The sequence below is a fragment of the Mesorhizobium sp. Cs1299R1N1 genome, assembly GCF_037179655.1.
GTDB lineage: Bacteria > Pseudomonadota > Alphaproteobacteria > Rhizobiales > Rhizobiaceae > Mesorhizobium > Mesorhizobium salmacidum.
Window position 1 is genome coordinate 1 of the sequence record NZ_JAPYKR010000006.1, and the last position, 55,409, is coordinate 55,409.

59 protein-coding genes, 1 tRNA gene and 1 pseudogene (1 of these 61 running past the window's edge) are annotated in these 55,409 nt (G+C 62.7%); 22 read left to right on the top strand and 39 right to left on the bottom strand.

All coding sequences use genetic code 11. From position 1 onward, the window contains the following. The 4 genes and pseudogenes from O7A70_RS14200 to O7A70_RS14215 form a co-directional block, all read right to left on the bottom strand. Positions 1-119, bottom strand: a pseudogene (locus O7A70_RS14200) (exodeoxyribonuclease III); the annotation flags it as partial. Positions 120-410: 291 nt separating this feature from the next. Continuing rightward, positions 411-656, bottom strand: a complete 246-nt coding sequence (locus tag O7A70_RS14205) for a hypothetical protein (protein WP_337140889.1) — start codon at positions 654-656, stop codon at positions 411-413. Then, positions 653-988 carry a hypothetical protein gene (locus O7A70_RS14210; protein ID WP_051442776.1) on the bottom strand — a complete coding sequence of 112 codons (336 nt, stop codon included), beginning with the start codon at positions 986-988 and terminating at the stop codon, positions 653-655. Before O7A70_RS14210 ends, O7A70_RS14205 begins: the two co-directional genes overlap by 4 nt. 308 nt (positions 989-1,296) lie before the next feature. Beyond that, on the bottom strand, positions 1,297-1,683 hold the full coding sequence (locus O7A70_RS14215) for a c-type cytochrome (RefSeq protein ID WP_337104738.1): 387 nt from the start codon (positions 1,681-1,683) through the stop codon (positions 1,297-1,299). Positions 1,684-2,009: 326 nt separating this feature from the next. Between O7A70_RS14215 and O7A70_RS14220 the strand changes: the two genes are divergently transcribed. After that, positions 2,010-2,858, top strand: a complete 849-nt coding sequence (locus O7A70_RS14220; RefSeq protein ID WP_337140890.1) for a DUF2189 domain-containing protein — start codon at positions 2,010-2,012, stop codon at positions 2,856-2,858. A gap of 132 nt (positions 2,859-2,990) precedes the next feature. On the opposite strand, the gene O7A70_RS14225 is transcribed toward O7A70_RS14220, so the two are convergent. The 6 genes from O7A70_RS14225 to coxB all read right to left on the bottom strand — a co-directional run bounded on the left by O7A70_RS14225 (position 2,991) and on the right by coxB (position 8,097). After that, positions 2,991-3,461: an aminoacyl-tRNA deacylase gene (locus tag O7A70_RS14225; protein WP_337140891.1), complete on the bottom strand. Its 471-nt coding sequence runs from the start codon at positions 3,459-3,461 to the stop codon at positions 2,991-2,993. A 104-nt stretch (positions 3,462-3,565) separates the two neighbouring features. Beyond that, on the bottom strand, positions 3,566-3,949 hold the full coding sequence (locus tag O7A70_RS14230) for a cytochrome C oxidase subunit IV family protein (protein WP_140508216.1): 384 nt from the start codon (positions 3,947-3,949) through the stop codon (positions 3,566-3,568). A gap of 9 nt (positions 3,950-3,958) precedes the next feature. Further along, positions 3,959-4,681 (bottom strand): heme-copper oxidase subunit III family protein, encoded by a 723-nt coding sequence (locus O7A70_RS14235; protein WP_027145445.1) that lies wholly within the window; start codon positions 4,679-4,681, stop codon positions 3,959-3,961. 39 nt (positions 4,682-4,720) lie between these two features. Further along, entirely contained in the window at positions 4,721-5,425 is a 705-nt protein-coding gene (locus O7A70_RS14240) for a cytochrome c oxidase subunit 3 (RefSeq protein WP_337140893.1), read from the bottom strand. Continuing rightward, positions 5,422-7,197 carry a cbb3-type cytochrome c oxidase subunit I gene (locus O7A70_RS14245; protein WP_337140894.1) on the bottom strand — a complete coding sequence of 592 codons (1,776 nt, stop codon included), beginning with the start codon at positions 7,195-7,197 and terminating at the stop codon, positions 5,422-5,424. The genes O7A70_RS14240 and O7A70_RS14245 overlap by 4 nt, the downstream gene beginning before the upstream one ends. Positions 7,198-7,251: 54 nt before the next feature. Continuing rightward, on the bottom strand, positions 7,252-8,097 hold the full coding sequence (coxB, locus tag O7A70_RS14250) for a cytochrome c oxidase subunit II (protein WP_337140895.1): 846 nt from the start codon (positions 8,095-8,097) through the stop codon (positions 7,252-7,254). A 445-nt stretch (positions 8,098-8,542) separates the two neighbouring features. Here coxB and O7A70_RS14255 point away from each other — a divergent pair. The 7 genes from O7A70_RS14255 (at position 8,543) to O7A70_RS14285 (ending at position 15,622) form a co-directional block, all read left to right on the top strand. After that, a tRNA-Arg gene (locus tag O7A70_RS14255) sits at positions 8,543-8,619 on the top strand. 580 nt (positions 8,620-9,199) lie between these two features. Then, positions 9,200-10,315 (top strand): Fic family protein, encoded by a 1,116-nt coding sequence (locus tag O7A70_RS14260; protein WP_337140897.1) that lies wholly within the window; start codon positions 9,200-9,202, stop codon positions 10,313-10,315. Beyond that, entirely contained in the window at positions 10,299-11,573 is a 1,275-nt protein-coding gene (locus O7A70_RS14265; protein ID WP_337140899.1) for a hypothetical protein, read from the top strand. The genes O7A70_RS14260 and O7A70_RS14265 overlap by 17 nt, the downstream gene beginning before the upstream one ends. 29 nt (positions 11,574-11,602) lie before the next feature. Beyond that, positions 11,603-13,681 (top strand): nuclease-related domain-containing protein, encoded by a 2,079-nt coding sequence (locus tag O7A70_RS14270; protein WP_337140900.1) that lies wholly within the window; start codon positions 11,603-11,605, stop codon positions 13,679-13,681. A 221-nt stretch (positions 13,682-13,902) separates the two neighbouring features. After that, positions 13,903-14,664 carry an SDR family oxidoreductase gene (locus tag O7A70_RS14275; protein WP_337140901.1) on the top strand — a complete coding sequence of 254 codons (762 nt, stop codon included), beginning with the start codon at positions 13,903-13,905 and terminating at the stop codon, positions 14,662-14,664. A gap of 158 nt (positions 14,665-14,822) precedes the next feature. Continuing rightward, positions 14,823-15,134, top strand: a complete 312-nt coding sequence (locus O7A70_RS14280; RefSeq protein WP_337140902.1) for an ArsR/SmtB family transcription factor — start codon at positions 14,823-14,825, stop codon at positions 15,132-15,134. A 2-nt stretch (positions 15,135-15,136) separates the two neighbouring features. Continuing rightward, the gene (locus O7A70_RS14285; protein ID WP_337140903.1) at positions 15,137-15,622 is read left to right on the top strand and encodes an SRPBCC family protein; all 486 of its coding nucleotides are present in this window, start codon (positions 15,137-15,139) and stop codon (positions 15,620-15,622) included. A 34-nt stretch (positions 15,623-15,656) separates the two neighbouring features. On the opposite strand, the gene O7A70_RS14290 is transcribed toward O7A70_RS14285, so the two are convergent. Both O7A70_RS14290 and O7A70_RS14295 read right to left on the bottom strand, forming a co-directional pair. Beyond that, entirely contained in the window at positions 15,657-16,457 is an 801-nt protein-coding gene (locus O7A70_RS14290) for a class I SAM-dependent methyltransferase (protein ID WP_337140904.1), read from the bottom strand. 94 nt (positions 16,458-16,551) lie between these two features. Further along, positions 16,552-17,682 carry a LacI family DNA-binding transcriptional regulator gene (locus O7A70_RS14295; protein WP_337140905.1) on the bottom strand — a complete coding sequence of 377 codons (1,131 nt, stop codon included), beginning with the start codon at positions 17,680-17,682 and terminating at the stop codon, positions 16,552-16,554. A gap of 581 nt (positions 17,683-18,263) precedes the next feature. Here O7A70_RS14295 and O7A70_RS14300 point away from each other — a divergent pair. From O7A70_RS14300 to O7A70_RS14310, 3 genes are all read left to right on the top strand, one after another. Next, positions 18,264-19,226: a sugar-binding protein gene (locus O7A70_RS14300; protein ID WP_337140906.1), complete on the top strand. Its 963-nt coding sequence runs from the start codon at positions 18,264-18,266 to the stop codon at positions 19,224-19,226. 121 nt (positions 19,227-19,347) lie between these two features. Next, positions 19,348-20,886, top strand: a complete 1,539-nt coding sequence (locus O7A70_RS14305) for a sugar ABC transporter ATP-binding protein (protein ID WP_027142398.1) — start codon at positions 19,348-19,350, stop codon at positions 20,884-20,886. A gap of 99 nt (positions 20,887-20,985) precedes the next feature. Continuing rightward, positions 20,986-21,981 (top strand): ABC transporter permease, encoded by a 996-nt coding sequence (locus tag O7A70_RS14310; protein ID WP_337140907.1) that lies wholly within the window; start codon positions 20,986-20,988, stop codon positions 21,979-21,981. 125 nt (positions 21,982-22,106) lie between these two features. Here O7A70_RS14310 and O7A70_RS14315 read toward each other — a convergent pair whose 3' ends face one another. The 11 genes from O7A70_RS14315 to O7A70_RS14365 all read right to left on the bottom strand — a co-directional run bounded on the left by O7A70_RS14315 (position 22,107) and on the right by O7A70_RS14365 (position 33,121). Further along, entirely contained in the window at positions 22,107-22,322 is a 216-nt protein-coding gene (locus tag O7A70_RS14315) for a hypothetical protein (protein ID WP_337140910.1), read from the bottom strand. Continuing rightward, complete coding sequence (locus tag O7A70_RS14320) at positions 22,319-23,074, bottom strand: COG4280 domain-containing protein (RefSeq protein WP_337140912.1); 756 nt, start codon at positions 23,072-23,074, stop codon at positions 22,319-22,321. Before O7A70_RS14320 ends, O7A70_RS14315 begins: the two co-directional genes overlap by 4 nt. A gap of 132 nt (positions 23,075-23,206) precedes the next feature. Further along, the gene (gene phnN / locus O7A70_RS14325) at positions 23,207-23,836 is read right to left on the bottom strand and encodes a phosphonate metabolism protein/1,5-bisphosphokinase (PRPP-forming) PhnN (protein ID WP_337140914.1); all 630 of its coding nucleotides are present in this window, start codon (positions 23,834-23,836) and stop codon (positions 23,207-23,209) included. Beyond that, positions 23,833-24,972 (bottom strand): alpha-D-ribose 1-methylphosphonate 5-triphosphate diphosphatase, encoded by a 1,140-nt coding sequence (locus O7A70_RS14330; protein ID WP_337140916.1) that lies wholly within the window; start codon positions 24,970-24,972, stop codon positions 23,833-23,835. Before O7A70_RS14330 ends, phnN begins: the two co-directional genes overlap by 4 nt. Before the next feature lie 35 nt (positions 24,973-25,007). Continuing rightward, positions 25,008-25,715 (bottom strand): DUF1045 domain-containing protein, encoded by a 708-nt coding sequence (locus O7A70_RS14335; protein ID WP_337140918.1) that lies wholly within the window; start codon positions 25,713-25,715, stop codon positions 25,008-25,010. 253 nt (positions 25,716-25,968) lie between these two features. Then, complete coding sequence (gene iolB, locus O7A70_RS14340; protein ID WP_337140920.1) at positions 25,969-26,781, bottom strand: 5-deoxy-glucuronate isomerase; 813 nt, start codon at positions 26,779-26,781, stop codon at positions 25,969-25,971. Between the two features lie 212 nt (positions 26,782-26,993). Further along, positions 26,994-27,206, bottom strand: a complete 213-nt coding sequence (locus O7A70_RS14345) for a DUF3329 domain-containing protein (protein ID WP_337140922.1) — start codon at positions 27,204-27,206, stop codon at positions 26,994-26,996. A gap of 63 nt (positions 27,207-27,269) precedes the next feature. Beyond that, on the bottom strand, positions 27,270-28,187 hold the full coding sequence (gene iolE / locus O7A70_RS14350) for a myo-inosose-2 dehydratase (protein WP_337140924.1): 918 nt from the start codon (positions 28,185-28,187) through the stop codon (positions 27,270-27,272). A gap of 110 nt (positions 28,188-28,297) precedes the next feature. Then, positions 28,298-30,148, bottom strand: a complete 1,851-nt coding sequence (gene iolD / locus O7A70_RS14355) for a 3D-(3,5/4)-trihydroxycyclohexane-1,2-dione acylhydrolase (decyclizing) (RefSeq protein ID WP_337140926.1) — start codon at positions 30,146-30,148, stop codon at positions 28,298-28,300. A 35-nt stretch (positions 30,149-30,183) separates the two neighbouring features. Continuing rightward, positions 30,184-32,118: a bifunctional 5-dehydro-2-deoxygluconokinase/5-dehydro-2-deoxyphosphogluconate aldolase gene (locus O7A70_RS14360; RefSeq protein WP_337140928.1), complete on the bottom strand. Its 1,935-nt coding sequence runs from the start codon at positions 32,116-32,118 to the stop codon at positions 30,184-30,186. Positions 32,119-32,275: 157 nt separating this feature from the next. Further along, positions 32,276-33,121 carry a MurR/RpiR family transcriptional regulator gene (locus O7A70_RS14365; protein WP_027142410.1) on the bottom strand — a complete coding sequence of 282 codons (846 nt, stop codon included), beginning with the start codon at positions 33,119-33,121 and terminating at the stop codon, positions 32,276-32,278. Between the two features lie 152 nt (positions 33,122-33,273). Between O7A70_RS14365 and O7A70_RS14370 the strand changes: the two genes are divergently transcribed. Beyond that, the gene (locus tag O7A70_RS14370; protein ID WP_337140930.1) at positions 33,274-34,383 is read left to right on the top strand and encodes a Gfo/Idh/MocA family protein; all 1,110 of its coding nucleotides are present in this window, start codon (positions 33,274-33,276) and stop codon (positions 34,381-34,383) included. 75 nt (positions 34,384-34,458) lie between these two features. Here O7A70_RS14370 and O7A70_RS14375 read toward each other — a convergent pair whose 3' ends face one another. Further along, positions 34,459-35,160, bottom strand: a complete 702-nt coding sequence (locus tag O7A70_RS14375) for a helix-turn-helix transcriptional regulator (RefSeq protein ID WP_337140932.1) — start codon at positions 35,158-35,160, stop codon at positions 34,459-34,461. A 128-nt stretch (positions 35,161-35,288) separates the two neighbouring features. Between O7A70_RS14375 and O7A70_RS14380 the strand changes: the two genes are divergently transcribed. After that, positions 35,289-35,924, top strand: a complete 636-nt coding sequence (locus tag O7A70_RS14380) for a LysE family translocator (protein ID WP_337140934.1) — start codon at positions 35,289-35,291, stop codon at positions 35,922-35,924. A gap of 37 nt (positions 35,925-35,961) precedes the next feature. On the opposite strand, the gene O7A70_RS14385 is transcribed toward O7A70_RS14380, so the two are convergent. The 10 genes from O7A70_RS14385 to O7A70_RS14430 form a co-directional block, all read right to left on the bottom strand. Further along, entirely contained in the window at positions 35,962-37,053 is a 1,092-nt protein-coding gene (locus O7A70_RS14385; protein WP_337140936.1) for a 3-deoxy-7-phosphoheptulonate synthase, read from the bottom strand. Between the two features lie 280 nt (positions 37,054-37,333). Next, on the bottom strand, positions 37,334-37,576 hold the full coding sequence (locus O7A70_RS14390) for a hypothetical protein (protein ID WP_337140938.1): 243 nt from the start codon (positions 37,574-37,576) through the stop codon (positions 37,334-37,336). A gap of 68 nt (positions 37,577-37,644) precedes the next feature. Continuing rightward, entirely contained in the window at positions 37,645-38,067 is a 423-nt protein-coding gene (locus tag O7A70_RS14395) for a type II toxin-antitoxin system VapC family toxin (RefSeq protein WP_337140941.1), read from the bottom strand. Next, positions 38,064-38,348 carry a type II toxin-antitoxin system Phd/YefM family antitoxin gene (locus O7A70_RS14400; RefSeq protein WP_337140943.1) on the bottom strand — a complete coding sequence of 95 codons (285 nt, stop codon included), beginning with the start codon at positions 38,346-38,348 and terminating at the stop codon, positions 38,064-38,066. Before O7A70_RS14400 ends, O7A70_RS14395 begins: the two co-directional genes overlap by 4 nt. Before the next feature lie 95 nt (positions 38,349-38,443). Further along, the gene (locus O7A70_RS14405; protein WP_337140945.1) at positions 38,444-39,238 is read right to left on the bottom strand and encodes an SDR family oxidoreductase; all 795 of its coding nucleotides are present in this window, start codon (positions 39,236-39,238) and stop codon (positions 38,444-38,446) included. A 35-nt stretch (positions 39,239-39,273) separates the two neighbouring features. Next, on the bottom strand, positions 39,274-40,269 hold the full coding sequence (iolG, locus tag O7A70_RS14410) for an inositol 2-dehydrogenase (RefSeq protein ID WP_337140947.1): 996 nt from the start codon (positions 40,267-40,269) through the stop codon (positions 39,274-39,276). Positions 40,270-40,382: 113 nt separating this feature from the next. Then, the gene (locus tag O7A70_RS14415; protein WP_023772158.1) at positions 40,383-41,150 is read right to left on the bottom strand and encodes an ATP-binding cassette domain-containing protein; all 768 of its coding nucleotides are present in this window, start codon (positions 41,148-41,150) and stop codon (positions 40,383-40,385) included. A gap of 2 nt (positions 41,151-41,152) precedes the next feature. Continuing rightward, positions 41,153-42,229 carry an ABC transporter permease gene (locus O7A70_RS14420; RefSeq protein ID WP_027142420.1) on the bottom strand — a complete coding sequence of 359 codons (1,077 nt, stop codon included), beginning with the start codon at positions 42,227-42,229 and terminating at the stop codon, positions 41,153-41,155. Between the two features lie 109 nt (positions 42,230-42,338). Then, positions 42,339-43,280, bottom strand: a complete 942-nt coding sequence (locus O7A70_RS14425) for a sugar ABC transporter substrate-binding protein (protein WP_337140950.1) — start codon at positions 43,278-43,280, stop codon at positions 42,339-42,341. A gap of 389 nt (positions 43,281-43,669) precedes the next feature. After that, complete coding sequence (locus O7A70_RS14430) at positions 43,670-44,701, bottom strand: LacI family DNA-binding transcriptional regulator (RefSeq protein WP_337140952.1); 1,032 nt, start codon at positions 44,699-44,701, stop codon at positions 43,670-43,672. Between the two features lie 165 nt (positions 44,702-44,866). Between O7A70_RS14430 and O7A70_RS14435 the strand changes: the two genes are divergently transcribed. Genes O7A70_RS14435 through O7A70_RS14445 form a run of 3 tightly spaced genes read left to right on the top strand, consistent with a single transcriptional unit; the run spans position 44,867 to position 47,543 of the window. Then, the gene (locus O7A70_RS14435) at positions 44,867-45,958 is read left to right on the top strand and encodes a fatty acid desaturase family protein (RefSeq protein ID WP_337140953.1); all 1,092 of its coding nucleotides are present in this window, start codon (positions 44,867-44,869) and stop codon (positions 45,956-45,958) included. Positions 45,959-45,993: 35 nt separating this feature from the next. After that, positions 45,994-46,308 (top strand): MocE family 2Fe-2S type ferredoxin, encoded by a 315-nt coding sequence (locus O7A70_RS14440; RefSeq protein ID WP_140606630.1) that lies wholly within the window; start codon positions 45,994-45,996, stop codon positions 46,306-46,308. Next, positions 46,305-47,543: an NAD(P)/FAD-dependent oxidoreductase gene (locus O7A70_RS14445; RefSeq protein ID WP_337140954.1), complete on the top strand. Its 1,239-nt coding sequence runs from the start codon at positions 46,305-46,307 to the stop codon at positions 47,541-47,543. Before O7A70_RS14440 ends, O7A70_RS14445 begins: the two co-directional genes overlap by 4 nt. 109 nt (positions 47,544-47,652) lie before the next feature. Here O7A70_RS14445 and O7A70_RS14450 read toward each other — a convergent pair whose 3' ends face one another. From O7A70_RS14450 to hslV, 5 genes are all read right to left on the bottom strand, one after another. Next, positions 47,653-48,612 (bottom strand): DUF1402 family protein, encoded by a 960-nt coding sequence (locus O7A70_RS14450; protein WP_337140955.1) that lies wholly within the window; start codon positions 48,610-48,612, stop codon positions 47,653-47,655. A gap of 169 nt (positions 48,613-48,781) precedes the next feature. Continuing rightward, on the bottom strand, positions 48,782-50,092 hold the full coding sequence (hslU, locus tag O7A70_RS14455) for an ATP-dependent protease ATPase subunit HslU (protein ID WP_140758809.1): 1,311 nt from the start codon (positions 50,090-50,092) through the stop codon (positions 48,782-48,784). Positions 50,093-50,096: 4 nt separating this feature from the next. Continuing rightward, entirely contained in the window at positions 50,097-50,696 is a 600-nt protein-coding gene (locus tag O7A70_RS14460) for a DUF2585 domain-containing protein (protein ID WP_337140956.1), read from the bottom strand. Positions 50,697-50,704: 8 nt separating this feature from the next. Beyond that, positions 50,705-51,220, bottom strand: a complete 516-nt coding sequence (locus O7A70_RS14465; RefSeq protein ID WP_337140957.1) for a GNAT family N-acetyltransferase — start codon at positions 51,218-51,220, stop codon at positions 50,705-50,707. 71 nt (positions 51,221-51,291) lie between these two features. Further along, complete coding sequence (gene hslV, locus O7A70_RS14470; RefSeq protein ID WP_027142430.1) at positions 51,292-51,843, bottom strand: ATP-dependent protease subunit HslV; 552 nt, start codon at positions 51,841-51,843, stop codon at positions 51,292-51,294. A gap of 229 nt (positions 51,844-52,072) precedes the next feature. On the opposite strand from hslV, the gene hisB reads away from it, so the two are divergent. The 6 genes in view from hisB to O7A70_RS14500 are tightly spaced (at most 5 nt apart) and all read left to right on the top strand, a layout consistent with a single transcriptional unit that may run on beyond the window. Next, entirely contained in the window at positions 52,073-52,672 is a 600-nt protein-coding gene (gene hisB / locus O7A70_RS14475) for an imidazoleglycerol-phosphate dehydratase HisB (RefSeq protein WP_337140958.1), read from the top strand. 4 nt (positions 52,673-52,676) lie between these two features. Then, on the top strand, positions 52,677-53,153 hold the full coding sequence (locus O7A70_RS14480) for a DUF2628 domain-containing protein (protein ID WP_337140959.1): 477 nt from the start codon (positions 52,677-52,679) through the stop codon (positions 53,151-53,153). Position 53,154: 1 nt separating this feature from the next. Continuing rightward, on the top strand, positions 53,155-53,805 hold the full coding sequence (hisH, locus tag O7A70_RS14485; RefSeq protein WP_337140960.1) for an imidazole glycerol phosphate synthase subunit HisH: 651 nt from the start codon (positions 53,155-53,157) through the stop codon (positions 53,803-53,805). A 5-nt stretch (positions 53,806-53,810) separates the two neighbouring features. Further along, positions 53,811-54,101, top strand: a complete 291-nt coding sequence (locus tag O7A70_RS14490) for a DUF1330 domain-containing protein (protein ID WP_337140961.1) — start codon at positions 53,811-53,813, stop codon at positions 54,099-54,101. 4 nt (positions 54,102-54,105) lie between these two features. After that, positions 54,106-54,855 carry a 1-(5-phosphoribosyl)-5-[(5-phosphoribosylamino)methylideneamino]imidazole-4-carboxamide isomerase gene (gene hisA / locus O7A70_RS14495; protein ID WP_337140962.1) on the top strand — a complete coding sequence of 250 codons (750 nt, stop codon included), beginning with the start codon at positions 54,106-54,108 and terminating at the stop codon, positions 54,853-54,855. Then, a protein-coding gene (locus O7A70_RS14500) for an arginase family protein (RefSeq protein ID WP_337140963.1) crosses the window boundary here: on the top strand, positions 54,852-55,409 show its 5' portion. The gene runs 279 nt beyond the window's last position; only the first 558 of its 837 coding nucleotides appear in the window; it begins with the start codon at positions 54,852-54,854; its stop codon lies beyond the right edge, outside the window. The genes hisA and O7A70_RS14500 overlap by 4 nt, the downstream gene beginning before the upstream one ends.

Sequence of the window (55,409 nt, forward strand, 5' to 3'; positions counted from 1 at the left end):
TCGGATGTCTTGAGCTCTTGAAGGCAGACGATGTCGTACGCGGTTTCATCCAGCCATTTGAGCAGCACGGGCAGGCGGCCGTTGACGCCGTTCACGTTGAAGGTAGCGATGCGGGTCATTTGAACTTCCGTAGGCTAGACCGCGCCTCTCAACGTCGGACGGTTCGCTACGATCCCGGTCTAAGTGCAAAATCGGGAGGTTCAACGGAACCGGATGCAGTTGTTTCTTGGCGTCTGACGATCCAATGCCCCAGAGCCAGTCAAATCGATCCAAGCTGGCGCCGTGAGCAACTCGCAAAGGGCGTCCACCGAAGCAGCCGGAGAGCCAATGGGCCGCTCCGCGACGGCCACCATGGAAAAGGCCGCCCCAACCGAATGCAGATGGAACAGCCTTCTCATGGCATGGCGGTGTTAATAGGCTTTTTTAGGCGCCGCGGTCTTCGCGGTGTGCTTCTTGTGCTTTATCGGGCACTTGTGCTTCTTGGTCGGCTTGCAAGCCTTCCGGTGCGGCTTCGCAGCCGTTGTCGCCTTGATCATCGTGGTCGTTGCGGTCGCGGCTGGAGCGGTCGTCTTGGTGGCGGCGGCGGTGCCGGGAACCGGCATCGACAAAGCCAGGGCGACAGCGAGACCGAGGGCGGAGAGAAGGGACTTCTTCATGGTTTTTTCTCCTTGCTATGCAGGTCGGTTTTCACTGCATCGGGATCGATCGGCGTCACGCCAAGCAGCTTCACGGCGTTTGCGAGCATTCGGATTCCCTGTGCCTGCTTCTTGTTGGCGCAGAACCGGTTTCCCTTTCTTTGCAGTGCCTTCGCCGCGGTGACCTGCCTTGACGCGGCATGGGTTTCGAGAGCTTCGTCAACTTGGCGGCTGAGATTGGTGCAGCGCTCGGTTCGGGTCGCCGCAACCTTTGCCTCGCCAGCTTCGACCGGACCGGTGGCGAGCGAAATGCCGAGCAACGCACTCATCAAGCTGATCGAGAACCTTTGCATCGCTTGTCGCCAATCCGAACAAGTGCCGCGGTGCGGCAGCCGATGAAACCCTCTCCAGCCAATTCTACGCCCGAACGATTTCTGGAATTTTTCTGGTTTGTTTCTGAATTGTGTCTGAGGCTGCGCGCGCTTCGTCCCGCGTAAAAACGGTACATTGGGGGGCATAGGGGAGTTGCGAACGGGTCCGCCTTGATCGCCTCGGGTGCGGCAACTTTCGCATGACTCTGGCATGAATTCGCCCCGGCTCGGCAAGCATCAACCGCCTCCGAGTCCAGGCTCAGGCATCCCAGTTCCGCCGGCGCCGCCCTCTACTGCTTGGCGGCGGCTTCCAGGTAGGCGATCACATTGGCGATGTCGGCATCGTTCGGGAGCCCGGCGAAGGGCATCTTGTTGCCGGGCACCTTTGTCTTCGGCGACTTGATGTATTCAGCGATATTGGCCTCGTCCCAGACCAGGCCGCCTGCACCCGCCTTCTTCATCGCGTCGGAATATTTGGCCTGGAAGCTCGGCAGCGAACCTGCCTTTCGGCCGATGACGCCGTGCAAGGATGGACCGATCTTGTCCTTGTCGGTCGCCGCTTCATGGCAGACCATGCATTTGGTGAAGATCTTCTTGCCGGCATCGGCATCGCCCGCTGCAAAGGCCGGAATGGTCGCGATAAATGAAATTGCAAGAAGGGCCGCGGTCAGTCTCATGGCATTCTCCTCCCTCAAATCGGCGCTGTCGGCGCCGTGGATGCTATCGCATGTCGCCCGAATGTAACCTCGGTTTTGGGACAGCGACATGCATAAGGCTAAAATTAGCGGGTTGCATGACTCCTTTTCGACGCCACGCGCTACAATGCCGCGCAGGGTAACGCATCACGCGGTATTTAGGTTGCAGACGGGACCGCCGAACGCGACAAGGCCTGGGAACAATGCTATGATCCCGGCGGTGCAGGTCGCGGTTTGGCGTGGCCAGTCACGCAGACGGCAGCACCGAAAGCCGCGACCGAACCGGGCCCGATCCTGGAGGAATGGTCATGGCAAATTTCCATGTCTACGCAGCAGGCACCGGCAGCAAGCTCGAACATCCCGCTATCCGCCGGATAGGGGTTGCGGATGTTTTTGACGCGCTTCGCCGGGGATTTGACGATTTTTGGGAAAAACCCTCGCACTACGTCTTTTTATGCCTGATCTATCCGGTTGCCGGTATCGTGCTGATTACCTGGAGCTCCGGCGGCAACGCGCTTCAGCTCGTCTATCCACTGATGACCGGCTTCGCGCTTCTGGGCCCCTTTGCCGCGCTTGGCCTCTACGAGATCAGCCGCCGGCGCGAACAGCAACTCGACGCGTCGTGGCGACATGCCTTCGACGTCCGAAAATCGCCCGCCATGCCGGCTATCGCCGCTCTCGGGGTGATGCTGGTGGTGCTGTTCATCGCCTGGCTGGTAACCGCGCGCGCTCTCTATGGTTACCTCTACGGCGACGCCGCGCCGGCATCGTTCTTCAGCTTTATCGCAGATGTGCTGACCACCCAGCGCGGCTGGACGCTGATCATTCTGGGCAACCTCATCGGCTTTCTGTTTGCCCTTGTCGTGCTCAGCACCACGGTCGTCGCCTTCCCGCTGCTGCTCGACCGCGACATCGGCGCCTACGCGGCGGTCGAAACTTCGGCGCGAGCGGTCATGACGAACCCCGTGCCGCTGCTGCTGTGGGGTCTCATTGTCGCCGTTGCGCTGGGTCTCGGCTCGCTGCCGCTGCTCGTCGGGCTGGCCGTGGTCCTGCCCGTGCTCGGCCATTCGACCTGGCACCTTTACCGCAAGCTGATCGAACCGGCGCCAGCCCCTGCTCCTGCCCCAGCCAAGGCAAAAACACGCAAAAGAAGCTGATCCGATTTGCCCAGTGCATGCGCGCAAAGGTGACGCGGCAACGACATGCACAAATAGAGGCGGCGTCGCCTTGCCGCCGATTGCTCGACGAAGGAGAGGCGCCCACCCTTTAAAGAGGCGGGCGCTTCTGGTTCACGCCGGATGGCTGAAGCGAGCGACCCGCGCATCCCTCAGCAGATTGCGGAAGTCGCCGCCCGTGACATGCACCAGCGTCTTGTGATCGCCGGCTTCGAAATAGACATCGTCTTCCGCGCCAAAGCTTTCGTCGAGAATGACCGGCACGCCATAGGCGGCGCCCAGGGGCGGCACGGCGCCAATGTCGCAGTCGCTGAACACCTCGCCGATTTCATCTTCGGAAGCGAGGCCAAGCCGTCTGTCGACCACGTCCTGCAACGTGTTGAACTCGACCCGGTGGCTGCTCGGAACCACCGCCAGCGCATAGCCCATCTCGTGATGGACCAGCACCGATTTGGCGAGTCGCCGGCCCGGAACATGCGCTGCCTGCGCCGTCTGGCTGCTGGTCGAGGTTCGGTGGTGGGCAACGGTATCGTAGGCGACGCCCTTGCCGGCAATATAGTCCTGGAGTTTCCTTGCGATCGTCATCGTAGGCGCCTTTCTGTTGTATGTGGGACGCGTCTGAGAACGTGGCAACCATTGTCCTCCCGTCATTTTTCCTGTCAACGAAGAAACGCGGTCCGGCGAGCCGTCTATGGCCCCATGCCGAATGACAGGACTCGGGTCAGCTCGGTGTAGCCGGACTCCAGAACCATGATCCACACGAACACCAGGATCAGCAGCGGCGGCACCAGGATCGCATAGGCAAGCGCCAGCCGCTCCCAGGCCATGTGCATGAACACGGCGACGATCAGCCCGGCCTTGAGCATCATGAAGGTGAGGATCAGCCCCCATCTGAGATAGCCCTGGAGGCCGAAATAGTCGATGCTGTAGGAGCCGGCGCTGAGGACGAACAGCCAGCCCCAGACGACGAGATAAAGCCTGATCGGGTGCTGCTGGCCTTCCGCGTGCCCCACCGCCTGGGCGGGAGCGGCGTGTCCATGCAGCCCGTGTTCGCGCGCTTCTGCCTGTGCCATCGCTCCACCTCACCAAAGATAGAAGAATGCGAAGATGAACACCCACACCAGGTCGACGAAGTGCCAGTAGAGCCCCATGATCTCGACGCTCTCGTACTGGCCGCGCCGGCTGGTGAAGAACCCGCGCGCGCCGGCTTCGAAGTCGCCGCGCCACACCTTGCGCGCGGTGATCAAAAGGAAGATCACTCCGATGGTGACATGGGTGCCGTGGAACCCGGTGATCATGAAGAAGGATGAACCGAATTGCACGGCGCCCCAGGGATTTCCCCAGGGCCGCACGCCCTCGGTGATGAGCTTCGTCCATTCGAACGCCTGCATGCCGACGAAGGTCGCGCCGAGCGCGGCGGTGACGAGCATCAGCACCGCCGTCTTCCTGCGATCGTGCCGGTAGCCGAAATTGACCGCCATCGCCATCGTGCCGCTCGACGAGATCAGTACGAAGGTCATGATCGCGATCAGGATCAGCGGAATGTCGCTGCCGAACAGATGCAGCGCGAAAACTTCGCTCGGGTTGGGCCAAGGCACCGTCGTCGACATGCGCGCGGTCATGTAGGACAACAGGAAGCAGCCAAAGATGAAAGTGTCGCTGAGCAGGAAGATCCACATCATCGCCTTGCCCCAGGAGACGTTCTTGAACGCCCTCTGGTCGGACGACCAGTCGGCCGCGATGCCGCGCAGGCCCGGCGGCCGCGGAGCGACCGGTGCGGCGTGTTCCAGCGTGGTCTCGGCCATGAGCATTTCCTCCTTCGGTACGGCCCGTGACGCGGCCGTCTAGGTCAAGAGCCCCCGGCAGATGTCGATCACGTTATCCGCCCAGCCCATGAGCACGCAGAAAAGCACCAGCCAGACGGCAAGCAGGATGTGCCAGTATATGGCGCAGAGCTCGGTCGACAGAACGAGGCTTCCGGACCGGGCGCCTTGCCATGCGCGCACATTGACCCGGCCGAGCGCCACCAATCCGCCGATGATATGAAGGCCGTGCATCGCGGTCAGGAGATAGAAGAAGCTGGCGGCCGGGTTCTCTGTCGCGAAATAGCCTTCGGCGGCGAAATCGCGCCAGGCGAGCAATTGCCCGGCCAGGAAAGCCACCGATGCCAGGGCGCCGGCGAGAAGGGCGAGCCGGAGATTGTCCAGTCGGGCCTTGTGCGCGGCAGACACCGCGCCTTGCAGCGCCAAGCTCGCCAACACCAGCATGGCGGTGTTGAGCCACAGCAGCTTCGGGGCTGGAGCGGCCTGCCAGTCGGCATAGTCCATGCGCATGACATAGGCGCTGATCATGAGCGCGAACAGCGCACCGACCACGGCAAGGAACACGCCGAGCCCGATCTTGGCCGGATGCATGAGCGACGCTTCCGTGTCGGGAAACGCCGTCACCGGCCCGACCTCGAGCCACGGCTTGGACATCAGCCGCTGGCGCGACAGCCACCAGCCGACAACGCCGGTTACAGCGGCCAGGAGGATCAGGATCACGATCATGCGGGACCGCCTTGCGTCAATGGGCGCGGATCGTTCTGTGCAATAAAGTCTTCCGGCGCGCCGGGCACGCTATAGTCATAGGCCCAGCGGTAGACCACCGGCAGCTCCTTGCCGAAATTGCCGTGCGGCGGCGGCGTGCCGGCCGTCTGCCACTCGAGCGTCGTCGCCCGCCACGGATTGTCGCCTGCCGGCCGCCCGTGGCGAATGCTCCACAGCAGGTTGAACAGGAATACCATCTGGGCGAAGCCGACGACCAGCGCGGCCACGGTGATGAACGCGTTCAGCGTATGCACCGAAGGCGGGACGAAGGCCGTATCGCCGAGTTCGGGATAGCGGCGCGGCACGCCGACCAGCCCGACATAGTGCATCGGGAAGAAGATCAGGTAGGTACCGATGAAGGTCACCCAGAAGTGGAAGCGGCCCATCGCCTCGTTGAGCAGCCGGCCGGTGATCTTGGGGTACCAATGATAGATCGCACCGAATACCACCATGATGGGCGCCACGCCCATCACCATGTGAAAATGCGCGACGACGAACATCGTATCCGACAGCGGCACGTCGACCACCACATTGCCGAGGAACAGCCCGGTCAGCCCGCCATTGACGAAGGTGACGATGAAAGAGAGCGCAAACAGCATCGGGATGGTCAGGTGGATGTCGCCGCGCCACAATGTCAGCACCCAATTGTAGACCTTGATGGCGGTGGGAATGGCGATGATCAGCGTGGTGGTGGCGAAGAAGAAGCCGAAATAGGGATGCATGCCCGAGACATACATGTGGTGCGCCCAGACGACGAAGGAGAGCGCGCCGATGCTGACGATCGCCCACACCATCATGCGATAGCCGAAGATGTTCTTGCGCGCATGCGTGCTAATGAGGTCGGAGACGATGCCGAAGGCGGGCAGCGCCACGATGTAGACTTCAGGATGGCCGAAGAACCAGAACAGGTGCTGGAACATGATCGGGCTGCCGCCATCGTGCGGCAGCGGGTTGGCGCCCATTTCCACGATCGCCGGCATGAAGAAACTCGAGCCGATCGCGCGGTCGAACAGCATCATGACGCAGGCGACGAAGAGCGCCGGGAAGGCCAGCAGCGCCATGACCGTGGCGGTGAAAATACCCCAGACGGTCAGCGGCAGGCGCATCAGCGTCATGCCGCGCGTGCGACCCTGAAGCACGGTCACCACATAGTTGAGGCCGCCCATGGTGAAACCGATGATGAACAGGATCAGCGACACGAGCATCAGGATGATGCCCCAATCCTGTCCGCCGGGCGTGCCCGAGGTAATGGCCTGCGGCGGATAGAGCGTCCAACCGGCGCCTGTCGGTCCGCCCGGCGCGAAGAAGCTGCCGACGAGCACCAGAACGGCAAGCAGATAGATCCAGTAGCTCAGCATGTTGACATAGGGAAACACCATGTCGCGTGCGCCGACCATCAACGGAATGAGGTAATTGCCGAAGCCGCCAAGGAACAGCGCGGTCAGGAGGTAGATCACCATGATCATGCCGTGCATGGTCATGAATTGATAATACATGTCCGGCGAGATGGAGGCGAAAGTGTCGGGAAAACCAAGCTTCAGGCGCATCAGCCAGGACAGCACCAGCGCGACGAGCCCGATGGACAGCGCGGTGCCTGCATATTGGATGGCGATGACCTTGGCGTCTTGTGAAAAGACGTATCTCGTCCACCAGCTGTGCGGGTGATAGAGTTCCACCTCCGCCACTTCCGCGGCCGGAATGAAGTCTGCTCCATGAGGCGTGACGTCAACCATCCCTGAACCTCTCCGCTCTTTCCGGTCCTCCTTGGGGCCGGTTTCATCAATGCCTTACTCCGCCTTCGCCTGTGCCGTCGCCGGTGCGGCAAGCACGCCCACCTTGGCGGGTGCCGACATCTGGGCGAAGGTCGACTGCTGCTGCAGCCAGGCCAGATAATCCTCTTGGGTGTCGACCTTCACGACGCCACGCATGAAGGCGTGACCGACGCCGCAAAGCTCGGCGCAAAGAACTTCGAAACTCCCTGTCTTGGTGGGGGTGAACCAGAAATAGGTGACGGTGCCCGGAACCATGTCCATCTTGGCGCGGAACTCCGGCACGTAAAAATCGTGCAGCACGTCGATCGAGCGCAGCAACACCTTGACCGGCTTGCCGATCGGCAGATGCAGATCGGTCGCCACGACGACGACATCGTCCTGACCGTTCGGGTCCTGTGGGTTGATGCCAAGCGGGTTCTCGGAACCGATGAGCCGGGCGTTCGAGGTGCCAAGCTTGCCGTCCGCGCCAGGCAGGCGGAAGCTCCATTGCCATTGCTGCGCAACGACCTCGATCTCGGTCGCGTCCTTGGGAACGGTGACGAACTGGCTCCACACGAACAGCCCAGGCGCCAGCAATGCCGCGACGCCGACAGCGGTGACCACGGTCAGCCAGGATTCGAGCTTCCTGCTTTCGGGCTCGTAGTGCGCCTTCTGCCCTTCCTTGTGCCGGAAGCGGTACACGCAATATGCCATGAACAGCACGACAGCGGAGAAGACCGTCCCGGTGATCCAGAACGTGATGACGAGAGTGCTGTCGATATAGCCCCAGTTGGAGGCTATCGGCGTCCACCACCAAGGGCTCAGCACATGGAACAGCACCGAGCCGACGACAATCAGAACGAGTACGAGCACAACGGCCATCCTCGGTTCCTCCCGGCGTTCCGAGGGAGTCTATCCCGCAGGAAGGCCGCGCTCATTATGCGCGACTTACTTCGGAAATACTAGGGGAGGTGGCTGGCGGGAGGAACGTCAACCTTCGCAGGGGCGACGCGCGCGCGGCGGACGGTGAAGAGCGAGGCGGGGCAGTGAGGGACAGCGCGGATTGACCGCAAGAAGCGGGCCGCGGCGCACGCGGAAAGGCTCGGGTTCCTCGCCTTCCGAAGGACGGGCGACACCCGTGGCTCGCCGGCAGGTGGCACGGCGAAGCGGACACGGAGAGGCGAGCGCCATACGCGACAAGGTCCTCGCCTTACGAGGGGAATCTCCAATCCTCAATTGCCCGTTGAAGCCCGCGCCCGCTTCCGCTAAGAAGCCGTGACTTGCCGGTTCACCGGCTGGTTCGTTTTCCGGACTTTTCGTCCTGAAAGCACCCGTAGCTCAGCTGGATAGAGCGCTGCCCTCCGAAGGCAGAGGTCACAGGTTCGAATCCTGTCGGGTGCGCCACTTTTATACTGTGAAAACAGTAGGTTAACAAGCCCTTTTTCCCGCGACAAGAGTCGGGAAATATGTTGCGGAAGCACCCTGGAAGCAATCGGACCTGCGTTCGGGGTGCCCTAAGACCGATCACTGTCGAGTCATAAGACCGTTCCCCGTCGGCCGGTTCAGCTTGGGGCTCAGGCGTTCTGGGCCATCGTGTATCTCGGTGTTCTGGTCACAGTGGCGGGCCTGGCTGCTGTGGCTTTATGTCCTGCGGGCGTACCTGCCCGCGTTGCCGCCAGCGTCCAGTATCTTCAGCCTGTATTCGGCATCGCCGCCGCGTCTTTCCGTTCGGCGACCGGCTCGGCCTGATTTTCGTGCTCAACGGGTTCGGGTGACAGTCTTTCGGAGCAGGGGGCGGCTGGAGAAGGACGGTACTGCGCGATACTAGCTTGAGCTCGATTCACGAGAGCCCGGCCGGCTTTGGCGAATGCCCCCAGATATTGGTATTTACGGCCATCTATTGGGTGCCGGCTGAGGCATAGATAAGATTGCTATAGCTCACCTTTTTCGCTATCATGAGTTATAGAAAGGCGCTCTATAGCTCATGGCATGGAATTGGGAGCAGGCCGACTGGCCGCATTTTACCTACGACAAGATGGCATTGGACCCGCTGGAAAGCGAGTTCCTATTGCGGTCGGGCGAGTTCCTCGGCGTCTTTCGTCACGTCGGTTCCGAGGATCGCGATCAGATCCGCATCGAGCTTATCAGCGAAGAGGCCTTGAAGACATCCGCTATCGAAGGGGAATACCTCAACCGCGAGAGCCTGCAATCGTCCTTACGCCAGCAACTTGGGCTTGGAGGTGAAAACAGACGCATTCCTCCAGCGGAGCGAGGCGTCTCCGAAATGATGGCCGACGTGTACTTTCATTTTGCGGAGCCGCTTTCGCATCGCACCCTCTACGCTTGGCACAAGATGGTGATGTCCGGTGAACGGAGGATCGAGACTATCGGCAAGTATCGCCAGCATGCCGATGCTATGCAGATCGTCTCCAATCGGCTGGACAAGCCCAAAGTACATTTCGAGGCGCCGCCTTCATCGCGCGTGAAGGCCGAAATGGACACCTTCACCATCTGGTTCAACGGTACCGCGCCCAAGAGCAAGTCTCCGCTTCCCGCGTTGACGCGCGCCGGTATAGCGCACCTTCATTTCGAGAGCATCCATCCATTCGAAGACGGCAATGGCCGCATAGGGCGCGCCCTTTGCGAAAAGGCGCTGGCGCAAAATCTGGGCGAGCCGAGCCTCATCGCTCTGGCCTATACGATCGAACGTCATCGCAAGGCCTACTACGATAGCCTGGAAGCCAGCAACAACAGCAACGCGATTACCGACTGGCTACTGTACTTCGCCAATACGATCCTCGAAGCGCAGCGTGTAACGCTTGCTCGTGTCGAATTCTCCGTCGCCAAGGCCAAATTCTATGGGCGCCATCGGGGTCAGTTCAACGAGCGCCAAGAAAAAGTCATCGCTCGAATGTTCCGCGAAGGTATCGACGGTTTCAAGGGTGGTCTCAGCGCCGAGAATTACATCGCCATCACCCAGGCGTCGCGCGCTACGGCGACGAGGGACCTGCAGGATCTGGTTGCCAAGGGTGCGCTGACAAGAACTGGTGAACTCCGACACACACGCTACACGCTGAATATTCGTGACGATCGTGCGTAAATCCCATCAGCGAACGAAGGGACAGGCCGTTAAAGAGCCGGGTTGTCTCAATATCGGTGAGTGGCGGGCAGCTACCCGGCAGGAGGTCGTGGAATGGGTTACCCGCGACCGGAAGCGTAAGAAAAGAGATGGCGGTGCCATTCTTGCGGTCAGGTCACGGCTCAAGCCGGTAGACATCTATTGTTATCTGAAAGCTCGCTTTGGCGAACCGAATGGTTTTCAAAACTTCCTGCGCAAGGACGACAGCGATAACTGGATACACTGGGACTACAGCCTCAAGGCCGGCGGGACCGACGTGTATATCTGCGGCATGTCGCGAGAGATTCATATCATGGTCGGCGAGGCGCTCACGCACCAGCAGTGGCGGAACCTGATTGTCGGTATCAGAACGGATTATGCGAGGATCGGTCCGCAGAAATCTGCCATACTACAGAGCCTGGAAAAATTCGTCGTCTTCCAGAACAAGTTTGTCAGTATCGCAGGCCTGTGCGCCGACTTGCACGCAGCTATTATCGATGCTCCAGCAAAGACGGCTTTTCCGAAAAGATCGCCGGCTGCCAAATCGCGGCTGAAAACTTTGGAAAAAGCCATGCAAGGCGAATCCGCACGCGCAAACGATCTCTTCGGCAACTGTCTAAAGCTTCACCTTCTAATGCCGGTTATGGCCGAGGCCTTCATCAATATGGTGATCCTCATGTTCACGCGCGATGAAATCCGAAATGCCCCGGAGGCCTATCAGGCCTTTATCCGGGCCAAGATTCCCGACCGCCTCGCGCTGCTCAGCCAGCATTGCGATGGCTTTGCACGCGATATCGACAAAAGCACCAACGCCTATGCGCGTTTCATGCGCGTCATCGACAAGAGAAATTTCGCATTGCACGGTAATGTCGATCCTATCCGCGAGCAGATCGAGGTGGTCTATTTCGACGGCAGACGCCCGCTCTTCAATACGCCGGGAAATCATGTCGAAAGGTTCTTCGAGCATCTCGAAGCGATTCATCGGCCCGAAGAGCTCGTGTCCGACTACGAGGCCGTTCACTCATTTCTGTGGGAGATTACGGAATGCCTGAAGCCTCGCACGCAGGCATTCTTCAACCAGGTCATTGGGGATGCATATCCCGGGTTCGAAGTCCATAAGAAACGGGCTACCCGCATCCTGCCCGACCGTGTGATGATGGGTATGTTGCCAGATATGCTCTACGACGACGAGCTCGATGTTAAGTGGTGCGCGAGGAGAGTCGATTCTTTGGCCCGATAGCTCTAGCCCGACATAAGAATAAGCGCAACATGACAAACATGGAATTGGAGAACCCAGAGCGACCAAAGGCGCGTTCTCACGAAAATATATTCGACGACTTGCGTGTTCTCGCGCAGAGCGCCGGGGCCTTGCATGATATTTCTGCCATCATGTATCGCGATTGGATCGTTGCTATTGATTTGCGAGAAGGTAAGGTCGCCGACGATCCAGAAAAGCGCTGGTCTACCACAAAGCTAAACAGCAATGAGTTCATGTTCTTGCTCGGGCTGATGGTTCAGTCCGCGTCGGGTTGCACTTACTCCATCGTCGATCCTGAGAGCGATTTTGCAGACAAAGCTGACAGACTTCTCACGGAATTCCACGACCGGCTCACACTGGATTCGATGCCGGAATTCAGTGATCCTGGAAAGATCGAAAGGGCTCTCGGTGCCGCTGCACGAGAAGCCATTTACTACGGTGCTGACACCTTCTTTCTCCATCAGCTGGAGCGTTTTGCCCGAGATCGGTATCGCGATGATTTTGAATGGTTGATCCGCAATGCTGGGCTCTCAGCACGTCCAATGATCGAAATCGCACGGTTCATCATGGAGTATACATCGCGGCAGATGTCAGCGATCAACGCGATGAAAGAGGATGGAACTGTTCCGACCAAGGCAGACTTAACGGACAGCCTCTTGATCGCCAAAGCCGAATTGATCAAGAAATTCGGTGCCAGCAAGGCGAAGGCCTTTATCGCCAAGTTCGCAACCCCTGCCACAAACACCAATGCGAACTTCACGTCTGCGTTTGTTGTGAATCAAGCCAATCTTGCACCGCTGATCGATATTGGGGAGCATCTCTATGCACCAAACGCATACAGGCTGGCTGAGAGCGTCTACGAGAGCCCTACCTATTGGATGATAGCCGATAAGACATATGTCGACATGGCAGCCAAGCATCGGGGTGCCTTTCTGGAGAAAGCAGCTGCTGACCTCTTTCGATCGGTATTCGGCGCGGCGAATGTGTATGAGAACGTCACGATCCAGCCAAGCAAACAGAAGACCGCCGGCGAGGCCGACGCGCTCATAGTTTACGGCGAGTTCGTGATCGTCGTGCAAGCGAAATCCAAGCGTGTAACGTTAACGGCCAGAGCGGGTGATGAAGAGGCATTGACCAAGGATTTCGAAGGCGCCATTCAAGCTCCATACCGCCAAGCCTACGAGTTTGCCGAGCTAATCCAGGCCGGAGCGGAATGCAAAACGAAAGACGGCAAAGCACTGACGTTCCCGCCAACGGTGCGGGCGTTCCCTGCCGTCATACTGAGCGACGCTTTTCCTGCCGCGACGTTTCTTTCAAACATTATGCTGAAGCGAAGCGACAGGATCGCGCCTATCATTTGGGACCTAGGCGTTCTCGATTGCGTGGCGCGCATGCTGCCAACGCCCATCGAGTTTCTTTACTACCTTAAGTGCCGCTCGGACGTGTTCGATAAGATGCATTCGGATAGTGAATATAATTTTCTCGGCTATCATTTGAAATACAAACTGGCGATGGATCCTCAATATGACTCCATGAATCTTGAAAAGGATTTCGCCGAAATCGTCGAGGACTTTATGATGCCGCAGGATGTCGGGGTGAAGACGGTTCGCCCAGTTAGCATCCTTGAGCAGTTGGACATTCCAGTTATCTCCGAAATGTTTAAGAGCCTGAAGACGGCACCTCCCGAACTGGCATCGGTAGTCATCGACCTCTACGATTTTTCCTATGGCTCGCTGACGGATTTATCTAGGACCGTGCTGGCAATCCGAGAAGAAGTTGCGGCGGGTAAGGAGATAAAATCGTTCTCAATTTTAACAGAAACGGGCGGCCTTACCTATTTGGTTTGCAGGACTCTGAACGACAAAATATGGCTGGCCGCTGAGGCAATCGGCCAAAAACACAAGTACGATTCGAAGCGCGATCGATGGTACGTCATCGTGGACGACATAAGTACATCAGCACCTATCGATGCTGCCTTGCCGCTGGTCGAGAAGTGGCGTGAGAATGCTGATCTAGCCGAAAATTCCCGCAAGGTAGATGAATTATTCAAGACCAAATGGCAGCCACGTGCGGTTCCGCCTAGACATTAGGATGGGCTGGGATTGTTATGAATTGGCACTCATTTTGGGGACAATTTTTCTTTCCGTTTTGAACCGGCGCGCCTTACGCTGAGCCATGAATTTCCTGGATAAGCAGATCGCTCCGCCAAAGTCTTGGGATAAGTTTGAAGACCTAACTCGAGCGCCGTTTGCTGCCATATGGAAAGATTCGTTTGCGCAGAAGAACGGCCGAACGGGTTTTGGAGCCTAACTTGGCCACAACCACCACCACCAGCCGCGTCCTCATCACCGGCGCCGGCGCTCTTGACGGGATCGGCTTTGCCATTGCTCGCCAGTTTGGCCAGGCCGGGCATACGGTTTTCCTCACCGGCGCCAGTGCGCGGGTGCTGGGGCGCGCTGGCGAGCTTCGGGGCGAGGGCATCGATGCCACGGCCGCGATCGCCGATCTCACCATTGCGGCGGAGGTGGAGCGGCTGCGGGCCGAGGTCGGCGCTGTCGATATCCTGGTCAACAATGCCGGCATGGGATCGCTGGCCTTGCCGTCCGTCGACAAGACGATCCTGACGATGAGCGAGGCCGAGTGGGATCAGGGCATCGAGACCAGCCTGAAGACCGCGTTTCTCGTCACCAGGGCGTTTCTGCCGGCGATGGTCGAAGCGGGCTATGGGCGCATCGTCAATGTCGCATCGGTGACCGGGCCGCTGGTCTCCTACCAGGGCACCGCCGCCTATTCCGCGGCGAAGGCCGGGATGGTCGGCCTGACCCGTACATTGGCGCTGGAAGTGGCGCGCCACGGCGTCACCGCCAATGCCGTGGCGCCTGGCTGGATCGAGACAGGCGCGTCGAGCGAGGCGGAGCGGGTAGCGGGCCTGCATGCACCGCCGGGCCGCGCCGGCCGGCCCGATGAGGTCGCGGCGGCGGTCGTGTTCCTGGCCTCCGAGAGCGCCAGCTATATCAACGGCGCCTTGCTGGTGGTCGACGGCGGCAACAGCCTTGAAGAACGCAAGGGATAGCCGCGCGGCCAGCCCTATGCCCGGGTGGACTTCAAGCTTCGTAGTTCCTTCCACCCCGACTGAACCGAGATCTCTCTCGGGAGTCAATTTCCGCGCTGCCAAACAGGGCCCGCCACGCGCCGCTTGACTCAATCATCAGTCTGCACTAATCATAAGTCATGACTGTTGATAGCGCACAGCTTGCCGCCCTGGGGGATCCGACCCGAAGGCAGATTTTCGAGCTGATCGCGGAGCGGCCGCGCTCGGTGGCGGAGGTCACGCGGCAGGTCAGCGTGTCGCAGTCCGCGGTGTCGCAGCATCTCAAGGTGCTTCGGGATTCGCGGCTGGTGCGCGCGGAGCCGAAGGGCGCCAGCAACGTCTACCACATCGATCCGCACGGGCTTGGCCAGATGCGCGCCTGGCTCGACCGGTTCTGGAGCAAGACGCTCGCGGCCTACAAGCTGGCCGTCGAGGCCCCACCAGAGGAGTGACCATGAACACCCAGATCCCCATCGCGTCGGTAAAACAATCCGTGGTGGTCGAGGCGCCGATCGAGCGCGCCTTCAAGGTTTTCACCGAGGATTTCGGCAGTTTCAAACCACCGGAGCACAATCTGCTTGCAGCCCAGATCGCCGAGACGGTGTTCGAGCCCCGGGTCGGCGGCCATGTCTATGACCGCGGCGTCGATGGCAGCGAGTGCCGCTGGGCACGCGTACTGGCCTATGAGCCGCCCAACCGCGTGCTCCTGAGCTGGGACATCAGCCCGCAATGGCGCATCGAGACCGACCCGGCCAAGACCAGCGAGTGGGAGGTGCGGTTCACCGCCGAAACGGCTGAGCGCACCCACGTCGAGATCGAGCACCGCAACCTTGAGCGCCATGGCCAGGGCTGGGAAGGCGTCCGCGACGGCGTCGCCGGCGATCAGGGCTGGCCGCTCTACCTGCAGCGCTATGCCGAGCTGGTCGCTCGGCAGGCCTGATAGCGGCTTTGTAGGCGCTTCGCCGCATGGGCGGTCAGGGCACCACGCCCCTGCACGCCCAGGCCACATTGGCGAACGACCTCGGCCCGTCCGGTCGCCCGGACTGATAGGCATCGCGGACGGCAGCCTCGGTGCGCACCCGCTCGGCTGCCTCCAGCGTGGTCATGTATTTGCCGAGCGGGCCCTCGCCGGCCGATATCGGCGCCCAATAGTCGGCGAAGTCCTGGTAATCCATGCGGATCATCAGCTCGGTTTCGGTCACGTCGGCCAGCCCCTGTTCGACGAAGGTCCGCTTCATTTCGCCGGGCTGCATCATCGGCTGGAAGCAATAGCGGCTGCGCAGCTGGCGGCCGCCTTCGCTGAGCGCCGCCACCGTGTCGATCATCATGCGCATGCCCGCCATGCCGCCGAGATGGTCCCACACCACGGCCGCGATCACGCCGCCCGGCCGCGTTACCCGGCGCATTTCGGCAACCGCCTTGCCGGCTTCCGGCACGAAGTGAAGCACCAGCAGCGCCAGCGCGCGGTCGAACGCATTGTCGGCGAACGGCAAGGCGGTGGCGTCCGCCTGCTTGATTTCGATGCGCGGATCGGTGTTGCGCCGCTTTGCCGCCTCGACGAAAACAGGCGAAAAGTCGATTGCCGTGATCGCCGCGAGCTCGGCGGATTTCGCCAGCTCGAAGGTCAGGCTGCCGGTGCCGCAGCCGACGTCAAGGATCTGTTCGCCGGGGGCAAGCCCGGCGAAGCCGATGAAGCCGGGCGCGAGCTTTCGGCTCCATCGGCCCATTAGCTGCTCATAGCCGGATGCGTCATGAACGGTGAAAGTCGATGTCATATGCCCCTCTCCTAGCTGTGAGCGCAGGCTAGACCGCAATCAGGATGAAGCCAAGACGCGGGGAGCACGGTGGGACGGAGAAACGGCCGGCGCTTTATGCGATCCCTTTGAACGTCGCCACGCTCTCCCGCTCCACCAGCGGGCATTCCAGCTTGGTGATGGGATAGCGCCCCCTGCCCACCTGCGCCGGCGCTTCCAGCTGCTCGATCGCCCATTGGCCCATCGCCATATGCGGCAGGATCGAGGTGGTCAGCGGCGGGAACAGATGCCTGGCGATTTCCTCGTCGTCGTAGCCGACCACCGAGATGTCGGCGGGAATGTGCAGGCCGGCTTCCTTCAGCGCTTCGTAGCAGCCGATCGCGGTGCGGTCGTTCTGGCAGAAGATGGCGGTCGGGCGCTCCTTCAGGGCCAAGAGCTTCACCGTCGCGGCGTAGCCGGCGCTGGCCGACCAGTCGCCCTCGACGACCAGCTCCGGGTCGAACGGGATGTCGGCGGTGGCGAGCGCGCGGCGGTAGCCTTTCAGGCGGTCCTGCGCGGCCTGCATCCAGGGTTCGCCCGTGATGGTGGCGATGCGGCGGTGGCCGTGGCTGATCAGGTGCCGTGTCGAGCTCTGGCCGCCGGCGATCTCGGAAGGCACCACGGCCGGGAAGGCATAGTCCGACGTGTAGCAGTTGAGCAGGATGACCGGGATGTCGAGGCCGTAGAGGAAGTCGGGCGCCGTGATCTCGCGGGTGAAGATGGTCATGTAGATCAGCGCTGAAATGCCCCGCCTGGTCAGCGCTGAAATGGCGCGCGGCTCCATCACGGCGTCGCCCATGGTCTGCGCCACCAAAAGCACGTTGCCGGCATTCCACGACGCCTGCCGCGCGCCCTCGATGGCCACGACCGCCTCCGGGCTGGTGGCGAGTTGGTCGACGGCAAAGCCGATCACCCCGTCGAGCCCATCAAAGGCGGGTCCATCGACGGCGCCGCCCTCGAAAGCTGCAACCGGTTGCTTCAGCGCCGAAAAGGCGGGAGCGCTGTAGCCGAGCGCCCGCGCCGCCTCGATCACCCGCTCGCGGGTCTGCTGCGACAGGCGAATGCCCGGCGAATTGTTGAGCACGAAGGAGACCGTCGCCTGCGAGCAGCCGGCGGCGCGCGCAATGTCGGTCATGGTGACGCGGCCCTTGGGCCTTGCCGCCGCCTTGCGGCGCTTCCCAATGGCTCGGTCCATCGTCTCGCTCATGCCGCCCCCAACTCCCCGGCCTGTCCAGCCGCGGCCCGCCGGGCCGACAAGATGACGTGATGCTTCCAGTCCAAGGGGACATCGGCCGAACTAATAACTATTATCATCCTCGCGGCCCATCCCGTCTGCAAGCTCAAGCCTCGCAAAATCCGAAGATCGTGCGGCTTCGGCTCCGTGCGATCAAGGAAGCGACGAGTCGGCAAATCGGTCCTTGCTAATAGTGTTTACTAATACAAGGATGCGCTGTACCGTCAATCCATCGCATCCGGCCCGGTCGGGTCCAGGTGTGGTGGGAGCGTCTGTGAATGGCCCGATGGCGAGCGGTATTTGCCTCCGCTAACTTTGTCTCGCATATGTGATATGTCAGACAAATCGGACTATTTACGAATGAAGAATGGTTGTCTAAAGTCCGTGGCCGTGGCTGGGACCGACGCCAGTCTTTTCAGTGCCGGGAACCCTTGGGGAGGAGGGGCGTCCAAGCCGCAAGCGGCAATTCCAATGTGCAAGACAATCCAGTGAGCAAGACATTCTAGTGAGCTAGTCCGGTCAGTCCTGCGACTGACCAAAACGGGAGGTTGAACATGAAATCCTTGATACGCAATGCATCCGTGGCCGCCGCGGCCCTGGTTGTCGGCCTGACGGCGACGGCCATCGCGCGCGCCGACGACAAGCCGACGCTGGCCTTCGTCGTCAACGGCGCTTCCGATTTCTGGAAAGCGGCCGAAGCCGGCGTCAAGAAGGCGCAGGGCGAACTGCCCGACTACACGCTCGAACTCAAATATCCCGAACAATCCTCGGTCGCCATCCAGCAGCGGCTGATGGACGATCTGGTGACCGCCGGCGTCAAGGGCATCATGGTCTCGGCCGTCGATCCCAAGACCTCGACCGATGGCCTGAACAAGATCGCCTCGCAAACGGCGCTGTTCACCACGGACTCGGACGCTCCGCAGACCAAGCGCGTCGCCTATATCGGCTCGTCCAATGTCGACGCCGGCAAGCAGGCGGCCGAAATCGCCAAGAAGGCGATGCCGGACGGCGGCAAGTGCCTGGGCTTCGTCGGCTTGCTCGGCGCCGACAATGCCAAGGAACGCATTCAGGGCATGAAGGACGGCCTCGCCGGCACCAAGATCGAGCTCGTCGACGTGCGCGGCGACGACATCGACCAGGCGCGCGCCAAGAAGAATGTCGAGGACGCGCTTGTCGCCAGCCCCGACGTCACCTGCATGGTCGGCTTCTACTCCTACAACACGCCGCGCATCTATGAGGCGCTGCGCGATGCCGGCAAGCTCGGCTCGATCACCGTCGTCGGCTTCGATGATGATCCGATCACGCTGGGCGGCGTCAAGGAAGGCACCATTGCCGCCACCGTCGTGCAGCAGCCCTTCGAATGGGCCTATCAGGGCATGAAGCTGATGGCCGCCTATCTCAAGGGCGACAAGTCGGGCATCCCGGCCGGCAATCTGATCATCATCCCGACCAAGATCATCGGCAAGGATGATGTCGACGCCTATGCCGCCAATCTCAAGGCGATGTCTGGAAACTAAGGCTACAAGCGAGTTCAGCCGGCTCAACTCGCTTGAGCCGGCTGTTCGCATTGACGAACCCTGCCGGGATCGTCAGTCTGCAGATCGGGCCGTTTTGGCCCACCGGCTGCTGTCAGGCATGATGAATTATTCCGACACATCCATCGCGGCGACCACTCCGTTCCTCAGCCTGGAGAACGTGCGCAAGACCTATCCGGGCGTCGTGGCGCTCGACGGGTTTTCCATGGAGGTCAGGCCGGGCGAGGTCATCGGCCTGGTCGGCGAGAACGGCGCGGGCAAGTCGACGCTGATGAAGATCCTCGGCGGCGTCACCACGCCGGATACCGGCACCATCACCGTCGACGGCACCGCCCATAAGGACCTGACGGTCGAAGGCAGCCTGGGTTCAGGCATCGCCTTCGTTCACCAGGAACTCAACCTGTTCGAAAACCTCGACGTCGCCGCCAACATCTTCTTCGGCCGCGAACCGCTGCGCGCCGGGCCGCTGAGGCTGGTCGACCGCGCGAAACTGCGCGAAATGGTGGCGCCGCTGCTGAAGCGCGTCGGCGCCAATTTCTCCGCCGACACACAGGTCGCGGACCTGTCGCTCGCGCAGCAGCAGATGGTCGAGATCGCCAAGGCGCTGTCGATCAAGGCAAGACTGGTGATCCTCGACGAGCCGACATCGAGCCTGCCGCTCGCCGAGACCGACAAGCTGCTCGACGTCATCAAGGCGCTGAAGGCCGACGGCATCAGCGTCATCTTCATCTCGCACCGCCTGCACGAGATCGAGCGCGTCGCCGACCGGGTCGTCGTGCTGCGCGACGGCATGCTGGCCGGCACGCTGGGCAAGCGCGACATCAACCACGACCAGATGGTCAAGCTGATGATCGGCCGTATGCTGAAGGAACGTGAAAAGGCCTCCGAGGCGGGGCGGGCGCCGGGCGCCGTGGCGCTCTCGGCCAAGGCCGTCCGCACCCCCACCTATCCCAGCCGGCCGGTCGATCTCGACGTCAGGCGTGGCGAAATCCTCGGCCTTGCCGGCCTCGTCGGCTCCGGCCGCACCGAACTGGCGCGGGTGTTCTTCGGCATCGAAGCCAGCCTTGGCGGCACGCTGGAACTCAACGGCAAGCCGCTGGCGCTGGCGAGTGCCGCCGATGCCGTCGCGCAAGGCATTTTCCTCGTGCCGGAAGACCGCAAGCTGACCGGCATCCTGCTCGACCTGTCGATCGCCCAGAATATTTCACTCCCCAATTTGCCGGCGCATGCCAGGCGCTCGCTGGTCTCCAACAGCGCGGAAGTCGCTACCGCCGAGAAGCAAAAGAAGAATCTCGGCATCAAGGCGCCTTCGGTGCAGACGCGCACCGGCACGCTGTCGGGCGGCAACCAGCAAAAAGTCGTGCTCGGCAAATGGCTCGCCATGAACCCGAAGGTGATGATCCTCGACGAGCCGACGCGCGGCATCGACATCGGCGCCAAGGCGGAGATTTACGGGCTGATGCGGGCGCTGGCGGACGCCGGCGTCGCCGTGCTGATGATCTCCAGCGACATGGAAGAGGTGATCGGCGTCTCCGATCGCATCGCCGTCATGCATGAGGGCCAGATCTCGGGCATTCTCGACAAGGATCAGTTCAGCCAGGAAAACGTGCTTTTGCTGGCGGTGGGCAAGCCGGCAAACTAATGCATGCCGCGCGCAAAAGTGACCCTCGGTTTTGCGGCAACGGCATGCATAAACAAAGAGCTGAAGCGCGCGACGCGCTTTAGCTAAGCGGAGACGACGATGACAAAGAAAGATCTCGGCCTGCTGATCCTGATCCTGGTGGTCGGGGCGATCGTTGCCATCATCAATCCGCGCTTCCTCCTGCCGATCAATCTCGCCAACACCTCGAACCTCATCGGTCTGTTTGGCATCCTGTCGATAGGGCAGGCCTTCGTCATCATCACCGGCGGCATCGAGTTGTCCGTCGGCTCCGTCGTCGCGTTGCTCGGGACGCTGTTCATCGACTTCATCGCCGTGCGCGGCATGGGATGGCCGATCGCCATCGTGCTGATCCTGGTGCTCGGCGCCATCATCGGGCTGGCGCATGGCTGGCTGATCACGCGGCTCAAGCTGCAGCCCTTCGTCGTCACCTTGTGCGGCCTGTTGATCTACCGTGGCGTCGCGCGCTTCTACACCGCCGACGGCACGGCGGGCTTCGCCTTCGGCCAGAATTTCCCAACGCTCGAATTCCTGACCGCCGGCCGCTCGTATGGCGTGCCGAACTCCTTCTTCGCGCTGATCGTCATCGCCATCGTCATGTGGGTGGTGCTGCACCGCTCGGTGTTCGGGCGCTATCTCTACGCCATCGGCAAGAACGAGGAGGCGGCGAAATATTCCGGTATTCGCACCGGCCGCGTCGTCATGGCGGCTTACGTCATCTGCGGTGTGCTGACGGCGCTGTCAGCGATCTATTTCGCCATGTATACGCGCTCGATCTCGCCGGCCAGCCATGGCCAGTTCTACGAGCTCTACGCCATTGCGGCCGCCGTGCTCGGCGGCTTCTCGCTGCGCGGCGGCGAGGGCTCGCTGATCGGCGTCATCCTCGGCACGGTGCTGCTGCAGGAATTGCAGAACCTGGTCAACCTGCTCGGCATTCCCTCCTCGCTCAACTTCGCGGTGATGGGTGGCGTCATCCTCATCGGCGTGCTGGTCGACCAGCAATGGGGCGTGTTCCGGGCGCGGCGGCGGATGGTCGATGCCGCCCGCAAGGGCGCGGTCGGCGCGCCGGCGGAATAAGTCCCGCCCGCCCGCAAGTGCTTGTCCTTGCGGAAGAAGTAGCATACCCGCGCTGCGGGGAGCCGAGGGGCTGGCGTGCTTTCATGGCCACCGTCGGGTCATCCGCCCATGCAGCCTTGACTTAACTACCTACCGCCCTCACGTACGGCGCGGCGAACGCTTTGCAAAAGGATGGCAAGGCAGCCGACCAGCAGCAGCCCACCGCCAAGCAGCGGTGGCAGTGCGAGCAGCTTCACCCCCGCGGTAACGGCGGCCACCAGGACCAGCGCCAGCAGCGCCAGATTGCCGTCATCGACGAACATGCCGAAGAATTCCCTGGCGACGAGACGATGGACGTTCATCGGGCGAGCCCTCCGGCTGCTGTCGGACGGGTGCCGCGCAACCAGCGCACCATGGCGAAGGACGCCAGCGCGACTATGGCGAAGATGGCGAGCAGGGCAAGATCGGCGCCCGGCCAGTCGGCGCCGATCCCCTCGCCGGTCCAGAAGATGCCAAAGCTGGTCAGCATCAGGCCGACCACGAATTTCAGCGCATTCTCGGGCACGCGCGCCAGCGGCCGGTGAACCGCCAGACCGACAAGCATCACCAGGATGAAAGCGGCCAACGCGCCCATGCTGGCGTAAAATGTCTGCCCATGCGCGGCGCCGACGGCAATGACGATGAACACCACCTCGACGCCCTCGAGCAGCACCGCCTTGAAGGAGGCCAGTCCGGCGAGGTAGTCGGCGCGCCGATCGGCGGCCTGCCGGTGCAGCGCCGCGGTTTCCTTGGCGAAGGCTGCCTCTTCGTCATGCAGGGCGATGACGCCGACGCTGCGCAGGATGGCCTTTCGCAGCCAGCGCATGCCGAACAGGATCAGCAGCACCCCGACGGCGAACTGCAGCGTCGTGATCGGCACCAGCGCCAGCAGCGGCCCGAACGCCAGCACCAGGGCCGCCAGCAGCGCCAGCGCCAGCGCGGCGCCAGTCAGTGCCGGACGCCAGCTGCGTGTCACCCCGACCGCCAGCACGATGGTGAAGGCTTCGACGACCTCGACCAGGGAGGCGAGAAATGCCGCCGTGACTGTCGAGAGGATGGGTGTCAGTGCCTGCATCAAGGCTTCCTGTCTGGCTCGACCCTGATTCCCGGGGCGAATTCCCGGATCGTAACCCAGAATCACCCTATGCGGCCAGCATCCCCAAGCGTTCCAGTGGCAGCGCAAGCAGGCGGGTGAAGCTGGCCTCGATCAGATCAGGCCCGACATGTCGGAAAAGGCCATTGCCTTGCGCAGCAGCTCGGCGAAGCGCTCGCCGGCCACCTCGCGCGGGCCGCTATTGTCGATCGACGTGACGCCAGGGCCGGACAAGGTCACATTGGCGCTGCGCGCCAGCCGCGCCAGCACTTCGCCGCGCGACTCGCGGCCGCGCATCGCCAGCCGTTCCGCCAGCACCTCGGGCGAAGCGGTGATCTCGACGATCGCCAGATTGGCATAGCGTTCGCGCAAGGTGGGGATGATCGCGCGCGACACGTTGGCCACGGCGACGTGGCCATTGGAGACGGACCAGTCGACATCGGCGGGCAGGCCATAGTGCAGGCCATGCGCTTCCCAGGAGATGGCGAAGGCGCCGTCGGCATCGGCCTCGGCGAAGGCGGCATCGGCCAGCGTATCGTGATCCTCGCTCGCCGCGTCGCTCGGCCTGGTGATGACGCGGCGCACGAACTCCAGCTGCGTCTCGGCGGCGAAAAGCGCCTTGGCATAGCCGATCACCGTGTCCTTGCCGGCACCGCTCGGGCCCACGACAGCGACAAAGACGCCGTGACGGATCGGAAAGGTCTCGGCGGACAGTTCGCGCTCGATCGAGGCCGACACCATCATGCCACCCTGCGTCCCTGCCGCCAGACGGTGCGTACGACCGGAACATGATCGTCGACGCGCACGCGCACCAGATCGGCGCGGCGTCCCTGCTCGATGACACCGCGGTCGTCAAGGCCGACGGCCTGCGCCGGGTTCTTCGAAACCATGGCGACGGCCTGCGGCAGCGAAATGCCTTCGACCATGTCACCGAGGAAGAAGGCCGACTGGATCAGGCTGAAGGGGATGTAATCGGAGGACAGGATGTCGAGCAGGCCGTCGCTGGCCAAGGTGCGGGCCGAAACATTGCCCGAGTGCGAGGCGCCGCGCATGACATTGGGCGCGCCCATCAGCACGCCGAGCCCGGCGGCCTTCGAGGCCCGCGCCGCTTCCTCGGTGGTCGGGAACTCGGCCACCCGCACGCCCTGCTCGATGGCCTCGTCGACATGGGCCGACGTGGCGTCGTCGTGGCTGGCGAGCACGATGCCGCGCTCCTGGCAGGCGGCGGCGATGAAGACGCGGTTCGGTCCGGAGTTGCGTGCCGATTCGTCCATCCGCTTCTCGCAGAATTTCTGGAAGTCGCGATCCGAGAGTTTCAGCTTGCGCTGGTAGTAGTAGGCATAGGTTTCCAGATTGACGAACTGGCGCTGGCCCGGCGCATGGTCCATCAGCGATGCCAGTCTGACCCGCTCGTCGCCGTTGAAATTGGCGAATGCCTTGAGGCAATCCGGCGCTGAAACCTCGCAGCGAAGATGCAGGAAGTGATCGGCCCGCAGACGATCCTGCGCGACGCTGTCCTCGATCGCATCGGCCAGCTTGCGGATGTCGTCCAATGTCAGGTCGGCGTCTTCGTCCATGCCGACGCGGAGCGCGTCGAGCACGGTGGTAATGCCGGCGGTCGCGACCTGCGCGTCATGGGCAAGCACCGCCGCGATCGGGTTCCAGCGCACTTTCGGCCGCGGCGCGTAATGGCCTTCGAGATGATCGGTGTGGAGTTCGACCAGCCCGGGAATGATATAGTCGCCGCCCATGTCCTCGCCGATGCGGCCAGTGCCAGCATCGATGCCGGCGATAAAGCCGTCGCGCAGCACCAGCGAACCTTCGACGATCTCGTCGGCAAGAACGATGCGGGCGTTGGAAAGAACAGTTTCGGCGGTCATTGCGGGTAGTCCTTGGTTCTGGCAGTCGGGTTCGTTCAGGCGATTTTCCGGGCCGGACGGCGTCCGAGCCCGTGCTGGGAAAGCGCCATGAACGGCGCACCGGGTTCGGGTTCGACAAACAATGTCAGCGCATCCACCAGCACGGGCTGGCGCAACACATCGGCGAAAAGGCTGTCGATCGCCGCGCGCAGACGAGGGCTTTCCTGCGGTCCGGCCCGGCCGGACAGGGTCATGTGGAAGCGGAAGGTCTCGAAGACATACGGGTAACCCCATTGGCAGAGATTGCGAAACTCGGCCGGCTTCAGCGAATCCGGACTGCGCCGCTCGATCTCGGCCTCGCTCAACGGCGCCCGAAACCGGTCGAAATCGCGCACGACGTCGTCGGCGAAGCGGTTGAGCGGGGGCAGCGGACCATCCGGCACCAGCGCGAAGAAGCCGTCGATCTGGCTGACGACCAAGCGTGGGATCGTCACGACAGGCGTTGCTTCGGCAAAACGGTCTAGCGCCGCGCGCAGCGAAGCCTCGGTCTCGGTGGCAGCCAGGTGGAAGGGCGCTTTCAGCGTGGCGTGGAAACCATAGCGGCGCGCCGAAGCGGTGTGGAAGGCCACTTCCGCCGCAGACAACTCGGAAACGGCCTCAACAGGCCTGGTCGCGGCACCGAACGGGTCGCGGCCCAGCCAGTTGGCGGCGATTCGCGCCAGCGGCTCGTCCTGCCGGGGAGTGAAATAAATGGCATAACGCATGGGAAGTCCTCGTTAAAGCGCGCCGCGTTTGAAGCGAGGGTGCGATGCGCTTTAAGTCTTCATTGGTTCATATCGTCGTCCCAAAACCGCTACGCACTTTTGAGCGACATGCACTGGAACCGTTGCCATAGGTGATTTCCATGACGGATTGACGAAGCTTTGAAGGGTTTTCGAAGGCAGATCGACCCTCAGGGTCGTTAGCCGACGATTTTTCAAAGCTGGACCAATAGGTTCAGCCGGAAACGCAGGACGGTCAGGCCTTCATCAACCATTCGTGCTCGGGCGCATTGTGGAATTTCCACGTCCGCTTCGGCCCGGCCATCACATTAAGATAATAGAGGTCATAGCCATGGCAGGCGGCACAGGGGTGATAGCCCTTGGGCACCAGCACCACGTCGCCGTCCTCGATCGCCATGGCCTCGTCCAGCGCGCGATCGCCATCCTTGTCGGCGTCGGTATAGACGCGCTGGAAGGCAAAGCCCTGCGGCGGGTTGAGGCGATGGTAATAGGTCTCCTCGAGATAGGATTCAGCAGGCAGGTTGTCCTGGTCGTGCTTGTGCGGCGGGTAGCTCGACGTGTGGCCGCCGGGCGTGATGACCTCGACCACCAGCAATGAGTCGGCGGGCTGGCCTTCCGGCAGTATGTTGGTGACGTAGCGCGTGTTGGTGCCCTTGCCGCGCACCTCCTGGCCGAGATCGTCCGGTCCGATCACCCGGACCGGCAGGCCACCGCCAAGGCCGGGCGCCGAGCACACGCCAAGTTCCAGCTCGGTATCGGCCGTCACCGACCATTCCGATCCCTGCGGCACGTAGACGGACCATGGCTTGCCCTCGAAAGGCGACATGCGCTCGCCGAGCAGGCCGAGATCGTTGCCGGCGGCTGTCGCGGTACCCTTGCCGGTCACGAACACCAGGCAGACCTCACGGTCTTCCGTCTTTCCCGAGGCGCTTTCGCCTGGTTTCAGCCGATGCAGGTCGAAACCGACATAAGTCCAGCCGGCGCTTTTCGGCGTCACATGCGCGACGCGGCCATGGCCCTTGTCGGCTTTGACGAGCAGTTTGGACATTTTGTCTCTCCTATTCCAGTGGCTTGACGGGTTGCAGCTTGTCCAAGCCGACGATTTCACCGGTTGTTCAAAAGGATCATCGCAGACGCCTCAGATTGGTCGAGGTCCTCTCAACTTCGTCATCCTGGAGCGAAGCAGGAGCGAAGCTCCATCGCGGAGACCCCAGGATGACGAAGCGAGAGGCGCTGCAAGCTAATCGCCTACGCGACCAGTCACTCCTTCGGTTCGGGCTCGGCCTCTTTTTCTTCAGCCGGCTTATAGAGATAAAAAAACTGCCAGGCGCCGTAGCCGGCGAAACCGAGCGCGATCACGCCCCAGAACGGCGTGCCGGACGCGAATTCGATGATCGACCAGATCAGGCAGACGGCGACGACGGCGATGCGCCGCCAAAGCGGCCGGAAGAACGGGTGTTCATAATCTTTCATCGTGCCATCCGTAACTCAGCAATCTGTCCTCAGATAGACCGCGCGTCACCGTGAATCCAGCCTTCAGGCACTCGGAAAGCCTTGTGTCTCGACGGTGTAGCCGGCATCCGTCATCACCCGCATCAGCTCCTTGTAGCCTACCTGCGCCATCTTGAGCGGCGGGTTCTTCCTGGGATCCTGCTCGGCCTCGACCACGAACCAGCCTTCATAGCCATGGTCGGCGAAGCGCTGCACGATGGCGCCAAAATCGAGCGAACCGTCGCCCGGCACGGTGAAGGCGCCGAGGGCCACGGCGTCGAGGAAGGACTGCTTCGTACGGTCGAGCTTGTCGATCACATCCATGCGCACGTCCTTCACATGGACATGGCTGATGCGCTTGTGATGGTTGTCGATTGCGCGCAGCACGTCGCCGCCGGCAAACGCGAGGTGTCCGGCATCGAGCAGCAGCGGGATGCCTTCGCCGGAATGGCGCATGAAGGCATCGAGCTCCGGCTCGGTCTCGACCACGGCCGCCATATGATGGTGATAGGAAAGCGACATACCTTGCTCGGCACACCATTCTCCGAATTCCGTCAGGCGCCGCGCGTAGGCTTTCATCTCATCACTGGTGAGCTTCGGCTTGGTGGCGAGCGGCTTGGAGCGGTCACCCTGGATCGAGCGGCCGACCTCGCCATAGACGATGCAAGGCGCGTCGACTGCCTTGAACAGGTCGATCATCGGCTGGATGCGGTCCTTGTTGGCAGCCATCTCCTCGTCGACCAGCGTGCCCGAGAACCAGCCGCCGCAGAGCGTCACGTCGGCGGCCTTCAGGATCGGCAGCATCACCTTTGGGTCGTTGGGGAAGCGGCGGCCCATCTCCATGCCGGTGAAGCCGGCAGAGCGCGACTGGCGCAGACATTCCTCCAGCGACACGTCATCGCTGAGTTCGGCAAGATCGTCGTTCCACCATGCAATGGGGGACATGCCCAGTTTGGCTTTCAAGTCGTCACTCCGGTGCTAAAAACAGTTCAATTCTTGTTCGTTGGAGTCGCCCCCGCCTGCCGGCACCTTCTCCCTGTAAAGGGGAGAAGGGCGGAGCCTCGGCGCCGACATCAATCGCCGATGGTCTGCATCCGCCGTTTCTCATCATAGGCCTTGCGCGCCGCGTTCACCTGGCTGCGGGCGGACACTTCCGGCACCGCCACGTCCCACCAATGGCCGCCGGCATCGGTGGAAACCAGCGGATCGGTGTCGATGACCAGCACGGTGGTGCGGTCGTTCTTCTTGGCCTTCCGCAGCGCGTTTTCCAGCTCGGCGATCGACGGCACCTTCTCGGCGATCGCCCCCATGCTCGCCGCGTGCGCGGCGAAGTCGATGTCGGGCAAGATATCGTGGCGCGAGTCCTTCAGGAGATTGTTGAAGTTCGCGCTGCCGGTCGCCATCTGCAGCCGGTTGATGCAGCCAAAACCCCTGTTGTCGAGCAGCACGATGGTCAGTTTCAAACCGAGCATCACCGAGGTGGCGATCTCGGAGTTCAGCATCAGATAGGAGCCGTCGCCGATCATGACCACGACCTCATCGTCGGGCTTGGCCATCTTGGTGCCGAGCCCGCCGGCGATTTCGTAGCCCATGGTCGAGAAGCCGTATTCGGCATGGTAGGAGCCGGGCGCGCCCGCTTGCCAGAGCTTGTGCAATTCGCCGGGAAGGCCGCCTGCCGCATGCAGCAGCGTCACGCCGGAGCCCATCGCGCGCTGCACGGCGCCGATCACCTGCGCGTCGGAGGGGAAAGCGGCGTTGGTCGAGGCCGTCACCTTGGCCGCGTCGGCCTGCCAGGCTTTCTTGCCGGTGGCCGCATTGTCGGTCCAGGCGGCAGGCGCCTTCCAGCCTTGCAGCGCGGCGCCGAGTTCGGCGAGCCCTTCCCCCGCGTCGGCGACCAGCGGCAGCGCCCGGTGTTTGCCGGCGTCGAAAGGCTGCACGTTGAGCCCGATGATGGTCTTGCCGGACTTCTTGAACAGCGCCCACGAGCCGGTGGTGAAGTCCTGCAGCCGCGTGCCGATGGCGAGCACGACATCGGCCTCTTCCGCCAGCCGGTTGGCGGCCGAGGTGCCGGTGACGCCGACCGCCGCCATGTTGAGCTTGTGATCGTCCGGCAGCGAGGACTTGCCGCCTTGGGTCTCGCAGACCGGAATGCCCGCGCCTTGCGCGAATTTGGCCAGTTCATCGGAGGCCTGTGAATAGAGAACGCCGCCGCCGGCAATGATCAATGGCTTCCTGGCGCCCTTGAGTGCCGCGACGGCGGCCGCCAGTTCGCCACGGTCCGGACGCGGCCGCCGCTGGCGCCAGACCCGCTCGGCAAAGAAGCTCTCGGGATAGTCATAGGCCTCGGCCTGTACATCCTGGCAGAGCGACAGCGTCACCGGGCCGCAATCGGCCGGGTCGGTCAGCACCTGCATGGCACGGCTGAGCGCCGGGATGATCTGTTCCGGCCGGGTGATGCGGTCGAAATAGCGCGACACCGGCCGGAAGCAGTCGTTGACCGTCGCCGTGCCGTCAGAAAAATCCTCGGCCTGCTGCAGCACGGGGTCGGGAATGCGGTTGGCGAAGACATCGCCCGGCAAAAACAGGACGGGCAACCTGTTTACGTGGGCAAGTGCCGCCGCCGTCACCATGTTCAGCGCGCCGGGGCCGATCGAAGAGGTCGCGGCCATGAAGCGACGGCGGAAATTGGCCTTGCCATAGGCGATCGCCGCATGCGCCATCGCCTGTTCGTTATGGGCGCGGAAGGTCGGCAGTTCGTCGCGCACCTGATAGAGCGCCTCACCGATGCCGGCGACATTGCCATGGCCGAAGATCGCCCAGACGCCACCAAAAATCGGCACTTTTTTGCCGTCGATCTCGGTCATCTGACGGGACAGGAAGCGGGTCAGCGCCTGCGCCATCGTCAGGCGGATTGTCTTGCTCATGGTGTTTTCCTCCGCAGTCCTTATGCAGCGCCTTGTTATGCCGCCTTGCGCCCGCGCGCGGCAAGCCACGCTTCGGTCAGTTGTTCGAAGCGCGACGCCATGTCGGCGACAGCCTCCTCATCCGACATCTTGCCGGCCAGCCATTGTTCGGCGGCATGGACGAAGATGGTGCGGCCGACGGCAAAGCCTTTCACGATGGGCGCCTTGGCGGTGGCGGCGAACGCCGCTTCCAGTTCGTCCTGCGGCGCTTCCAGGCCAAGCAGTACGATGCCTCGGCACCAGGGATCGTGCTTCAGGATCACCGCCTCGATCCTGGCCCAGGCGCCGCTCGACGCCTGCGGTTCGAGCTTCCACCAGTCCGGTTTGATGCCGAGCGCATAGAGTTCCTCAAGTGCGCGCGGGATCGTGGTATCGTCGAGCTTGCCATGCTTGCCGGCGATGATCTCGATGAGAAGTTCCCGGCCGACTTTGCGCGCGGCCTCGAACAGCGCGCGCAGCTTCTGCTGCTGTTCTTCCTTCAAGGCCGCCGGATCGTCCGGATGGTAGAAGCACAGGCACTTGATGCAGTGATCGACCGGCCATTCGGTGAGCTGCGAGCCGATGTCCTGCGAGAATTCAAAGCGCAGCGGCCGCGAGCCCGGCAGTTCCACCGGGCGTCCGAGCCAGGCGAAGGGATGCCGGGCGAACTCGAACATCGCCTCGCGGCCATGTTTCTCGTCGATCAGCATACCATAGCCGTCGCGACCGGCGGCGACCTTGGCCGCTGCCTTGACCGCCAGCACCTTGAAGTCACGTATGCGGGCCGGATCGGCGCCGGTCTTGGCCGCTACATCCTCGAGCTGCACACGGTGATCGCAGGCGAGCGCCATCAGCGAGGGGATGTCGCGCCGGCGTGTCGTCGCCCAATGGATGTGGTTGATCGCCTCGTCCTTGCGCAGCGCGCGATGCTTGCTGCCGTTCTTGAGGAAGAACTGCAGCTCCTCGAAGGTCGGATATTCCGGCGCGCAGAGCAGCCGAGACACGGCAAAGGCGCCGCACGCATTGGCCCAGGTCGCCGCCGTGGCAAGGCTTTCGCCGCCGAGCCAGCCACGCAGCAAGCCCGACATGAAGGCATCACCGGCGCCCAGCACGTTGTAGATCTCGATCGGGAAACCCTCGCCGACAATGCCGTCCTCGAGATCGTCGCTGATCGGCCCGTCATAGACGATGCAGCCCATGGCGCCGCGCTTCAAGACGATGGTGGCCGAGGACAGGGCGCGGATCGCCTTCAGCGCGCTCAGGCAGTCGTCGGCGCCGGACGCGATCATGATCTCTTCCTCGGTGCCGACGATGAGGTCGCAATCGGGCAGCACCGTCTTCAACTGGGCCGAGACCCGGTCCGATTTGACATAGCGTTCAAAACCTTCGGCGTGGCCGGCGAGACCCCACAGGTTCGGCCGGTAGTCGATGTCGAAGACCACCTTGCCGCCCCTGGCCTTCATGATGCGGATGGCCTTGCGCTGGGCGGCGTCGCTGTTGGGGCGGGAAAAGTGCGTTCCGGTGACGACGATCGCGCGGGCCGAGGAAATAAACGCCTCGTCGATGTCCTCTTCGGCCAGCGCCATGTCGGCGCAGTCCGAACGGTAGAAGATCATCGGCGAAACGCCTTCGCTCTCGACCGAAAGCAGCACCAGCGCGGTCAGCCGCTCCTTGTCGGTCTTCAGCCCGTCGACATTGACGCCTTCGCGCTTCAGCTGTTCGCGGATGAAGCGGCCCATCTGCTCGTCGCCGACACGCGTCAGCAGTGCCGAGCGCAGGCCGAGCCGCGCCGTGCCGACGGAAATGTTGGCCGGGCAGCCGCCGACCGACTTGGCGAATGAGGTAATGTCCTCAAGCCGCGAGCCGATCTGCTGGCCATAGAGGTCGACGGACGCGCGGCCGATGGTGATGACGTCGAGCGGCGCCTGTCTTGCGTCCACGGCTTCGCTCATTGGAACCTCCCGTCGGTCTTGTCGTCATGGACAACATTGTTTGGGTAACACGCGCGAGCGGCAGCGTGGCGCCGACAATATGAAATAATAATTCCAATCCATAGTCAATATGGAATGAGCATTCCCTAGGCTAAAATTGCCTTGATGGGATGCTCGATCAAGCCTTGCGCTTGCGAACAGCGTCGCGCCGCTTCTCGCCGACGCCGACGGTCAGTGCCATGGCCAGCGCCATTGTCGCCGACAGCGAGCGGAAGCCGGCAAAATCCGCCTCGGCAACCTCGAACCAGACCCTGGCGAACTGGGCGAGCGGCGAGAATGAGCTGTCGGTGATTGCAACGATCGGCACCCCTTGCTCGGCAATGGCGCGCGCCTCCTCGATCGTGGCCGGCGCGTAAGGCGAGAAGCTGATGGCGATGACGGCGTCCGCCGGCGTGGCGAAGCCGACCATCTCGGCATTCAGGCCGGCGGCCGATTCGATCAGCTGGTTGCGGATTTTCAGCTTGCCAAGCGCATAGGCAATGTAGGAAGCCACCGGATAGGAGCGCCGCTTGGCCAAGACATAGATGGTCTGCGCCTTTGCCAGCAGCGAAATCGCGTCTTCCAGATGCGCGTCATCCAGCGTGCGGGAAATATCGTTGAGCGAGGTGCTGGCGGCGGCGATGAAGCCGTCGAAGATCGCCCGGTGACCGGCGCCGCCCTCGGCCTTGGCGCGCAGCGCCTGCAGCCGCTCGTCATAGGAGGAGTTGCGCTCGCGCAGCCGCTCGCGGAACACCTGCTGCAGGCTGGTAAAACCGTCGAAACCGAGTTGCTGGGCAAAGCGGATCAGGGTCGAGGGCTGCACACCGGCCGAAGCGGCGATGCTGGCGGCGGTGCCGAAGGCGATATCGTCGGGATTATCGAGCGCGTAGGCGGCGATCTGGGCGATGCGCTTGGGCAAGCTCTCGCGCCGATCCAGAATGGTGGCGCGCAGTGTCTCGAAGTCGCGAGGTACCTGTTCGTCCATCGTCGCTCTGTTCAGGCTGTCTGGAAGCTCTCTCTGCCCCATCATAGCGGGCCTGCGCAAGAACGCCATAAAAAATGAGGCAGACATTCCATTCCTGGGGAAAATGGACTAATTCATCCACGCAGCATTCATGGCAGCGGAGGAACGAAAAAATGGTCGGCGTAGGTCTTATCGGCACGGGCTTCATGGGCAAATGCCACGCCATCGCGTGGAGCGCGGTCGGTGCGGTCTTTCCCGACGCGACCAAGCCAAGGCTCGTCCATCTCGGCGAGATCAATGAGGATCTCGCCAGGCGCAAGGCCGGCGAGTTCGGCTTCGCCAAGGCCTCCGGCGACTGGCGCGCCGTGGTCAATGATCCCGAAGTCGATATCGTCTCGCTCACCACGCCCAACCAGTTTCATCCGGAGATGGCCATCGCCGTCCTCGAAGCCGGCAAGCATCTGTGGTGCGAAAAGCCGATGGCCCCGAGCTTTGCCGAAGCCGAGGCGATGGCAGCCGCGGCCAAGAAATCAGGCAAGGTCGCGGCGCTTGGCTACAACTACATCCAGAGCCCGGCCATCCGTCACATCGGCGCGCTGCTCGACGAGAAGATCATCGGCGAGGTCAACCATCTGCGCATCGAGATGGATGAGGATTTCATGGCCGATCCCGAGGCGCTGTTCTTCTGGAAGCACGAGGCGACTTCCGGCTACGGCGCGCTCGACGATTTCGCCGTGCATCCGCTGTCGCTGGTCACGGCGCTGTTTGGCCGCGTCGCCAGCGTCATCTGCGACATGGCCAAGCCCTATGCCGACCGCAAGCTGGCGGCCGGCGGGCGCCGCGCGGTCGAGACCTACGATATCGCCAGCGTGCTGATGCATCTGGAAAACGGCATTGCCGGCACGCTGCAGGTCAACCGCTCGGCCTGGGGCCGCAAGGGCCGCATCGCCATCCAGATCTTCGGCTCCAAGGGGTCGATCCTGTTCGACCAGGAGCGGATGAACGAATTCCAGCTCTACCTGACGTCGGACCGGCCGACCGAACAGGGCTATCGCACCATATTGGTGGCGCCGCAGCACAAGCCCTACGACCTTTTCGTGCCGGCGCCCGGCCACAGCCTCGGCTTCAACGACCTCAAGATCATCGAATGCCACGAATTGCTGACGCGGCTTGCCGGCAAGCCGGCCCGGCTCATCGAGTTCGCCGAAGGGCTGGAAATCGAGCGCACCGTGCATGCGATGGCGCGTTCTTACGAGGAAAAGCGCTGGGTGGATGTTCGGTAGAGGCATGTAGCTCGCCGACATGGGAGGTTGCCGACGGTCCATTCGCTGTCGGCCGAAGCTTTCTCGATTTCGTCATCAATGGGCGGTAATCACCGCCGGCGTTTCCCATCCATCGACCCACACCTTCCGCAACCTATCGCCTTCGCCCTTGAAGCTTAACCCGGTCGGCTGGCAATCCTCGATGCGGTCGCTGCGGAAATTGCGGATTGCCTGGCGCAATTCGCACCAGGCGACGATGTTGGCGGTCTCGGCGTAATAGATCAGCGCGATCGGGCGGATCAGGCGCTCGGAGGCACGGCCCAGCTCGTCTCGGTAGGAAAGATCGAGCTTCTCCTCGTCGCGGATGGCGCGGCGCACCAGCGCAAGGTCGATCGTGCCGGCGGAGGGCGCGGCGAAGCCCCAGGCGTGCAACGCATTGGCCTCGAGCGTCTGACGCAAGGGCGGCGGCACCGCGCCGGCGATCTTGGCGCTGACGCGCTTGGCCGCCTGCTTGAGTTCGTCGTCTCCGGTGCGCTCCAGCAGCGCCAGCGACAGCACGATCGCCTCCATCTCCTCGATCGAGAACATCAGCGGCGGCAGGTCGAAGCCGGGGCGCAGTATGTAGCCGATGCCACGGCCACCCTCGATCGGGACACGCATGGCCTGCAGTGCCGCGATGTCGCGGTAGATCGAACGTATCGTCACTTCCAGCTGCCCGGCAATCATTGCCGCCGTCACCGGCCGGCTGGCCAGCCGCAGGATCTGAATGATCTCGAACAGGCGCGATGCCTTGCGCATTTTTCTCACCGGCTGCGATCACAACTGACACACCATCGTCAGTTGGCTCGATCTATAGGATCGCCCATCGGCTTGAAAATCAACAAATTCCTTGGCGGCACGCACGCAGGAGGCGACAGGCAACTGACATGAGCTACGCGGAAAATCTCTGGCTTTTCTTTCTTCTCCTGTTCGGCATCATCGCCGTTCCAGGCATGGACATGCTGTTCGTGCTTGCCAATGCGCTGACCGGTGGGCGCGACAGGGGCCTGGCGGCGACAGGCGGCATCATGGTCGGCGGCATGGTGCACACGCTGAACGGCGCTGTCGGCGTCGGCCTGCTCATGCATTTCGTGCCGATCCTGTTCAAGCCACTGCTGCTTGCCGGCGCCGCCTACATGGCATTCATCGGCCTCACTCTGATGCGCAGCTCGATTACCGTCGGCCATGACGGACCTGCCGGCAGCCGTTCCGCATGGAAGGCGTTTCGCCAGGGTTTCGTGACCTGCCTGATCAATCCCAAAGCCTATCTCTTCGTCCTGGCTGTCTACCCGCAGTTCCTGAAACCGCACTACGGTCCGATCTGGATGCAGGCGACAATCATGGGCCTGCTGACCGTGCTGACGCAGGCCGCGATCTATGGCGGGCTCGCCATATCAGCCGGCCGCAGCCGCAAGCTGCTGGTCGCCAATCCGCGAGCGACAGCATTCGCCGGCCGGGCGGCCGGGCTGCTGCTGTTTGCGGTCTCCGTGTTCACTGCATGGGAAGGCTTGAGGGCGGCGTAATTCCGGTTGGCGCCGCCCCTCCCGCATCTCCATCGTATCAGGCTGCCCCTTGCCGGCTGTCCAGCATGGCGCGGCGGGCCGAGCGGCGCCATTCGACGGCGCCGGCAAGACCGTGCAGCACGGTCTCGGTTGTCGCCCAGTCGATGCAGCCATCAGTGATGCTCTGGCCGTAGACCAGCGGCTTGCCGGCCACGACGTCCTGCCGGCCGGCGACGAGATTGCTCTCGATCATGACGCCGATGATGCGCTCGTCGCCCGCCGCCACCTGGCCAGCGACATCGGCCGCCACTTTCGGCTGATTCTCGGGCTTCTTGCTCGAGTTGGCGTGGCTGACGTCGATCATCAGACGGGGCGCGATGCCGATGCGGGCGAGTTCCACGGATGCGGCCTCGACGCTTGCCGCGTCATAGTTGGGCTGAACACCGCCGCGCAGGATGACATGGCAATCCTCGTTGCCCGTCGTCGCCGCGATGGCGCTGCGTCCGCCCTTGGTCACCGCCATGAAATGATGCGGCTGGGCGGCCGACTTCACCGCCTCGCCGGCGATCCTGAGATTGCCGTCGGTGCCGTTCTTGAAGCCGACCGGGCAGGAGAGGCCCGAGGCCAGCTCACGATGGATCTGGCTCTCGGTCGTGCGTGCGCCGATGGCGCCCCAGGCGACAAGGTCGGCAATGTATTGCGGCGTCGTCATGTCGAGGAATTCGGTCGCCGCCGGCAGGCCGAGATTGTTGACGGCGGAAAGCACGTTGCGCGCCATCCGCAGCCCCTTGTCGATGTTGAAGCTGCCGTCGAGGTCGGGATCGTTGATCAGGCCCTTCCAGCCGACCGTCGTGCGTGGCTTTTCGAAATAGACCCGCATCACGATCTCGAGCCGGTCGGCCAGGGCCTCGCGCAGCGCCGCCAGACGGCTGGCATAGTCAACGGCCGCGACCGGATCGTGGATGGAACAAGGGCCGACGATGACAACAAGTCGATCGTCGGCCCCTGCCAGGATGGAATGGATGGCGTTGCGCGAGGCGGCAACGGTGCGTGTCGCCGTCAGCGAGCGCGGTATCTCGCGCATCACCTCTTCCGGCGTGCTCAGCAGTCTAAGTTCGTTGACCCGAAGGTCGTCTGTGGTGGTCAACACGGCTTTCTGCTCCTGTTAGAGCAATTCCAGGAAAAGTGCGTAGCGGTTTTCCGTCCGGAATTGCGTAAAACTATGTTTGGGAACCTGCCGGCTGACACAAAAAAGCCGCCAGGTCTGGCGGCTGTTCGGATCTTGTTGCTGCAATCTTCAGATCGAGCGCAATCCTCCCGCCGCCAGCGAGCTCCTAAAGTACCAATACGTGGCGGTCAGGTTGATCATGCGGCTCATATAGTGGAAGCGGGGGCGTTTGTCACGCGGCTTGATGAGGCAACGCATTGCCTCAGTTTGCGATGTGCTCCTGGCCCTGGGGGAACCAGATGCCGCGCCGGAGCCAGTTGGTGCTGCCCAAATTTGGCAGGACGTGATTTTGGTCGAGATCGTTCATGCCCTTGATGATCTCGATGCTGACGATTTTCTGGGCGGATCCGAAGGCAAGCTCGAAGAGGTGCAGGGCGTCTGCTTTCGACCGTGCGGTGACGCCGACACCGAGATGACCACTTATCGTGATCCAGTACGGGTGCATCGAGACGTCCTCCTGTAACAAGGGGACATTGGTCGCTTTCGAGGACCGACATGCAAAGGCCGAACGGCTCATGCGGTCCAGGGATCGAAGAGTTCAATTCCAAAGCCTTCGAAATCCCTGGTGTTGCGCGTTGCCAAAGTCAGCTCCTGCGCAACCGCGGTGGCTGCGATCAGTCCGTCCATCGACGACAGACCGCGACCCCGACGTTTCGCAAGGCCCATCAGGTCGCCCCAAGCCAAGGCAACCAGCTCGTCCACCGGAAGAACCCTCTGCTCGAAGCGCTGCGGCAAGTCCCGAGCGAGCCATTCGGCCAACGCCTCGCGTTTGCGGCCCTCATCCATGAGGGCGACGCCGCGCCGGATCTCGGCGATCGACACGACGCTGATGAACGAGCGGTCCTCATCAAGCCCGTCCAGCCAATCCAGAACGCGTGCGTCCGGCGACGGCCTTGTCACCTCGGACAGGACATTCGTGTCGAGCAGCAATCTCACAACGGCAGATCACGCGGTTCGTCGCGTTGACGTTCAAGGTCGAGATCGGCGCCGCGCAGCGGCGACTCCAGCAGAAACTCCGCAAGCGTACCCTTGCGCGCGGTCTTCCGCTGCCATTCCTCGGCCGAGACCACAACCACGCTTGGTTTGCCATTTCTGGTGATTGTCTGAGGCGACGACTGCGCGCGCTCGATAACCTCCGAGAGCCGGGCTTTTGCACCGGCGACTGTCCAGTTGGTGCCTTCTTTGGGCGCAGACAGCATTTCGATCCCCGTGACCATTCTGACTATCTTGACTATATGGGAATAGCGACGCGCCGGCAACAGGGGCCGGCGCTTGGCAGAACTGCTTCTGGACGTGGACTACTCGGTTGTCGCTATTCCGGCGACGATCCCGCGACGCTCTGGTCGTAGTCGACCAGCGATCCGGTCATAACGCCCGATTGCGGGCTGATCATGTAGCTGATCAGCCGCGCGAGTTGGTCCGGCTTGACCAACTGGCCCATCGGCTGCGCGGCCTCGGCCTTCGCCAGCCAGTCGTCGGGCGCATCGTGCCATTTCTTCTGCACGATGTCCTCGCCTTCGGTGTCCATCCATCCGGGCAGTACGGCGTTGCAGCGGATGCGGTTGAAGCGATAGGCGTTGGCGACGTTCTTGGTCAGCGTCATCAGCGCGCCCTTGCTGGTCGAATAGGGCGTCAGGAACGACTGCCCGGTATGCGCCGACATCGACAGCACGTTGACGATCGAGCCGGGCGCCTTCTTCTCCAGCAGATGCGCCACCACGCCCTGCATCAGGAAAAACGGGCCGCGCACATTGGTGTCGAAGATCTGGTCGAAGAGCTCTTCCGATGTCTCGACCAGCGAGCCGCGCGCGGAGGTGGCCGCGGCGTTGACCAGCGCGTTGATGCTGCCGAAATGCGAGAGCGCGGTGGCGACCGCGCGCTTGCAGTCGGCAACCTTCGAAACGTCGGCGCTGATGAAGATGGCGTCGACGCCTGATTTCTTGAAATGGGCGACTGCCTTGTCACCCTTCTCCTGCGAGCGGCCGATGAGCGCCAGCGCCCGGCAGCCCTCGTCGGCCAGGGCTTCGGCAACGGCAAAGCCGATGCCTTGCGCACCGCCGGTGACGATGGCGCGTGTGTTCGAATTGCGATCGGCGGATGCACTCATCGCTCTGCTCCTGTGCGTTGGGTCCGGATGCGTTCTTACTTGTCCAGGCGGACGGTCTTGCCCGTGGTCGCAGACTTCAGCGCCGCATCGGCCAGCCTGAGCGCCACGAGGCCGTCCGCGCCGCTCGGCGCCGCCTTCTTGCCTGAAGTCGCCGCGGTGATGAAGGCGGCGATCTCGTTGGCGTAGGCGTCGAGGTAGCGGGTCATGAAGAAATCGTGCAGCGGCGGGCGCGTATAGCCCTTCTCGTTGGCCAGCTCGATCGACACCGGCCGCTGATTCTCGGCCGCCACCATGCCCTTGGAGCCATGCACCTCGATGCGCTGGTCGTAGCCATAGGTGGCGCGGCGCGAATTGGAGATGACGGCCTGCTTGCCCGATGCGGTTTCAAGGATGACGCTGACCGAGTCGAAATCGCCGGCTTCGCCGATTTTCTTGTCGACCAGCACCGAGGCATGCGCGCTCACCGCGACGGGCTCCTCGCCGAGCAGGAAGCGCGCCATGTCGAAATCATGGATGGTCATGTCGCGGAAAATGCCGCCGGAGCGGGCGATATAATCGAGTGGCGGGGCGCCGGGATCGCGCGACGTGATGGTGACCATCTCGACGGTGCCGATGGCGCCGTCGTCGATCGCCTTGCGCACGGCGGCGAAATGCGGATCGAAGCGCCTGTTGAAGCCGACCATCAGCGTCGCCTTGGCCTTGTCGACCACGGCCAGGCACTTCTCCACCCGCTTGACGTCGAGGTCGATCGGCTTCTCGCAGAAGATCGCCTTGCCGGCCTTGGCGAAGCGCTCGATCAGATCGGCATGCGTGTCGGTCGGCGTGCAGATGACGACCGCGTCGATGTCTTTCGATTTTTCGATGGCGTCGATGGTCCGCACCTCGGCGCCATAAGCGCTCGCCAATTCGCTCGCCGCCTTCTCGAAGGCGTCGGCAACGGCGACCAGTTTTGCCTGGGGGTTGGAACCGACGGCGCGGGCGTGGACCTTGCCGATGCGGCCGGCACCAAGGAGGGCGAAGCGAACAGTCATGGAAATTTCCTCTGGGGATGGTTCGAAGCGGGGCGCCGGTCATGGGCGCTAGATGATTTTCCGGTCAAGACAAATCGACGGGAAGGCGATGACCGTCGCCTCCGCGCCCGGCCTCAGGCCGCGAGTTCCGCCTCGCCGGTCTTGGCGCCGGTGATGTACGATACGATGTCCTGCCCGTCGGTATTCTCCTTGCGCAGATTGGCGACGATGCGGCCGCGCCGGAACACGACGATGCGGTCGCAAAGGTCGAACACCTGGCGCATGTTGTGGCTGATCAGGATCAACGGCTCGCCATTGTCCTTCAGCGTGCGGATGATGTTTTCGACCTGCGCGGTCTCCTGCACGCCAAGCGCTGCCGTCGGCTCGTCCATGATGATCAGCTTGGAGGCGAAGGTCGCCGTCCTGGCGATCGCCACGCACTGGCGCTGGCCGCCCGACATATGGCGGATGGTGTTGGAAAGATTGGGGATCTTCACCGCCGTGCGGACCAGCGCCGCCTCGGTCGCCTTGCGCATGTATTTGCGGTCGAGGATCGAGAACGGCCCGAGATTGAACAGTACTTTTTCGCGGCCGAGAAACAGGTTCGACGGCACGTCGAGATCGTCGGCCAGCGCCAGATTCTGGAACACCGTCTCGATGCCCGCCTCGCGCGCCTCGATCGGGCCGGCGAAATTCACTTCCTTGCCGTCGAACCAGACCTGGCCGCTGGTCCGCTGCTCGACGGCGGTGATCTGGCGCACGAAGGTCGACTTGCCGGCGCCGTTGTCGCCCATGATGGCGACATGCTCGCCCTTGCGCAGCTCGAAGTTGGCGCCTTCGAGCGCATGCACGCCGCCATAGCGCTTGGTCAGGTTTTCGGTCTTCAAGACGATATCTGACATGGTCAAGCCCTCAATGCCCGCATGCGCTGGCGCCACTGGTCGAGAACGACCGCGCCGACGATGATCACACCCTTGACCATCTCCTGGTAGTAGGCGTCGAGGCGCAGGAAGGTAAAGCCGGAGATGATGACGCCGAAGATTAGCGCGCCGATCACCGTGCCGATGATGGAGCCACGGCCGCCCGACAGTGAGACGCCGCCGATGACCGCCATGGCGATGGCGTCGAGTTCGTACATCACGCCCATGCCGGCCTGGGCGGTAAGGTTCTTGGAGGACAACACCACGGCGGCGAGCGCGGCGAGAATGCCGGCGATGACGTAGACCAGGATCTTGTGGTTGGCGATCTTGATGCCGGACATGCGTGCGGCATCCTCATTGGAGCCGATCGCGTAGCAATGCTTGCCGTATCTGGTGTAGGTCATGATCAGCTGGAACAGCACGGCCAGCGACAAGAAGATGATGACGGGCATCAGGCCCTTGCCGATCGCGGCGAAACTGTCTGTAGGGAACGAGATCGGCTGGCCCTTGGACCACCATTTGGCGATGCCGCGCGCGGTCACCATCATGCCGAGCGTGGCGATGAAGGGCGGAATGCGCGTGTAGGCGATCAGCGCGCCGTTGACGAAGCCGGCGAGCAGGCCGCAGCCGATCGCCACCAGCACCGGCACGATCACCGGCAGGTCGGTCCAGCCCTGCGCCAGGAACATCGCCTTGGGATTCGGATTGCCGTTGACGGTCGCCACTTGGGCGAAGCTCATGGCGATCATGGCGGTCGCGCCGACGATCGAGCCCGACGACAGGTCGATGCCACCTGTAATGATCACCTGCGTGACGCCGATGGCGATGATGCCGACGATCGACACCTGCAGGATGATGATCTGCAGGCGCGCCTCGTTGAAGATGCCGGAGACGTCGCTGCGGGTGTTGAATAGGAAGCTGTCGCCGAGGAAAATCCGGCCGATCAGTTCGAAGATGACGACGAGGATGACGAGCGCCAGGAAGACGTTGAATTCGGCCGGCCATGTGCGCTTCTTGGCGTCATAGCTGACCCCGCCGACGCCGTGAGATGTCTGTGCCAATCTTCTATCCTCCGTCAGCCGCGGCCGTTCCTCGAGCAGCTGTCAGGCGCCGAGGGAAAGAGGAGCGGCGCTGTCTTTGCGCGAGAGCGCCGCTCCGTATGTCCGCGGCTCAGTTCTTCTTCAGGAACTTGTCGATGTTTGCCGGGGTGACGAGCTGGAAGGGCACATAGACCTTGTGCTCGACCTTCTCGCCCTTGGCCAGCTTGAGCGCTGCGTCCAGCGCGCCGGCGCCCTGGCCGGCCGCGTCCTGGAACACGGTGGCGTCGAGGTCGCCGGCCTGCATGGCGGCAAGCGCGTCCTGGGTGGCGTCGACGCCGCCGACGACAACCGACTTCATGTCGATGTTGGCAGCCTTCATCGCCTGGATGGCGCCGATGGCGCTTTCGTCATTGTTGGCGATGACGCCGTCGAACTTCTTGCCGGTCGACAGCCAGTTGGTCATCAGGTTCTGGGCCTGGTCGCGATCCCAGTTCGAGGTCTGCTTGTCGATGATCTTGATGAAGCTGCAGTCCGGCGTGGCGATCACCTCTTCAATGTCCTTGGTGCGCTGCACGGCGGCCTGGTTGGAAAGCTCGCCCATGATCACATAGACGTTGGCTTCCTTCTTGCCGGCTTCCTTGAACAGGCGGCAGATTTCCTTGGTTTCGAGCGTGCCGGAATCAGCTTCGTTGGACGCGACAAAGGCCTGGTTGTCGGGCAGCTTGTCGACGTTGACCGGTTCGCGGTTGACATAGACCAGCGGAATCTTGGCCGCGGCGGCCGCATCCGACATCGCCTGGGTGGCCGAGGTGTCGACCGGGTTGACGATGATGGCATCGACGCCCGAAGCGGCGAAATTCTTGATCTGGTCGAGCTGTTTGGCAACGTCGTTCTGCGCGTCCTCGACCTGCAGCTCGACGCCGCTCATGCCCTTGGTCTGCTCGATCATGCCGTTGCGCAGCACGGTGAGAAAATTGTCGTCGAACTTGGCCATCGAGACGCCGATCTTGGCGGCCATGGCCGATGAACTCATCAGCGCCGCGAAGGCGACGCCCAAAAGCAGTTTCTTCATTGTATCTCTCCTCCACTTTTGGTGTCCGGTTGCACCGATGTCTCCGGAATCCCCAATCTGCCTGGGGAATCTCTCCCTGATATCCATTTCGTTCCGCGGCGCTCCGCCACCGCCGGACGCCGAACAGCCTCTTGAAACGGATGTTCCGGAACGAAAGAACCAAAACATACATCTAGTGAAATATTTATTCCATTTGAGGTTGAGGCGTCAAGGGCGATTCCAAATTCGGGCGCGCGATTTTTCGGCCTGCCCTGATAGATTCTATCATTTCTGGCGGGCGGTTCACGGCGGCGGACTGCAGGAGCGCTCTGTCGCTTCATCGAAACGCCCTATCTCTCGTCCTGGCGCGTCCCGGACGGAAAGCCGCTGCGCATTTTCCCGAAATTGCTTCAGATGTTTTCCGGCAAATAGATGTCGAAGGGCAGGAAGATCTGACCCGGCGCATTGGCCGCGCCGGCTTCGATGGCATGCGCCATCCGATCGACGAGCTCACGACAGAGCGCGGCAAGCGGCGTCGAGATCACCATGGTAAGAATGTTGTCGGCGAGCGCGGCGCGCGATTCGGCGTTGATCTCGTTGCAGACGACCACCGGCATGTTGCCAGGCTTCGCTGCGCGCAGCGCCGAGACGGCGCCCTCCATGCCGCCGCCGGCGACGTAGCAGCCGACGAGATCCGGATACCGCGCCAGAAGATCGATCATCGCGTCATGGGTTACCTGATTGGCCTCGAGATTGACCAACGTCTCCAGCACGCTGAAATCCGGCGCATGCTCGCGGAAGAAGGAGCGGAAGCCGATCTCCCGCAGCTCATGGCCATGGAAGCGATGGCTGCCGACGAAAAGGGCGACGTTCCCAGGCGCCCTCGCCGTCCTGGCGATCATCCAGGCCGCGGTGCGGCCGACCTTGCGGTTGTCGAGGCCGACATAGCCCTCACGGACGCCGGCGGCGAAGTCGGACAGCAGGGAGAAGACCGGCAGCCCCCTGGCCTTGAGCGCCTCCACGACCGCGGTCAGCGTCGGATGGTCCGGGCCGACCACGGCAATGGCCCGCGATCTCGCCGCCAGCCTGCGCATCTGGGCGGCGATGTCGTCCGGGGCCAGGGAGCTGGCGAAATCGACGGTTGCGACGCCGCGGAAGCGCTGCGATTGCGCGACCGCCAGCTCGAGTTCCCGAGCGAAATCACCATAGAAAACGTCATTGCCCCGAAGCAGCAGAAAGCCCAGACGATACTCGGGCAGTTCCTGGCGCATCCGCTGCTTGATCAGCCCAGCGGCGTGATAGCCGATCTCGGTCGCGGTTTCGTAGACGCGGCGCGCGGTTTCCTCGCGCACCGGGAGGCGATTGTTGAGCACGCGGTCCACCGTGGCAACGCTGACGCCGGAGACGCGCGCCAGATCAGTGATGGTCGGCCGTTTCGCCATGATCGCCCTCGTTCGATTGCCTGATATCGATACATCACTTTGATAGGAAATGATAGAAACTATCTTTATGATGTTGAGTCTATCATGGCTCGGCGTTATTTCTGAGCAAGGAGTTCGTTGGTGATCGGCATTCGCATGGCGAATGCCCTGCCTTGGGAGGCAATCATGACCGCAGCGCCGTCCCGGCGTGATTACAGCCTGATCGGCCGCGACGCCCGGCTTGCGGTCGAACACGGGCTGTCGGCGGCCGAGTGGTATCATACCGACATTCCTCGCAAGCAGATGAAGGAGCTGATGCAGCGCTCCGATGGCCCGGCGATCCGCGACACGGCGATCTGGCTGGCCGCCCTCATCATCAGCGGTGCCGGCGGCGCCTGGTTCTGGGGCAGCTGGTGGTGCGTGCCGTTCTTCTTCGCCTATGGCGTGCTCTACGGCTCATCCACCGATTCCCGCTGGCACGAATGCGGCCACGGCACGGCGTTCCGCACGCAGTGGATGAATGACGCAGTCTATCAGATCGCCTGCTTCATGATCATGCGCAATCCGGTGACCTGGCGCTGGAGCCACACGCGCCATCACACCGATACCATCATCGTCGGCCGAGATCCTGAGATTTCGGTCATGCGGCCGCCGGACCTGGTGCGCCTCGTTCTCGCTTTTGTCGGCGTGCTCGACGCCTGGCATGCGATATCAGACATGCTGCGCAATGCCGCCGGCAACATCAGCGCGGCGGAGAAGACCTTCATTCCCGAACAGGAGCAGCCCAAAGCGATCCGTGCTGCCCGCATCTGGACGGCGATCTATGCCGCGACCATCGCGCTGGCGCTCTACACCGGATCTTTCCTGCCCTTGATGCTGGTCGGCCTGCCCAGGCTTTATGGCGCCTGGCATCACGTGATGGTCGGCCTGCTGCAGCATGGCGGTCTCGCCGACAATGTCACCGACCATCGGCTGAACAGCCGCACCGTCTACATGAACCCGATCAGCCGCTTCATCTACTGGAACATGAATTACCACGTCGAGCATCACATGTTCCCGATGGTGCCCTATCATGCGCTGCCGAAGCTGCACGCGCTGATCAAGCACGATTTGCCGGCACCGACGCCGTCGATCCTGGCCGGCTACCGCGAGATGATCCCGGTCTTCCGCCGCCAGCTGCGCAACGAGGATTATTTCCTCAAGCGCGAGCTGCCGCCGACCGCCAGGCCGTACCGCGAGGAATTCCACAACGACGCCGTCGCGGTCGCGGCTGAATAATCACGCGCCGCCGTGCGATCCCAGGGGAGGACTGAATGAGCGATTGGGTCGAGGCCTGCGCCGCAGACGACATCGACGAAGAGGACGTGATGCGCTTCGATCATGGCGGGCGCACCTTCGCCATCTATCGCAGCCCGGACGACGAATATTTCGCCACCGACGGACTTTGCACGCATGAGAAGGTGCATCTCGCCGATGGGCTGGTGATGGACGACATCATCGAATGCCCCAAGCACAATGGCCGCTTCAACTACAAGACCGGCGCGGCCAGGGGCGCGCCGGTTTGCGTCAACCTCAGGACCTATCCGGTCAAGGTCGACGCCGGCAAGGTCCTGGTTCAGATCGGATGACCGGCATGGCGCGGGGAATGGTGATCATCGGAGCCGGCGAATGCGGCGGACGGGCGGCGCTCGCCTTGCGCGATCTCGGCTATGACGGGCCGGTGACGCTGGTCGGCGACGAGCCGCATTTGCCCTATGAACGTCCGCCTCTGTCCAAGGAGGCGATGGCCAGCGATGCGCCCGCAATCAAGGCGATCGCCAGCGACAAGATCCTGACCGAGAAATCGATCCGGCACGTCCATTCCGTCCAGGCCGTGGCGATCGATCGGGCGGCGCGCACGGTGCGCCTGTCGGACGGCTCGGTGCTGGCCTACGACAAGCTGCTGCTGGCCACCGGTTCGACGCCGCGCAAGCTGCCGATGCCTGGCCTTGGCGCGCGCTGCGTCTATCTCAGAACCTTCGCCGACGCGCTGGCCATTCGCGCCCATCTTCGTGCCGGCAACCGCATCGCCATCATTGGCGGCGGGTTCATCGGCCTTGAACTTGCGGCAGCCGCGCGCAAGCTCGGCGCCTCGGTCACCGTCATCGAGGCGCAGCCACGTATCCTGATGCGCGGCGTTCCGGCCGAGATCGCCGAAATCATCCATGAAGCGCATGTCGCCGAGGGTGTCGACGTGGTCTGCGGGGAAGGCATCGCCTCCATCGCCGACGAGGGCAAGGAGGTGCGGGTGACGCTTGCCGGCGGGCGCGAAATATCGGCCGACCTCGCCGTCATCGGCATCGGCGCCGTGCCGGTGACCAGGCTCGCGGCCGAAGCCGGCCTGACCCTTGAAAACGGCATATCAGTCGATGCCTGCCTGCAAACCGCTGATCCCGACATCTTCGCCGCTGGCGATTGCTGCTCGTTTCCGCTCGCCGTCTATGGCGGCCGCCGCGTGCGGCTGGAGGCCTGGCGCAATGCACAGGAACAGGGCGCTCTTGCCGCAAAGAACATGCTTGGCGCCGGCGAGGCGCATGCGGCGGTGCCGTGGTTCTGGTCGGATCAGTATGGGCTGAGCTTGCAGATCGCCGGCCTCTCCGACGAAGGCCGCAGCCTTGTGCGCCGCGATCTCGGTGACGGCGCCTTCATCCTCTTCCATCTTGCCGAGGATGGCAGGCTGGTGGCGGCGAGCGGCATCGGCCCGGGCAATGCGGTCGCCCGCGACATAAGGCTAGCCGAAATGCTGATCGGCAAGCGTGCCAAACCCGCGCCGGAGGCGCTGAGATCGCCTGAAGTCAAGCTGAAGGCGTTGCTGGCGGCCTGAGCGAAGTTGGCCGCCCTCTCCCTTGTTGCAGGGCAATTGCGTATGACTGCACCGGCCCCCTACCCGGATCTTTCGGTCCGATCTCGCCACGAAGGGGAGGTAGAAGTCCTTAGAACAGCGCCTTGAGCTCCGCCAGCTTGTCGTTGACCAGCCAGCCGTAATAATTCTCTTCCGGCAGCTTCTCCGGCTCACCGGTGGCGTGGCGTCTGTCGTTTTCCGCCTTCAGCGCATAGGCCCGCTGCTCCGGATTGCCGACATTGTAGAGTGTGGCTGTCACGCCCGGATTGCCAGAGATGTCGAAGCCGGCGATGCTCTTATAGGCGTCGATCGACTTTTTGATCGTCGCCGCGACATAGGGCAGCGTCAGGTCCGGATCCATGATGGTCTTGTAGACCGAATTGGGATCGGAGACGTCGAGCTTCGGCAGGCCCGACACCTTGTGCACGAGGTCGCTCATCTGCAGGGCGGTCAGGGGATTGAGCTGGCCGAGGCCGAAGGTCTGGCCGGCATAGTAGGGCTGGAAGAAGGTGGCGCCGAAACGGTTGTCGGGGAAATCCTCGCCGCCGACAGTCTTGCCGCGAAACGAGCGGTTCCAGACCTGTTCGCGGCATTCCCACAGATCGTAGCTGTCCGAAATCGCGGCGCATTTCTTGAATTCCGGCCGCTGCACGAAATCGGTGATGTCCTCGCCGTCATAGGCGAAGGAGAGCTTGCTCGAGAGGTAGGAAATCGCCTTGACGTAATAGGTCTGCAGCCGGTCGTAGGCGTCGACATTGTAGGTGTGCTCGCCGACGATGGCGCCGACGATGTGCATGGGGTCGATGCCATAGGCGCTCGCTGCCTTCTTGATCTTGGCGCGCAGATCGGCGTCGTTCTGCAGCAGCGCGTAGACCTTGCGGTACTTCGCCTGGAAGGTGGTGTTGGTCGCCTGCGTGCGGCGGCTCGAGGCGCCGGGAATGTCTGGCTGCTCGGTATTGCGGTTTCCCGCCGGCACCAATGTCGCCGCGTCGGCAGCGAACAGCGTCGCCGCCAGCGTCAAGCCGAGAATGACCAAGATGAGTTTTTTCATGCGCCGCCGCCTAGAGAATTGCGGCGCAAACTAGGTAAAGCACCTGGTCGAGTCGAGAGCGCCCCATCATCCGGCGAGACGAAAGGTGGCCAGATGGTACCATCTGGCCACACATGGCTCCTGCCGGACGTTGTTGCATGACCGCGCCGGACTGCTCCGGCGCCCTCGTTCAAAGGATGAACCGCGACAAATCCGTGTTTCTGGAGAGGTCGCCGACATGCTTCTGGACATAGGCGGCGTCGATGGTGACCGCCGTGCCGTTGCGGTCCGGCGCATCATAGGAGATGTCGTCCAGCACCCGCTCCATCACAGTCTGCAGCCGCCTCGCGCCGATGTTCTCGATGCTGGCGTTGAGATCGACGGCGACGCCGGCGAGCGAATCGATGGCGTCGTCGGTGAAGGTGAGCTCAACGCCTTCGGTCTTCATCAGCGCGATATACTGCTTGATCAGGCTCGCCTCGGTCTCGGTCAGGATGCGGACGAAGTCCTCCTTCTCAAGCGCGCGCAGCTCGACGCGGATCGGCAGGCGGCCCTGCAGTTCCGGCAGCAGGTCGGACGGCTTGGAGACATGGAAGGCGCCGGAAGCGATGAACAGGATGTGGTCCGTCTTCACCGGCCCGTATTTGGTCGCCACCGTCGTGCCTTCGACCAGCGGCAGCAGGTCGCGCTGCACGCCTTCACGCGAAGGGCCGCCCGAAATGTCCGACCGGGCGGCGATCTTGTCGATTTCGTCGAGGAAGACGATGCCGTCATTCTCCGTTGCGTCGAGCGCCCGGCGCACCACCTCGTCCTGGTCGAGCAGCTTGTCGGACTCGTCGCCGACCAGCAGGTCGTAGGACTCCTTCACCGTGGTCTTGCGCAGCTTGGTCTTCTTGCCGCCCATTGCCTTCGACAGCATGTCGTTGATGTTGAGCACGCCGATATTGGCGCCCGGCATGCCGGGGATTTCGAAGCCGGGCATGCCGCCATTGCCGGTGTCGGCCACTTCGATCTCGATTTCCTTGTCGTCGAGCTCACCCTCGCGCAGCTTCTTGCGGAAGCTATCGCGCGTCGCCGGGCTCGCCGTCTTGCCAACCAGCGCTTCCAGCACCCGTTCCTCGGCGTTGACATGGGCGCGCGCCTTCACGTCCTCGCGCATCTTCTCGCGCATCAGGCCGATGGCGATCTCGACCAGGTCGCGGATGATCTGCTCGACGTCGCGGCCGACATAGCCGACCTCGGTGAACTTGGTCGCCTCGACCTTGACGAACGGCGCGCCGGCGAGCCGCGCCAGGCGGCGCGAAATCTCGGTCTTGCCGACACCGGTCGGGCCGATCATCAGGATGTTCTTCGGCATCACCTCTTCGCGCATCTGGCCTTCGAGCTGCTGGCGGCGCCAGCGGTTGCGCAGAGCGATGGCCACGGCGCGCTTGGCGTCCTTCTGGCCAATGATGAAGCGGTCGAGTTCCGAAACGATTTCGCGGGGAGAAAATGTGCTCATATCACTAAATTCCACTTTGCCACTGCTTGATGGTCTCGAACGGATGCAGCAGCATGATCACGTTGAGTGTAAGATTGTCCCGGATGAGATAGCCGGTACCCAGTTCGAAGAGGATGGCGAGGCTGACGATCACCCATATAGGTAGCCTTCGCGCCATGACAAATCCCAGCACCATGGCCAGTGTGTCGGACACCGAATTGATGATGCTGTCGCCGTAATAATCGAGCGAAATGGTGCCGGCGCGGTAGCGCTCGATGATGACCGGGCTATTTTCGAGGATTTCCCAGCCTCCCTCGACGAGGACGGCGAATGCCAGCCGCAAGCCGATCGGCGAGCGCGGGAACAGGAACCGGGCCAGCGCGTAGAACAGGAAGCCGTGGATGATGTGCGAAAAGGTGTACCAGTCCGAAATGTGCTGGGAATTCTCCGAACTGTTCACCACGCCATGCCACGGCTTGACATAGCCGCAGGTACAGATCGGCGGATGGCCCATCAGGTAGAGCGTGACGGCCTGGGCGACGAGCAGGCCGGCGACGATCAGCAGCCCCATCCGCCAGCTATCCTCGTAAGCGGAAAGGCTCTTGTCCTCGCTGGCCGTGACCATGTCCTGAATTACCCCTCTTGCGCGTCTTCGGCATCGATCGCCATCAGCACGGCGTCGCCATAGATCGACTGCCTGCGATCAATGGCCCGAAATCCCGCCTTTTCATAGGCCCGGATGGCCCTGATGTTGGCTGGGTCGGGGTCGATGATGACACGCGGCACGCCTTCCTCGAACAGGTCTTCGACGAACTGGCGCACGATCGCCGAGCCATGGCCGATGCCGATGAGTTCCGGCCGGCCGATCGAGATATCGATGCCGAGCGTGCCGAACGGCTGATCGGCATAGGGATGGCCGTCTTCCAGATGCGGATCGTAGCTCTGCAGATAGGCGATCGGTTTGCCGTCGAACTCAACGATCAGCGGCTCGACGGAAATCGAGTCTATATGATCGGCAATCTCCGCGATTCCCGCCTCGGGATCGTCCCACCACTCTGCAACATGCGGCTCGGCCAACCAGCCTGCGATCATCGGCAGGTCCTTTTTGGTCACCGGCCGAAAGTCGTAGCTATTTTCTGGTTGGATCATGGTCTTTTCCGAAAACCGGCGTCCACTTTTCGCTTACGCGGTCCTGCGGTTCGGGACCATGGTCGGCCTGATCAAGCCGCATCGAGCGTTTCGACAACGAAATTATTGTTGGTGTAGACGCAGATGTCGGACGCGATCTGCATCGCCTTGCGGGCGATCTCCTCGGCGTCCTTGTCGCTGTCCATCAGCGCGCGCGCCGCGGCCAGCGCGTAATTGCCGCCCGAACCGATGGCCATGACGCCATGTTCGGGCTCCAGCACGTCGCCGTTGCCGGTCAGCGCCAGCGAGACCGATTTGTCGGCAACCAGCATCATCGCCTCAAGCCGGCGCAGATAACGGTCGGTGCGCCAGTCCTTGGCAAGCTCGACGCAGGCGCGCGTCAGTTGGTCGGGATATTGTTCGAGCTTTGCTTCGAGGCGTTCCAAAAGCGTGAAGGCGTCGGCTGTGGCACCCGCGAAACCGGCAATCACATTGCCGCCCTTGCCGATGCGGCGCACTTTGCGGGCATTGCCCTTCATGATGGTCTGGCCAAGGCTGACCTGGCCGTCGCCGGCGATCACCACCTTGTTACCCTTGCGCACGGTCACGATCGTCGTGGCGTGCATGGTCAGATTATCAGACATTTCCTGGCTCCGAGCAGCGCCACCCCAAAAGGCGATTGGCGCGGTACGAGTAACTTTGATCGGCCATATGTATGCACGGGGCCAATGATTGCAAACCGCTCGATAGCGGCCGGGATCGCAACTGGCAATCGCCGGATCATGCTGCTAGAAGGCTCTCGTTTTCAAGCCAGCGAGCGCTTGAGGCCCGTGAACCGGTCACGATCTGAACCACTGGCACAAGGATAGAGTGATGGCGCCTCGTTCCGCCGATGCAAGCCGAAAGACCGCGGAAACCGACATCTCGGTCTCGATCCTTGTCGACGGCTCCGGCAAATCGGACATCGCCACGGGCGTCGGCTTCTTCGACCATATGCTGGATCAGCTTTCCCGCCATTCGCTGATCGACATGACCGTCAAGGCCAATGGCGACCTGCACATAGACGACCACCACACGGTCGAGGACACCGGCATTGCGCTCGGCCAGGCCTTGACCAAGGCGCTGGGCGAGCGGCGCGGCATCATGCGCTACGCTTCGATCGACCTTGCCATGGACGAGACGCTGACGCGTGCGGCGATCGACGTGTCAGGCCGGCCCTTCCTGGTCTGGAACGTTTCGTTCTCGTCGCCCAAGATCGGCACCTTCGACACCGAACTGGTGCGCGAATTCTTCCAGGCGCTGGCGCAGAATGCCGGCATCACGCTGCATGTCACCAACCATTATGGCGCCAACAACCATCATATCGCCGAGACCTGCTTCAAGGCGGTGGCGCGCGCGCTGCGCGCCGCGCTCGAGCGTGATCCGCGCCAGCCTGACGCGGTCCCCTCCACCAAGGGTTCTTTGAAGGGATAGCCTCATGACCGCCTATGTCGTGATGGAGCCACCTGGCCGTAGCGAGAAAGTCGACACGACGACGTTGGTCCGCGACGGCTTCACCTGGCTCGGCCTGCTCGTGCCGCCGCTGTGGCTTGCCTGGCACCGGCTGTGGGTCGAAGCGGCGCTCGCCTTTGTCGTCATGGGCGTGCTTTCGATGCTTGGCCAGAAACTTGGCCTCGGTGTCGCCGGCTCGCTGCTGTCGCTGCTCGTCTCGCTTTATGTCGGGCTGGAGGGCCAGGGGTTGCGCATCGCGGCGCTGCGCCGCCGCGGCTGGCATGAATGGGGCGTCGTCGAGGCCGGTTGGCTCGCGGACGCCGATATGCGCTATGTCCTGGAAGTCGAAGGTCTTTCGGACGAAGCAGCCCCCGCGCCGCGCATCGTTCCGGATGCCGCTTTGGCGCGCCCGGCGCAGCCCGGCATAGCGCTGGGGCTGACCCACATTCCGGGACGGCGCTGAGATGCGGGTTGCGATCATCGATTACGGTTCGGGCAATCTGCGCTCGGCAACGAAGGCTTTCGAGCGCGCCGCGCGCGAGGCCGGCATATCGGCGCGGATCGACCTGACGGCCGATGCCGACCGTGTACGCACCGCGGACCGCATCGTCCTGCCCGGCGTCGGCGCTTACGCCGACTGCGCGGCCGGCCTGCGGGCCGTCGAGGGCATGTGGGAGGCGGTCGAGGACGTCGCCATCGCCAAGGGCCGGCCTTTCCTGGGCATTTGCGTCGGCATGCAGCTGATGTCGCAGCGCGGCCTCGAAAAGACCATCACCAATGGCTTCGGCTGGATATCGGGCGACGTCAAGGAGATCACGCCTTCCGATCCGGCGCTGAAGATCCCGCAGATCGGCTGGAACACGATCGAATTGGGGCGCCAGCACCCGCTGTTTTCCGGCATTCCGACCGGCGCGACGGGCCTGCATGCCTATTTCGTCCACTCCTATCATCTCGACGCACAGAACCCGGACGAGGTCGTTGCGGTCGCCGACTATGGCGGCCCGGTGACGGCCACGGTCGCCCGCGACAATCTCGCCGGCACGCAGTTCCATCCGGAGAAGAGCCAGGCGCTGGGCCTGGCGCTGATCACGAATTTCCTGCGCTGGAGGCCCTGAACACCATGAGCAAGAAGGGCTACTGGATGGCGATGATCGATGTCCGCGACCCCGAGACATATAAACAGTACATCGAGGCCAATGCCGTGGCGTTCGCGAAGTATGGCGCGAAATTCGCCGTGCGGGCCGGCCGCCACGAAAATCCGGAAGGACCTACCGGCAACCGCCATGTGCTGGTCGAGTTCGAGTCTTTCGACAAGGCGGTCGAATGCTACCATTCGCCTGAATATCAGCATGCCTCCAAATTCCGGCTTGCCGCTTCATCAGGTCATTTCGTCATCGTTGAAGGCGCCTGAACGTATGATCCTGTTTCCAGCCATCGATCTCAAGGACGGCCAGTGCGTGCGGCTGAAGCACGGCGACATGGCGACCGCGACCATCTACAATGACGATCCGGCAGCACAGGCCAAAGCCTTTGAAGAGCAAGGTTTTGAGTGGCTGCACGTCGTCGACTTGAACGGCGCCTTCCAGGGTCAGAGCGTCAACAGCGCCGCGGTCGGCGCCATCCTCAAAGCGACAAGGAACCCCGTGCAGCTCGGCGGCGGCATCCGCACGCTGGAGCAGATCGAGGATTGGCTCGACCGTGGATTGGCCCGCGTCATCCTCGGCACGGTGGCGGTGCGCGATCCCGATCTGGTCAGGCAGGCCTGCAAGGCGTTTCCGGGCAAGGTTGCCGTCGGCATCGACGCCAAGGGCGGCAAGGTAGCCGTCGAAGGCTGGGCCGAGGCCTCGAGCCTCGGCGTCATCGAACTGGCCAGGAAATTCGAAGGCGCCGGCGTCGCCGCCATCATCTACACCGACATCGACCGCGACGGCGTGCTGACCGGCATCAACTGGGACGCCACCATCGACCTCGCCGACGCCGTGTCGATCCCGGTCATTGCTTCCGGCGGGCTGGCCTCGATCGCCGACATCGTGCGCATGACCATGCCCGACGCGCAAAAACTCGAAGGCGCGATCTCGGGCCGGGCCCTCTATGATGGCCGCATCGACCCGGCCGAGGCGCTGGCGATCCTGCAGGGCCGGCCGGCGGCGGAGGCGCGATCGTGAAGGTTTCGCTCATCCTGGCCTCCTATGACAGCGGCCACTATCATGGCGGCATGGGCCAGGGACCCGACGCGCTGATATCAGGCGGGCTCGTCGATGCCCTGACCCTTGCCGGTCACGACGTCACGGTCGAGGACATCGGCAGGGTCGGCGCCGACCAGGAGCGCGAGATCGCCACGGGTTTTGCCGTCTGCAACGCCGTCTCGGGCGAGGTCCGCATTGCCCGCGACAGGGGGCGGTTTCCCATCGTGCTGGCCGGAAACTGCCTGACCAGTGCCGGCGCGGTCGCTGGCGAAGGCGCCGATGCGATCATCTGGGCCGACCAGCATGGCGACCTCAACACGCCCGAGACGTCCGTATACGGTTTTCTCGATGGCATGGCGCTGTCGACGGTGCTCGGCCTGTGCTGGCGCCCGATGGCGGCGGCCATTCCCGGCTTCAGGCCGATCGATCCCGCGCGCTGCGTGCTTGTCAACGCCCGCGATCTCGATCCGGCGGAGGAAAAACTTCTCGAAACGTTGCCGGTCATCCGGACGGAATGTCCCGGCGTGGCGCAA

Coding starts and splice junctions, on each gene's coding strand:
- iolD (WP_337140926.1), bottom strand. CDS start 30,148: ATGAGCAAGACAATCCGCCTGACGATGGCGCAGGCGCTGACCCGCTTC.
- O7A70_RS14260 (WP_337140897.1), top strand. CDS start 9,200: ATGGCATGGAATTGGGAGCAGGCCGACTGGCCGCATTTTACCTACGAC.
- O7A70_RS14285 (WP_337140903.1), top strand. CDS start 15,137: ATGAACACCCAGATCCCCATCGCGTCGGTAAAACAATCCGTGGTGGTC.
- O7A70_RS14400 (WP_337140943.1), bottom strand. CDS start 38,348: ATGGTCACGGGGATCGAAATGCTGTCTGCGCCCAAAGAAGGCACCAAC.
- O7A70_RS14360 (WP_337140928.1), bottom strand. CDS start 32,118: ATGAGCGAAGCCGTGGACGCAAGACAGGCGCCGCTCGACGTCATCACC.
- O7A70_RS14240 (WP_337140893.1), bottom strand. CDS start 5,425: ATGATCGTGATCCTGATCCTCCTGGCCGCTGTAACCGGCGTTGTCGGC.
- O7A70_RS14245 (WP_337140894.1), bottom strand. CDS start 7,197: ATGGTTGACGTCACGCCTCATGGAGCAGACTTCATTCCGGCCGCGGAA.
- O7A70_RS14365 (WP_027142410.1), bottom strand. CDS start 33,121: ATGGACGAACAGGTACCTCGCGACTTCGAGACACTGCGCGCCACCATT.
- O7A70_RS14425 (WP_337140950.1), bottom strand. CDS start 43,280: ATGAAGAAACTGCTTTTGGGCGTCGCCTTCGCGGCGCTGATGAGTTCA.
- O7A70_RS14315 (WP_337140910.1), bottom strand. CDS start 22,322: ATGAACGTCCATCGTCTCGTCGCCAGGGAATTCTTCGGCATGTTCGTC.
- O7A70_RS14370 (WP_337140930.1), top strand. CDS start 33,274: ATGGTCGGCGTAGGTCTTATCGGCACGGGCTTCATGGGCAAATGCCAC.
- O7A70_RS14225 (WP_337140891.1), bottom strand. CDS start 3,461: ATGACGATCGCAAGGAAACTCCAGGACTATATTGCCGGCAAGGGCGTC.
- phnN (WP_337140914.1), bottom strand. CDS start 23,836: ATGATGGTGTCGGCCTCGATCGAGCGCGAACTGTCCGCCGAGACCTTT.
- O7A70_RS14445 (WP_337140954.1), top strand. CDS start 46,305: ATGACCGGCATGGCGCGGGGAATGGTGATCATCGGAGCCGGCGAATGC.
- O7A70_RS14380 (WP_337140934.1), top strand. CDS start 35,289: ATGAGCTACGCGGAAAATCTCTGGCTTTTCTTTCTTCTCCTGTTCGGC.
- O7A70_RS14405 (WP_337140945.1), bottom strand. CDS start 39,238: ATGAGTGCATCCGCCGATCGCAATTCGAACACACGCGCCATCGTCACC.
- hisB (WP_337140958.1), top strand. CDS start 52,073: ATGGCGCCTCGTTCCGCCGATGCAAGCCGAAAGACCGCGGAAACCGAC.
- coxB (WP_337140895.1), bottom strand. CDS start 8,097: ATGGCCGTTGTGCTCGTACTCGTTCTGATTGTCGTCGGCTCGGTGCTG.
- O7A70_RS14215 (WP_337104738.1), bottom strand. CDS start 1,683: ATGAGACTGACCGCGGCCCTTCTTGCAATTTCATTTATCGCGACCATT.
- hslU (WP_140758809.1), bottom strand. CDS start 50,092: ATGAGCACATTTTCTCCCCGCGAAATCGTTTCGGAACTCGACCGCTTC.
- hisA (WP_337140962.1), top strand. CDS start 54,106: ATGATCCTGTTTCCAGCCATCGATCTCAAGGACGGCCAGTGCGTGCGG.
- O7A70_RS14330 (WP_337140916.1), bottom strand. CDS start 24,972: ATGACCGCCGAAACTGTTCTTTCCAACGCCCGCATCGTTCTTGCCGAC.
- O7A70_RS14415 (WP_023772158.1), bottom strand. CDS start 41,150: ATGTCAGATATCGTCTTGAAGACCGAAAACCTGACCAAGCGCTATGGC.
- O7A70_RS14450 (WP_337140955.1), bottom strand. CDS start 48,612: ATGAAAAAACTCATCTTGGTCATTCTCGGCTTGACGCTGGCGGCGACG.
- O7A70_RS14220 (WP_337140890.1), top strand. CDS start 2,010: ATGGCAAATTTCCATGTCTACGCAGCAGGCACCGGCAGCAAGCTCGAA.
- O7A70_RS14300 (WP_337140906.1), top strand. CDS start 18,264: ATGAAATCCTTGATACGCAATGCATCCGTGGCCGCCGCGGCCCTGGTT.
- O7A70_RS14480 (WP_337140959.1), top strand. CDS start 52,677: ATGACCGCCTATGTCGTGATGGAGCCACCTGGCCGTAGCGAGAAAGTC.
- O7A70_RS14235 (WP_027145445.1), bottom strand. CDS start 4,681: ATGGCCGAGACCACGCTGGAACACGCCGCACCGGTCGCTCCGCGGCCG.
- iolB (WP_337140920.1), bottom strand. CDS start 26,781: ATGTCCAAACTGCTCGTCAAAGCCGACAAGGGCCATGGCCGCGTCGCG.
- O7A70_RS14460 (WP_337140956.1), bottom strand. CDS start 50,696: ATGGTCACGGCCAGCGAGGACAAGAGCCTTTCCGCTTACGAGGATAGC.
- O7A70_RS14205 (WP_337140889.1), bottom strand. CDS start 656: ATGAAGAAGTCCCTTCTCTCCGCCCTCGGTCTCGCTGTCGCCCTGGCT.
- O7A70_RS14490 (WP_337140961.1), top strand. CDS start 53,811: ATGAGCAAGAAGGGCTACTGGATGGCGATGATCGATGTCCGCGACCCC.
- O7A70_RS14290 (WP_337140904.1), bottom strand. CDS start 16,457: ATGACATCGACTTTCACCGTTCATGACGCATCCGGCTATGAGCAGCTA.
- O7A70_RS14465 (WP_337140957.1), bottom strand. CDS start 51,220: ATGATCCAACCAGAAAATAGCTACGACTTTCGGCCGGTGACCAAAAAG.
- O7A70_RS14430 (WP_337140952.1), bottom strand. CDS start 44,701: ATGGCGAAACGGCCGACCATCACTGATCTGGCGCGCGTCTCCGGCGTC.
- iolG (WP_337140947.1), bottom strand. CDS start 40,269: ATGACTGTTCGCTTCGCCCTCCTTGGTGCCGGCCGCATCGGCAAGGTC.
- O7A70_RS14345 (WP_337140922.1), bottom strand. CDS start 27,206: ATGAAAGATTATGAACACCCGTTCTTCCGGCCGCTTTGGCGGCGCATC.
- O7A70_RS14310 (WP_337140907.1), top strand. CDS start 20,986: ATGACAAAGAAAGATCTCGGCCTGCTGATCCTGATCCTGGTGGTCGGG.
- hisH (WP_337140960.1), top strand. CDS start 53,155: ATGCGGGTTGCGATCATCGATTACGGTTCGGGCAATCTGCGCTCGGCA.
- O7A70_RS14375 (WP_337140932.1), bottom strand. CDS start 35,160: ATGCGCAAGGCATCGCGCCTGTTCGAGATCATTCAGATCCTGCGGCTG.
- O7A70_RS14295 (WP_337140905.1), bottom strand. CDS start 17,682: ATGAGCGAGACGATGGACCGAGCCATTGGGAAGCGCCGCAAGGCGGCG.
- O7A70_RS14440 (WP_140606630.1), top strand. CDS start 45,994: ATGAGCGATTGGGTCGAGGCCTGCGCCGCAGACGACATCGACGAAGAG.
- O7A70_RS14335 (WP_337140918.1), bottom strand. CDS start 25,715: ATGCGTTATGCCATTTATTTCACTCCCCGGCAGGACGAGCCGCTGGCG.
- O7A70_RS14210 (WP_051442776.1), bottom strand. CDS start 988: ATGCAAAGGTTCTCGATCAGCTTGATGAGTGCGTTGCTCGGCATTTCG.
- O7A70_RS14390 (WP_337140938.1), bottom strand. CDS start 37,576: ATGCACCCGTACTGGATCACGATAAGTGGTCATCTCGGTGTCGGCGTC.
- O7A70_RS14320 (WP_337140912.1), bottom strand. CDS start 23,074: ATGCAGGCACTGACACCCATCCTCTCGACAGTCACGGCGGCATTTCTC.
- O7A70_RS14230 (WP_140508216.1), bottom strand. CDS start 3,949: ATGGCACAGGCAGAAGCGCGCGAACACGGGCTGCATGGACACGCCGCT.
- O7A70_RS14435 (WP_337140953.1), top strand. CDS start 44,867: ATGACCGCAGCGCCGTCCCGGCGTGATTACAGCCTGATCGGCCGCGAC.
- O7A70_RS14305 (WP_027142398.1), top strand. CDS start 19,348: ATGAATTATTCCGACACATCCATCGCGGCGACCACTCCGTTCCTCAGC.
- O7A70_RS14270 (WP_337140900.1), top strand. CDS start 11,603: ATGACAAACATGGAATTGGAGAACCCAGAGCGACCAAAGGCGCGTTCT.
- O7A70_RS14280 (WP_337140902.1), top strand. CDS start 14,823: ATGACTGTTGATAGCGCACAGCTTGCCGCCCTGGGGGATCCGACCCGA.
- hslV (WP_027142430.1), bottom strand. CDS start 51,843: ATGTCTGATAATCTGACCATGCACGCCACGACGATCGTGACCGTGCGC.